General features: G+C 63.0%; 48 protein-coding genes (1 of these 48 running past the window's edge). 28 read left to right on the forward strand and 20 right to left on the reverse strand.

Features of this window, described 5'->3' with window-relative positions; translation table 11 throughout:
• Positions 1–544: 544 nt before the first annotated feature.
• From O9Z63_RS00005 to O9Z63_RS00025, 5 genes are all read right to left on the reverse strand, one after another.
• Complete coding sequence (locus O9Z63_RS00005) at positions 545–1,825, reverse strand: M16 family metallopeptidase (RefSeq protein ID WP_270127194.1); 1,281 nt, start codon at positions 1,823–1,825, stop codon at positions 545–547.
• Between the two features lie 16 nt (positions 1,826–1,841).
• Positions 1,842–3,041, reverse strand: coding sequence for a type IX secretion system outer membrane channel protein PorV (gene porV, locus O9Z63_RS00010; RefSeq protein WP_270127195.1), 1,200 nt, complete (start codon positions 3,039–3,041; stop codon positions 1,842–1,844).
• Between the two features lie 48 nt (positions 3,042–3,089).
• Positions 3,090–7,079, reverse strand: a complete 3,990-nt coding sequence (gene porU, locus O9Z63_RS00015; RefSeq protein ID WP_270127196.1) for a type IX secretion system sortase PorU — start codon at positions 7,077–7,079, stop codon at positions 3,090–3,092.
• Positions 7,080–7,219: 140 nt separating this feature from the next.
• Positions 7,220–7,981: a CDP-alcohol phosphatidyltransferase family protein gene (locus tag O9Z63_RS00020; protein WP_270127197.1), complete on the reverse strand. Its 762-nt coding sequence runs from the start codon at positions 7,979–7,981 to the stop codon at positions 7,220–7,222.
• A gap of 10 nt (positions 7,982–7,991) precedes the next feature.
• Positions 7,992–8,627, reverse strand: coding sequence for an MBL fold metallo-hydrolase (locus O9Z63_RS00025; protein WP_270127198.1), 636 nt, complete (start codon positions 8,625–8,627; stop codon positions 7,992–7,994).
• Between the two features lie 133 nt (positions 8,628–8,760).
• On the opposite strand from O9Z63_RS00025, the gene O9Z63_RS00030 reads away from it, so the two are divergent.
• The 8 genes from O9Z63_RS00030 (at position 8,761) to ccsA (ending at position 20,009) form a co-directional block, all read left to right on the forward strand.
• A complete protein-coding gene (locus O9Z63_RS00030; RefSeq protein ID WP_270127199.1) occupies positions 8,761–9,858 on the forward strand; it encodes an NAD(P)/FAD-dependent oxidoreductase in 1,098 nt (365 codons plus the stop codon).
• 63 nt (positions 9,859–9,921) lie between these two features.
• Positions 9,922–13,203 carry a TolB-like translocation protein gene (locus tag O9Z63_RS00035; RefSeq protein WP_270127200.1) on the forward strand — a complete coding sequence of 1,094 codons (3,282 nt, stop codon included), beginning with the start codon at positions 9,922–9,924 and terminating at the stop codon, positions 13,201–13,203.
• Positions 13,204–13,379: 176 nt separating this feature from the next.
• Positions 13,380–14,891 (forward strand): T9SS type A sorting domain-containing protein, encoded by a 1,512-nt coding sequence (locus tag O9Z63_RS00040; protein ID WP_270127201.1) that lies wholly within the window; start codon positions 13,380–13,382, stop codon positions 14,889–14,891.
• A gap of 159 nt (positions 14,892–15,050) precedes the next feature.
• Positions 15,051–15,692, forward strand: a complete 642-nt coding sequence (locus tag O9Z63_RS00045) for a heme exporter protein CcmB (protein WP_044014362.1) — start codon at positions 15,051–15,053, stop codon at positions 15,690–15,692.
• Positions 15,693–15,847: 155 nt separating this feature from the next.
• The gene (locus tag O9Z63_RS00050) at positions 15,848–16,519 is read left to right on the forward strand and encodes a cytochrome c biogenesis protein (protein WP_044014360.1); all 672 of its coding nucleotides are present in this window, start codon (positions 15,848–15,850) and stop codon (positions 16,517–16,519) included.
• Positions 16,500–16,739, forward strand: a complete 240-nt coding sequence (locus O9Z63_RS00055) for a CcmD family protein (protein ID WP_270127202.1) — start codon at positions 16,500–16,502, stop codon at positions 16,737–16,739. Before O9Z63_RS00050 ends, O9Z63_RS00055 begins: the two co-directional genes overlap by 20 nt.
• Positions 16,740–16,855: 116 nt before the next feature.
• Positions 16,856–17,284 carry a cytochrome c maturation protein CcmE domain-containing protein gene (locus O9Z63_RS00060; RefSeq protein ID WP_044014356.1) on the forward strand — a complete coding sequence of 143 codons (429 nt, stop codon included), beginning with the start codon at positions 16,856–16,858 and terminating at the stop codon, positions 17,282–17,284.
• Positions 17,285–17,411: 127 nt separating this feature from the next.
• Positions 17,412–20,009 (forward strand): cytochrome c biogenesis protein CcsA, encoded by a 2,598-nt coding sequence (gene ccsA / locus O9Z63_RS00065; protein WP_270127203.1) that lies wholly within the window; start codon positions 17,412–17,414, stop codon positions 20,007–20,009.
• A gap of 259 nt (positions 20,010–20,268) precedes the next feature.
• Here ccsA and O9Z63_RS00070 read toward each other — a convergent pair whose 3' ends face one another.
• The gene (locus tag O9Z63_RS00070; protein ID WP_270127204.1) at positions 20,269–22,140 is read right to left on the reverse strand and encodes a T9SS type A sorting domain-containing protein; all 1,872 of its coding nucleotides are present in this window, start codon (positions 22,138–22,140) and stop codon (positions 20,269–20,271) included.
• Positions 22,141–22,330: 190 nt separating this feature from the next.
• Between O9Z63_RS00070 and O9Z63_RS00075 the strand changes: the two genes are divergently transcribed.
• The 8 genes from O9Z63_RS00075 (at position 22,331) to O9Z63_RS00110 (ending at position 28,599) form a co-directional block, all read left to right on the forward strand.
• Positions 22,331–23,167, forward strand: a complete 837-nt coding sequence (locus tag O9Z63_RS00075; RefSeq protein WP_270127205.1) for a Rossmann-like and DUF2520 domain-containing protein — start codon at positions 22,331–22,333, stop codon at positions 23,165–23,167.
• A gap of 61 nt (positions 23,168–23,228) precedes the next feature.
• Positions 23,229–23,561, forward strand: coding sequence for a 2Fe-2S iron-sulfur cluster-binding protein (locus tag O9Z63_RS00080; protein ID WP_044014352.1), 333 nt, complete (start codon positions 23,229–23,231; stop codon positions 23,559–23,561).
• Between the two features lie 102 nt (positions 23,562–23,663).
• Positions 23,664–23,903, forward strand: a complete 240-nt coding sequence (gene iscX, locus O9Z63_RS00085) for a Fe-S cluster assembly protein IscX (RefSeq protein ID WP_044014350.1) — start codon at positions 23,664–23,666, stop codon at positions 23,901–23,903.
• Positions 23,904–24,006: 103 nt separating this feature from the next.
• Positions 24,007–24,495: a KdsC family phosphatase gene (locus O9Z63_RS00090; RefSeq protein ID WP_270127206.1), complete on the forward strand. Its 489-nt coding sequence runs from the start codon at positions 24,007–24,009 to the stop codon at positions 24,493–24,495.
• A 125-nt stretch (positions 24,496–24,620) separates the two neighbouring features.
• Complete coding sequence (locus O9Z63_RS00095) at positions 24,621–24,815, forward strand: cold-shock protein (RefSeq protein WP_044014346.1); 195 nt, start codon at positions 24,621–24,623, stop codon at positions 24,813–24,815.
• 143 nt (positions 24,816–24,958) lie between these two features.
• Positions 24,959–25,891, forward strand: a complete 933-nt coding sequence (locus O9Z63_RS00100) for a UbiA family prenyltransferase (RefSeq protein ID WP_270127207.1) — start codon at positions 24,959–24,961, stop codon at positions 25,889–25,891.
• A 112-nt stretch (positions 25,892–26,003) separates the two neighbouring features.
• Entirely contained in the window at positions 26,004–27,212 is a 1,209-nt protein-coding gene (locus O9Z63_RS00105; RefSeq protein ID WP_270127208.1) for a BamA/TamA family outer membrane protein, read from the forward strand.
• 154 nt (positions 27,213–27,366) lie between these two features.
• The gene (locus O9Z63_RS00110) at positions 27,367–28,599 is read left to right on the forward strand and encodes a glycosyltransferase (RefSeq protein WP_270127209.1); all 1,233 of its coding nucleotides are present in this window, start codon (positions 27,367–27,369) and stop codon (positions 28,597–28,599) included.
• Here the strand turns inward: O9Z63_RS00110 and O9Z63_RS00115 are convergent.
• The 5 genes from O9Z63_RS00115 to O9Z63_RS00135 all read right to left on the reverse strand — a co-directional run bounded on the left by O9Z63_RS00115 (position 28,596) and on the right by O9Z63_RS00135 (position 33,257).
• Complete coding sequence (locus O9Z63_RS00115) at positions 28,596–29,198, reverse strand: SAM-dependent methyltransferase (protein WP_270127210.1); 603 nt, start codon at positions 29,196–29,198, stop codon at positions 28,596–28,598. The genes O9Z63_RS00110 and O9Z63_RS00115 overlap by 4 nt on opposite strands.
• A 100-nt stretch (positions 29,199–29,298) precedes the next feature.
• The gene (locus O9Z63_RS00120) at positions 29,299–30,048 is read right to left on the reverse strand and encodes a PIG-L deacetylase family protein (RefSeq protein ID WP_270127211.1); all 750 of its coding nucleotides are present in this window, start codon (positions 30,046–30,048) and stop codon (positions 29,299–29,301) included.
• Positions 30,041–31,201: an acyl-CoA dehydrogenase family protein gene (locus tag O9Z63_RS00125; protein ID WP_270127212.1), complete on the reverse strand. Its 1,161-nt coding sequence runs from the start codon at positions 31,199–31,201 to the stop codon at positions 30,041–30,043. Before O9Z63_RS00125 ends, O9Z63_RS00120 begins: the two co-directional genes overlap by 8 nt.
• Positions 31,202–31,283: 82 nt before the next feature.
• Entirely contained in the window at positions 31,284–31,880 is a 597-nt protein-coding gene (locus O9Z63_RS00130) for a hypothetical protein (RefSeq protein WP_270127213.1), read from the reverse strand.
• 72 nt (positions 31,881–31,952) lie between these two features.
• Positions 31,953–33,257: a hypothetical protein gene (locus tag O9Z63_RS00135; RefSeq protein WP_270127214.1), complete on the reverse strand. Its 1,305-nt coding sequence runs from the start codon at positions 33,255–33,257 to the stop codon at positions 31,953–31,955.
• A gap of 179 nt (positions 33,258–33,436) precedes the next feature.
• On the opposite strand from O9Z63_RS00135, the gene purH reads away from it, so the two are divergent.
• The 7 genes from purH to O9Z63_RS00170 all read left to right on the forward strand — a co-directional run bounded on the left by purH (position 33,437) and on the right by O9Z63_RS00170 (position 43,175).
• Complete coding sequence (purH, locus tag O9Z63_RS00140; protein ID WP_270127215.1) at positions 33,437–34,972, forward strand: bifunctional phosphoribosylaminoimidazolecarboxamide formyltransferase/IMP cyclohydrolase; 1,536 nt, start codon at positions 33,437–33,439, stop codon at positions 34,970–34,972.
• A gap of 348 nt (positions 34,973–35,320) precedes the next feature.
• Positions 35,321–36,346, forward strand: a complete 1,026-nt coding sequence (locus O9Z63_RS00145; protein WP_044014329.1) for a rod shape-determining protein — start codon at positions 35,321–35,323, stop codon at positions 36,344–36,346.
• Between the two features lie 96 nt (positions 36,347–36,442).
• Positions 36,443–37,369, forward strand: coding sequence for a rod shape-determining protein MreC (gene mreC, locus O9Z63_RS00150; RefSeq protein ID WP_270127216.1), 927 nt, complete (start codon positions 36,443–36,445; stop codon positions 37,367–37,369).
• Complete coding sequence (locus O9Z63_RS00155; RefSeq protein ID WP_270127217.1) at positions 37,366–37,893, forward strand: hypothetical protein; 528 nt, start codon at positions 37,366–37,368, stop codon at positions 37,891–37,893. The genes mreC and O9Z63_RS00155 overlap by 4 nt, the downstream gene beginning before the upstream one ends.
• A gap of 223 nt (positions 37,894–38,116) precedes the next feature.
• Complete coding sequence (gene mrdA / locus O9Z63_RS00160) at positions 38,117–39,955, forward strand: penicillin-binding protein 2 (RefSeq protein WP_270127218.1); 1,839 nt, start codon at positions 38,117–38,119, stop codon at positions 39,953–39,955.
• A 126-nt stretch (positions 39,956–40,081) separates the two neighbouring features.
• Entirely contained in the window at positions 40,082–41,386 is a 1,305-nt protein-coding gene (gene rodA / locus O9Z63_RS00165; protein ID WP_044014322.1) for a rod shape-determining protein RodA, read from the forward strand.
• Positions 41,387–41,570: 184 nt separating this feature from the next.
• Positions 41,571–43,175 (forward strand): hypothetical protein, encoded by a 1,605-nt coding sequence (locus O9Z63_RS00170; RefSeq protein WP_270127219.1) that lies wholly within the window; start codon positions 41,571–41,573, stop codon positions 43,173–43,175.
• Between the two features lie 62 nt (positions 43,176–43,237).
• Here O9Z63_RS00170 and O9Z63_RS00175 read toward each other — a convergent pair whose 3' ends face one another.
• Complete coding sequence (locus tag O9Z63_RS00175; protein ID WP_270127220.1) at positions 43,238–44,293, reverse strand: hypothetical protein; 1,056 nt, start codon at positions 44,291–44,293, stop codon at positions 43,238–43,240.
• A 139-nt stretch (positions 44,294–44,432) separates the two neighbouring features.
• Positions 44,433–45,650, reverse strand: a complete 1,218-nt coding sequence (locus tag O9Z63_RS00180; RefSeq protein WP_270127221.1) for a hypothetical protein — start codon at positions 45,648–45,650, stop codon at positions 44,433–44,435.
• A 36-nt stretch (positions 45,651–45,686) separates the two neighbouring features.
• On the opposite strand from O9Z63_RS00180, the gene O9Z63_RS00185 reads away from it, so the two are divergent.
• From O9Z63_RS00185 to recO, 4 genes are all read left to right on the forward strand, one after another.
• Positions 45,687–46,016 carry a 2Fe-2S iron-sulfur cluster-binding protein gene (locus tag O9Z63_RS00185; RefSeq protein ID WP_270127222.1) on the forward strand — a complete coding sequence of 110 codons (330 nt, stop codon included), beginning with the start codon at positions 45,687–45,689 and terminating at the stop codon, positions 46,014–46,016.
• A 178-nt stretch (positions 46,017–46,194) separates the two neighbouring features.
• Positions 46,195–46,818, forward strand: a complete 624-nt coding sequence (locus O9Z63_RS00190; protein ID WP_044014312.1) for a thymidine kinase — start codon at positions 46,195–46,197, stop codon at positions 46,816–46,818.
• 57 nt (positions 46,819–46,875) lie between these two features.
• A complete protein-coding gene (gene porZ, locus O9Z63_RS00195; RefSeq protein WP_270127223.1) occupies positions 46,876–49,188 on the forward strand; it encodes a type IX secretion system anionic LPS delivery protein PorZ in 2,313 nt (770 codons plus the stop codon).
• Between the two features lie 96 nt (positions 49,189–49,284).
• Positions 49,285–50,001, forward strand: coding sequence for a DNA repair protein RecO (gene recO / locus O9Z63_RS00200; protein ID WP_270127224.1), 717 nt, complete (start codon positions 49,285–49,287; stop codon positions 49,999–50,001).
• A gap of 200 nt (positions 50,002–50,201) precedes the next feature.
• Here recO and O9Z63_RS00205 read toward each other — a convergent pair whose 3' ends face one another.
• From O9Z63_RS00205 to O9Z63_RS00225, 5 genes are all read right to left on the reverse strand, one after another.
• Entirely contained in the window at positions 50,202–51,158 is a 957-nt protein-coding gene (locus O9Z63_RS00205; RefSeq protein WP_270127225.1) for an FKBP-type peptidyl-prolyl cis-trans isomerase, read from the reverse strand.
• Positions 51,159–51,259: 101 nt separating this feature from the next.
• Complete coding sequence (locus O9Z63_RS00210; protein ID WP_270127226.1) at positions 51,260–51,730, reverse strand: FKBP-type peptidyl-prolyl cis-trans isomerase; 471 nt, start codon at positions 51,728–51,730, stop codon at positions 51,260–51,262.
• A gap of 15 nt (positions 51,731–51,745) precedes the next feature.
• On the reverse strand, positions 51,746–52,327 hold the full coding sequence (locus O9Z63_RS00215; RefSeq protein WP_270127227.1) for an FKBP-type peptidyl-prolyl cis-trans isomerase: 582 nt from the start codon (positions 52,325–52,327) through the stop codon (positions 51,746–51,748).
• Between the two features lie 61 nt (positions 52,328–52,388).
• Positions 52,389–53,375, reverse strand: coding sequence for an FKBP-type peptidyl-prolyl cis-trans isomerase (locus O9Z63_RS00220; RefSeq protein WP_270127228.1), 987 nt, complete (start codon positions 53,373–53,375; stop codon positions 52,389–52,391).
• A 37-nt stretch (positions 53,376–53,412) separates the two neighbouring features.
• Positions 53,413–54,456, reverse strand: a complete 1,044-nt coding sequence (locus O9Z63_RS00225) for a DHH family phosphoesterase (RefSeq protein ID WP_270127230.1) — start codon at positions 54,454–54,456, stop codon at positions 53,413–53,415.
• 371 nt (positions 54,457–54,827) lie between these two features.
• Between O9Z63_RS00225 and O9Z63_RS00230 the strand changes: the two genes are divergently transcribed.
• The gene (locus tag O9Z63_RS00230) at positions 54,828–55,247 is read left to right on the forward strand and encodes a nucleoside-diphosphate kinase (protein WP_270127231.1); all 420 of its coding nucleotides are present in this window, start codon (positions 54,828–54,830) and stop codon (positions 55,245–55,247) included.
• Between the two features lie 191 nt (positions 55,248–55,438).
• Here O9Z63_RS00230 and O9Z63_RS00235 read toward each other — a convergent pair whose 3' ends face one another.
• Both O9Z63_RS00235 and O9Z63_RS00240 read right to left on the reverse strand, forming a co-directional pair.
• The gene (locus O9Z63_RS00235; protein WP_270127233.1) at positions 55,439–56,728 is read right to left on the reverse strand and encodes a nucleoside permease; all 1,290 of its coding nucleotides are present in this window, start codon (positions 56,726–56,728) and stop codon (positions 55,439–55,441) included.
• Positions 56,729–56,931: 203 nt separating this feature from the next.
• On the reverse strand, positions 56,932–57,356 hold the 3' end of the coding sequence (locus O9Z63_RS00240) for an alkene reductase (protein WP_270127234.1). It continues 661 nt past the right edge of the window; 425 of the gene's 1,086 nt are visible here — the last part of the coding sequence; its start codon lies off the right edge, out of view — the gene reads right to left on this strand; the stop codon is at positions 56,932–56,934.

Consider the following 57,356-nt stretch of genomic DNA (forward strand, 5'->3'; position numbering starts at 1 on the left):
CTTCCCGGGGCCTGGCGCGGGGGCAGCGGCGTTTATACGGGTTGCTGAAATAATACATCTTTGAAGTTTATGAGACGTCGTGCCACTGCTTATCTATTTATCGCCACGGCTCCGTTTGAGCATCTCTAGCAAACCTAGGATTCAGCTCAGGCTCCGAGCTGCTCTCTCAACTGTCAGGGTGGGCGGAGTGAGGGGGGGATCGGCAACTGGCAATACGGGCTATATAGGCCTGATAAGAGCGGCCCGACGGCTGGAAGAGCTGTTGTTCCAGATCCTTTGTCATGGGCCAGCTTATCGGCCGCAGCTTGAGTTGGCTAATCAGTAAGGCCACTTTGATATGCGGATGCGTGCGGCACTGCTTTACCTTGTGAGTGCCAGACGGCTTTTCAAGCGTGACCCTGTTGAGGTATGTATATTTTTGTATAGCTCTGGTTGTGGTGTTGCGTTAGCAATGATACCTTATCATGGAATACTGACTGTTATAGGAAAAAAAGAAGCCAGCCGCTGTACGCGGCTGGCTTCTTCTTGTATTGGCAGTACGGTTTTATTTCCCGGGGCCTGCTACTACTTCAATCATATCAGCGGGCGAAAGGTAGTGCTGGGATAGTGTGAGTAGCTTCTCGGCCGTTACCTGGTTTACCTGCTCGATGAAGTTGGAATAGTAGGTGGCAGGCAGGTTCAGGAAGACAATATTCTTGTATTTGTCGCACTGCTCGAACACGGTGCTGAGCTCATTGGCGAACTTGCCGGTCATGTAGTTTTTGACGGTCTGGAGTTCGTCTGCCGGGATAAGTTCGTTTTGCAGCACTTGGAGCTCATGGTGAACTTCGCGAATGGCAGCGTTGGCGCTATTGGCATTGACATCGGTGCCGATGACAAAGGACGTAGCATGCTCGCGGGGGCCGATGCTGGAGTAGATGCCGTAGGTGAAGCCCTTATCCTCGCGGATGTTCTTCATCAGGCGTGAGCCAAAGTAGCCGCCCAACACCTTCACGAGGACTTGCAGCTTGTGCGTATCGGGATGGGTGAGGGCGGGCCACGGCCGGCCGATGCGTAGGGCGGCCTGAATGCTGTCGGGCACCGTGACGTAGTCGTGGGCCGGCTGGTTGGCCAGGGGAAGCGTTTCTCTGGCAGACAGCGGCACAGCAGACGGTTGCGCGTTTCCCAGCAGGTCAGATACCAGATTCTGGTCGGCGGGCGCTACATCACCGCACAGAAACACCTCGGTTTTGTCCAGCGAGTAGTTGGCGCGATGAAAAGCCTGGAGGGCATCCTGCGCTACGGTGGCGAAAAGCTGCTCGTTGAAGGTGCTGCCGTAAGGGTGCGTGGCGCCGTAGAGGTTGTGGGAGAACCGTTCGGCGGCGAGGTAGCTGGTTTTCTGGCGCTCTACCCGCACGTTCTGGATGGTGCGGTTTTTAAGCAGCTCCAGCTCGGTGGCGGGGAAGGTGGGGTTGGTCAGTACATCCTGCACCAGCGGCAGCAGGCGCGGCAGGTGGCGCGTGAGGCAGTACAGGGTAAGGGTGGCGCGGTCGAAGCTTTGCTCGCACTCCAGGGAGGCGCCGTAGAAGGCTACTTCATCGGCAATCTGGCGGGCGGTGCGGGTGGTGGTGCCTTCGAGCAGCATGCGGGCCGTGAGCAGCGAGACGCCGGGCGCGGGCTCGTACCACTTGCCGGCGGGCACTACCACCTGCAGGCGAACCACAGGCTGGGCATCGTTGCGCATTACGTGCAGGCGCGCTCCGTTAGGGAGCGAAAACACGTCAGCCGCGGGCAGCGTTACGCTGGCCAGCGGCTGAACGGGAGGAGCGACTTGTCGGTCGAGCATCAGCAATAGAAAAGGGTTAGTTGACCGGGGAGCTGGAACCATCGCCAAAGGCCTGGTCGAGCTCGTTGAAATTGAAGTGGAGCGAAATGCGGATGGTTTGCGACAGAGGATTGGCGCGGGAGTTGGGCACCAGGTAGGCACCGTCTACCCCAAATACCTGGTAGCGGACACCCAAGCCAAAGCTCAGGTACTGCCGGTCGCCTTTCACGCGGGGCTCGTAGAAGTAGCCTACGCGGGCCATCAACAGATCGTTGTACGTGTATTCGGCGCCAGCCGAGAGGTTGACTTCGCGTAGCTCTTCGCGGAACCCGCCGGGAGCGTCACTGAATGAACCCAGTGCGGCCGCTACGATGCCTTTGTTGCGTCGGTCCAGGTTTTCAGCCCGGATGGTCTTCAACTGACCCGTTGTGTCGCCTTCCACATAGAAGGGAGTCGGCGTGAGCAGCTTGGCGCCGTCGACTGTAAGCGTGATTTTGTTGTAGGCGTCCAGCTCGCGGGTAAGGGCGAAACCAAGCTTCAGCCGCGTGGGCAGGAAGTCGGCCTGGGTGGCGCTGGTGTAAGTGATTTTGTTGCCGATGTTGGTGATGGTGGCCCCCAAACCCAGGTTGTAATCGGCGGCGCCGATAGACAGGTCCTTGTTGTAGTAGGCGCCCAGGTCGACAGCGGCGGCGTTGCCAGGACGCGAATCGGTGCCACTGCTGTTGCCGGTGAGGTTGGAGCGGATGTAGCGCGCGGCTACCCCAACGCCGAAGTTGTCGGTCAGTTTCTGACCGTAGGCCACACTGAAGGCATACTCTTTCGGGTTGTAGTCGCCTTTCGAGACGTTGAAATCGTCGCGGAAGGAGATGGTGCCGAGGTCGAAATACATCAGCGAAGCTGATATGGCCGAGCGGGCGCCAATTTTGGCGGTACCCGACAGATAGGCCAGGCCCATGTCGTCGGTGACGTTGCGCAGCCAGGGCGAGTACGACGGCGAGAAGCTGTACTTGGTGGTGACGAAGCCCAGCTTACCGGCATTGTGGTAGCCGGAGTTAGCATCTGGCGAGGTAGCTACGCCAGCTTCCCCGAGGGCCGCGGCACGCGAATCGGGGCTGATGGTCAGGATCGGAACAGCCGTGGTGAGCGTATTCGGTTCGGTTTGGGCCGCACCAATCAACGGCAGGCCGATAAATCCGGAAAGCAGCGCAAAACGCACAGACAGTTTCAATGGGGTCATACAGGAGAAAATGAGGAACGCGGAAAGGTAGGCGAAAATGCCAAAGGGTTAATTCAGAATAACCAGTTTTTCGAACTTGGTGGCCGTGGCTTGGTCTTTTTGCGACCGGACGCTCACCCGGTACACGTACACGCCGCGGGCCAGCTGGTCGTTGAATTCGTCGCGGCCGTTCCACGACAGCGACGGGTCAGAGAAGTTGGCCGGCACGTGCGACGCGCCGCCGCCCACCGTTGTTTGCAGCGTCCGGACGAGGCGGCCCGAGACGGTGAAAATCTGCACCTGCACGTCGAGGGCGTCTTCCGGACGATTGTGGTCAAAGTGGAAGGTGGTGGTGGTGGAGAACGGGTTGGGGTAGTTCAGGACGTGTTTCAGGGCCAGCTTGTCGGTGGAGGCGGCAATGAACTCTACGTCGCGGATGGCGGAGTTATTGTAGGTGTCCCAGGCTTTGAGGTGCAGCACGTGCGGGCCGGTAGTTAGGTCCTTGAACAAGTATTCCACCCGGCCGGCCTGGAAGCTGTCGACGCTGGCCACGTAGAACGAGTTGAGGATGGTGAGCTTGGTGGGGTCGTTGTCGAGGGTGGCCGTTATTTCGTGGCCGATGCCGGAGCCGGTGGTGTTGATGCCGCTTTCGTCGAAGAGGCGGGCAATGAGAGTAGTGGTATTGCCAGTAAGGCCCCCGAACACGAACTTCTCATTGTCCATGAACAGGCGGATGCGCGGCGGAATGGTATCGGTGCTGGCCGTGGTGGAAGCGCCGCCCACCGGTACCGCGCGGTAGCCGTGCGCATCTACGATGGCGCCCGAGCGGTTGGATGCATAGAGGCTCACTTTCCCCAGCCCCAGGCTGTAGTTGATGTCGCGGGGCACTACGAACTCTACTTTGAAGCGGCCGTTTGTGATGGTAGCCTGGCCGTCATAGATGATGTTTTCCTGCACCTGAACGGGTAGCGGAATGTCCAGCGGCGAAGTGGCCAGCGTGGTGATGGTGCTGGGCTTCTCATACACCGTAATCTGGGCGGTGCCGGAGAAGTTGGGGTTGAGCGAAGACGTGACGGCAGCCGTGTTGCGCACCGAGCCCGACAGCCGCACCCGCGACAGGGCCGTGAGTGGCTGGTTGTAGGTAGGGGTGAGGGCCACGCCGTTGATGGAGTCCAGCGTCATGGCCACATCGGGGCGGGCCAGCCGGATGCTGGGGTCGCCGAGCAGCACGTAGTTGCGGTTCAGCGGGTCGTTAGAGCCAATGAACTTGGAGTAGCGGGCGGCGTCGCCGATGCGGGTGGCCTGGCCGCTGCGTACCGACAGCACCGAGTCGAGCAAAGGTGTAATCAGCAGCGTGGAGCCGTAAACGAGGCGAGTAGTGGTGAACAAACCCATAGCGCCGCCTTCCACGTCGGTCAGGGTCAACTCGCCGGCCGAGGTTTTCTCGGGGTTGTCGTAGTAGCTGAAGTCGCAGGTGCCGGTGACCATGAACGTCTGGCGGCTCAGGTTGCGCAGGCGCAGCACCGATTCGCGGGTCAGGATTTTCTCGTCGGTGAGGGCATCGGGGCCGCCGTGGCCGTTGTAGTTGATAATCAGCGAGCCCTGCTCAAACGACTCATCCACGGCCCGCTCGGCGTCCGGCGACCGTTCGCCGTTGGCGTTGATCTGCGGGTACATATCGAGGTAGACCTTGCGGAAGTTGAAGGCCGGCTGCTGGCGGCTGATCTGGCTGATGAGCGGCTCGGCGTAGTCGCGAGGGTATGTGCTGCCATCCTGGTCGTCGGCCACGAAGGTGAGGCGGTTGCGCCACTTGCCCAGCGAAGGCCGCAAGTCGTAGTCCTTGAGCTTCTTCACCATCGCCGACGCCTGCGCGGTGGAGTTGGGCTCGCCCACCGGCGTGCGGATGGGCAGGCGGCCGACAGCTACGTCCATGATGCCGTTGGCGCCATAGGTTTCCGGCCACTCGCCTTCATTATCATCCAGCATCCCGAAGTAGTCATCGGAGCAGAACGTCTGGTCGCCGAAGCTATTGACGCGGGGCAGGATCTGCGCAAACGACTCGCGCGACTCGTAAGTGGGCACGTAGTTCTGCGCAATCCGGTCACCGCTGCCGGGCACGCGCTTGCTCCACCAATCGGGCAGGCTGGCGGTGTTGGTGAGGTTTGACGGTTTGGATTTGTAGTCGTAGGAAGCGTCGCCGAAGAGCAGTAGGTACTGATTGCGGCGCGGCGAATCGCGCTGGTCGTACACCATCTTCATCATGTCACGGATGGCCGACACATCCTGGCTGCCGCCGCCAAACTCGTTGTACACCTGCGTGGTGGTCACGACGGCCACTTTCAGGCCATCGTTGGTGCGGCGCCAGTCGGCCAGCTCCTGTGCCTGCGCCCGGAAGGCCGGGTAAGTCACAATCACCATGTCCAGGTCGCGGCCCGGGTTGAGGGTGCCGTGCAGATCCTGGTTGCTGACGCGACCGAAGCTGCGCGGGGCCGGAAATGAACCGGCCGGATCGAAGGCTACAAACTCGCGCAGCGAATCCGTAGGGGCCACAAACGTGCCGGCGCCGTTGAGAGCATAGGCGCGGGGCCGGCGTGGGTTGCTGACGTCCCAGACCTGAGTGGTGCCGTTGCCGCCAGCCAACGTAAAGGGCGTGACGCCACCGGCCCGCACGTTCTCAAACGAGCGGAACTCCAGTTGCGGGCCCGTAAGCCGTAGCGGCCGCCGGGCATTCACTTCCAGATAGTCGAGGTAGCCATCGGCCGAGGCGTCGGAGCTGGTGAAGGTGAGGCCCAGCCGCAGCGGCCCGCTGGTAGCGGTGGGAACGACCGTCTGGGTCTGCAGGCTGGTGGCGGCGTACTCGGGGTAGTCGCTACGCACGACGGCCGGAATGCTCTGCACCAGTGTAGCGGAGCCAACCGTAATGCGGAAAGCCTGGCTGCTGGTGGAGCGGCCGGCCAGGGAGGCCGTCACTTGCACCGGCGCGCCGGCTACCAGGTCAGACAGGTCGGTATCGAAGTTCTGGGCGGTGTTGCTGGAAGCAGTGAAGCCTTCGCCCAGCCACACCCGGCCCGATTTGGCCAGGTTTACGTACTCCCGCTCCCAAAACCAGCGGGCGGCGTACTGCGTGACAGCCGGGGCGTTGGCCGTACCCGCGGCGGGGGCGGCCGCCACGCGGCGGCCCGTGCGCGGGGCTGGGGCCACGGTCACGAAATAGTAGGCCGTATCGGAATAGATGTTCTGAATGTGGCGGAAGCGCTGGGCGCCGGCCGTGGGCTCGGGCTCCCACACGTGCGGGCCGCGGGCATAAAACAGGAAGTACTCGTTGGCGTCGAGGGTGGCGTTGGCGTCGCCGGAGAAGTACACGGCGTTTTCCACTAGGTCGTCGGGGCGGCGAGTGCTGATGGCCTGGGGCAGCAGGCCGGTGGCGTTGCCGTACACCTGCAGGCGGCTGGGGTCGAGGCTCTGCACATCAACACCCATGGCCGAGAGAGCAGCACGGTCGAGCTTGAAGATGCCGCTCCGGTCGACGCCTACTTTATACCAGGTGCCGGAGCGCAGCACCGAGTTAGCAGCATAGCGGATGCTTTGTCCGCGCTGGGCTACGGCCGGCGCCAGCGTGTAGCTGTACTCGAACGAAACCAGCTTCTCAGGCTGGCCCGACTGGGCGCTGCGCCGGATGGTGGGCAGCAGCACCAGCGTAACGGGCTGGCCTTTCTCGTTGCCGCTGAACTGTTGCGGCGTAGCGGTTGCGTCTTTGAAGTTCTTGAGCAGGGCGGCCTCGGCTGGTGTAAACGGCTCGTATACGGCTTTCTGCATCTGGCCCTCGGCTACGGTGCCGAGCACCGAAATAACGGTATAGGCCTGTACTACACCCCGACGGGGCTGCATCCCCACAAACGACGGGATGCGGTGCAGCTTCCCATCGGGGCCTACTACCTCGGCGGCGCCCTGCCAGGTGAGCTGGCGCGAAACCGAGCGGCGGCCGTCCTGTGCCTGCCCCGACTGGGCGAGCCCCAGCAGCAGCCAGCCGCAGACTACCAAGAAAGTAAAGTAGCGCATAGAGTTTTGGTCAATAGAGCGTTAACGCGTGGCAATCTGTGGCCCTGCAACAAGCCAGATCAGGCGCCGGTTCACTGCGGCGGGCCTGAAATGGATTAACTCTCCGGGTATGCAAATATTGTGATGCAGCAGCACAAAAATCAGCGGGCAGCCGGCCGCACCACCGACAGCAGCACGTAGAGCAGTACGATGAGCGGAACCGCCGCGGATTGCAGCCCCACCAGCAGCCCCACCGACAGCAACAAGAACACGAAACGCAGCGAATTGTCCTGCCAGGTGAGGTTTTTGAACTTCAGGGCGAACAGCGGAATTTCGGCCACCAGCAGGCCCGAGAGCAGCAGCGTAAGTCCCAGCAGCACCCATGGATTCAGAATCAACGCCGAAACGCCGAACGAGTCGTAGGTGAGGATGAGCGGCAAGGAGGCTACCACCAGCGTGCAGGCCGGCGTGGGCAGCCCGATGAACGAGTCGGACTGGCGGGTGTCGTTGTTGAACTTGGCCAGCCGCAGTGCCGAGAAGATGCTGATGGTGAAAGCCAGATAGGCCAGGCCCAGCGGCAGGCCGTACATGGGCAGCACCTGCTGCAGCAGCTTGAACAGAATGGCGCCCGGCACCACCCCAAACGACACCATGTCGGCCAGCGAATCCAGATCCTTGCCAATCGGCGACGATACGTGCAGCGCCCGCGCCACCAGCCCGTCGAGGAAGTCGGCTATGGCCGCAATGCCGATCAGGTAAGCCGCCAGCACCAGTGGCCGCCAGGTGTCCGCCGAGAAAATATACGAAGGTCCGCCGCCCTCAATCTGGGCTGGAGTCATGCCCAGGATAAAGGTCAGCGCCACGCAGCCGCACAACAGGTTCAGGCACGTCAGGGCGTTGGGAAGATGCTTTTTAATAGCCATGAAGGAAAGCCTAGCGCAAAAACGGATTGGAACGGCGCTCGGCGCCAATATTGGTAGCGGGGCCGTGGCCGGGGTATACTGTTACATCGTCGGGCAGCGTCAGCAGCTGGGTGCGGATGCTCTCAATCAGGGTGGCATGGTCGCCGCCAGGCAGGTCGGTGCGGCCGATGCTCTGCTGAAACAGCACGTCGCCGCCGATAACCACCTTGGTAGGGGCGTGGTAGAACACCACGTGGCCGGGGGCGTGGCCGGGCGCAAAGCGCACTTCCAACTCGGTGTCGCCGAAGCGCACGGGCGTGCCGGGCGTCAGGAAGCCGGTAGGCTCGGCGGGCGTGTAGTGCGGAAAGCCGTAGCTGGGCGCATAGGCCGGCACGGCCCGCAGCGTGGCCAGGTCGGCCTCATGAATCAGAAACGGCACCTTGTAAGTGTCCAGCACAAACTGGTTGCCGAATACGTGGTCGATGTGGCAGTGGGTGTTCAGCAGCAGCACCACCTGTAGCTGGTGGTCGGTGATGAACGCCTGCAAGGCAGCCTGCTCGGCCCGGTCGTAGCAACCGGGGTCTACCACCACGCACTGGCTGGTGGCATCATGAAGCAGGTAGGTATTCTCGGAAAAGGCGTTGAACGTAAACCCTGAAACGGTCATGCAAAAAGGAAAAAAGGACGCGCGTTGGAACTGCGTGGTAAGTTACGAGTCTTACTCCATTAAGAACGGCGCCGCCGCCCCCGCGCTACACGCTGGCGGCTGAGTACGGCGCGCTTCTGCTACCTTGCCTCCCATGACCGACTACGATTATCTGATATTGGGCCACGGCATTGCGGGCGCCACGCTGGCTTGGGAGCTGCGCCGCCGCGGCCGCCGCGTGCTGGTGCTCGATGCCCCCAACCCCAACTCGGCCTCCAACGTGGCCGCCGGCCTCATCAACCCGGTGGCCGGCAAGCGCTTTGCCCTGGCTTGGCGCGCCGACGAGATGATTACGGCCGCCGAGCAGCTCTACGGCGACATGGCTGCCCACTTTGGCGAGCAGTTTTTCGTGCAGCTGCCGGTCTGGAAGCTGTTTTCGTCGGTGGCGGAGCAGAACACCATGCTGGCCCGCAGCGCCGACCACCCGTGGCAGGATTTTGTGGAAGATGCCGGCGCGCCGCTGCCGCCGGTACCGGGCGTCCGCGACGAATTTGGGGGCCTGCGCATCCGGCGCGGCGGCTATCTGCGGCTGCGCGAGCTGCTGGCCGCTCTCACCGCCGAAAGCCTCGCCAACGGAACCCTGCAGCACGAAACTTTTGACTGGCAGCAGCTCGTTACCGGCCCGGCGGGCGTAACCTACGCCGGGCGGATACAGGCGCGGCATTTTATTTGCTGCGAAGGAGCCGCCGCGCTGCAGAATCCTTTTTTCAGCTGGCTGCCGCTCACGCCCAACCAGGGCGAGGTGCTGGATGTTGAGTGTCCGGGCCTCTCGGAGGCGCAGGTAATCAACAAAGGGGCCTACGTGGTGCCGCTCGGCGACGGGCAGTTCCGAGTGGGCGCCACCTACCGCTGGCCGCCCTTCGCCGAAGGCATCACGCCCGAGGCGACGCAGGAGCTCAGCCAGCGCCTGGCCGCCGCCGTCAGCCTGCCCTTTGGGGTGGTAGGGCAGCGGGCCGGCGTACGGCCGGCCGTGCGCGACCGGAAACCGCTGCTGGGGCGGCATCCGGAAACGCCGGAAGTGAGTATCTTCAATGGCTTCGGCTCGAAGGGCGTGCTGCTGGCTCCGCGGCTGGCCATCCTGCTGGCCGATTATCTGGAACACCCGGAGGCCGAGCTGTGGCCCGAGGTCAATATCCGGCGCTATCAGGCGTTGTATACCGCGGCCCCGTCGGCTGCGGGTTTTTCTTCCTAAGAACCCTCAGAGTGGCTGGTGCCCGGAGCGCGCCGGTGGCTTACTTACCGAATCGACTACTATATGAAGCACGTATCCTTTTTTCGGTGGCTGAAGTCGGCCCGACAGCTGGCGGTGGTAAGTGGGGCGTTGGTGCTGGCCGCCGCCGGCGCCACCCAGGCCCAGACCTCGCAGGAGGCGTTTGGGCGGGTGCGGATTCAGTATAAGGATTTCGACTGGCAGCTGCTGAGCACCCAGAACTTCAACATCTACTACTATGGTGGCGGCGACGTGAGTGCGCGCCGCGCCGCCGAGTACGCCGAGCAGGAACTGCAGCGTATCACTGGGCTGGTGGGGTACTATCCGTACTCGAAAACCACCGTGATGCTCTACAACTCGGTGAGTGACCTGCGCCAGAGCAACATCGGCCTCGACCAGGACAAGTACCAGACCGGCGGCGAAACCGACCTCACGCGCATGAGCAAGGTGCAGCTGGCCTTCCAGGGCCAGCAAACCCAGTTCAAGCGCGACCTGAGCTACCAGGTGACCCGCGTGCTGCTCAACGACATGATGTACGGTGGCTCGCTGAAGGAAGTCATCCAGAGCACCTACCTGCTGCAACTGCCCGACTGGTTTGTGGGCGGCGCCTCGGCCTACGCCTCCGAGGGCTGGAGCGTGGAAATGGACGACTACATGCGCGACATGACCCGCCAGTACGAGGGCAACCGCACGGCGCCGTTCTTTCTGCGCAACCCCCAGCTGGCCGGCCAGAGCGTCTGGAACTACATTGCCGAGCGCTACGGCTACGCCAGCATCCAGAACATTCTCAACCTCACGCGCATCACCCGCGACGTGGAAGTGGGCATCAGCTCCTCGCTGAATGTGCCATACAAGCTGTTTCTGAAAGACTGGCTGGCCTACTACCGCCAGCTCAACGCCCAGCCCCAAACGGCCTTCGTGGATCTGGACGAGGCCCGTGCCCTCACCGGCAGCAACCGCAAAAACATTCAGTATTCGGAGCCGGTGCTGAGCCCCAACGGGCAGCAGCTGGCCTACGTGAGCAACGACCGGGGCCGCTACCAAGTGCTGGTGGCCAACCGCGACGGCTCGGGCCGGCACACCGTGCACCGCGGCGGCTACAAAACCCCCGGCCAGCAGGTGGAAACCCGCCTGCCGGTGCTGGCTTGGCGCGGAAACGGCCAGGTGGCCGTGGCCGAAGTGCAGAAGGGCCTGATGAGCTTGCGCCTGCGTCCGGCCGACGGCGGGGCCTCTGGGCTGGTGGCCCGCTTCAAGGAAGCGTTGCCCTTTGTCGGCGACAAGGGCTCGTCTATTTTCGAGCCTTTTCAGCAGGTGCTGGGCTTGAGCTACTCGCCTGATGGCAAGTCGCTGGTGTTTACGGGCGTTTCGAACGGGCAGGGTGACCTGTACGTGCTGCGCGCCGGTAGCCGCCGCCCCGAGAAGCTCACCAACGACGTGTTCGATGACGTGGAACCGGTATTTCTGCCCGGCGGCAGCGCAATTGCCTTCAGCTCCAACCGCTGGCTGGACTCGGCCGGCACGGCGCGGGGCAGCTTCGGCGGCGTTGTTAATAACTACGACCTGTTTCTGTATCACCTCGATGGCCGCGCCCAGCCCGTGGAGCTGCTGGTGAGCACCATTTCCAATGAGCGCCTGCCCCGGGCCGTTTCCGACGACGAAATCCTATATCTGGGCGAGGAAAGTGGTATCCGCAGCGTGTATCGGTATTCGCTGCGCACCCGGCAGCGCACGCCGGTCAGCACGTTCCGTACCAACCTCAAGGGCTTCGACTACAACCCCGCTACCACTACGCTGGGCTTCGTGACCTCCGACCGGGCCCGCGACTTCGTGTATCTGTACCCGAGCTACCCGCTGCCCGACAACGTGGTGCTCTACAAAACGGCCCGGCAGGAAACGCTGGAAGACCGCTCGAAGCCCGCCCCGGTGAAAGCCGCGCCGGCTCCGGTTCCGGCGCCAACTCCGGCTTCTTCTGAAACGCCGGTAGAGCAGGCCGCCAGCCCGACGCGCAACACCAACACGCCCATCAACACCAGCGACTATCAGTTTGATGAGGACCTGCCCGCCAGCCGCACCGGCACCGCCACCCGGCGGACGCGCACGGCCCCAACCGTAGCCGCGCCAGTGGCCCAGGCCCCGCTGGCCGCTGCCCCCCAGGCCGCCAGCGGCCCGTTCCGTTACGATACGCGCTTCAACATCGACAACGTGGTGTCGTCGCTGTACTCTGATCCGCTGCTGGGGTTGGGTCTGATTGGGCAGGTGAACATGTCGGACCTGTTTGAAAACCACCGCATCCGGGCCGGCATCTTTGCCCTCACCGACCTGCGCACCAGCAACATCTTCGCCGAGTACACCAACCTCAAGCACCGCTACGACTGGAGCATCCGCTACGACAAGCAGGCCTACTTCTTCGACATTCAGGCCTTGGGTCGGGTGCGCTTCGGACGCCACGAAATTGCGCCCACCATTGCCTACCCGCTCACCCACAACCTGAGCGTACGCGGCGGCCCGCGCTTCGTGAATATCTCCAGCAGCCGTTTCGACGAGCTGTCGGGGGCCAATGACATCAACCGCAACTACCTGGGCGTGAACGGCGAGCTGGTGTTCGATAACGCCGTTTCGACGGGCGTGAATATGCTGGAAGGCACCCGCATGAAAATCGGGGTGCTGAAGCTCAACAGCTTCGACGGCAACAACCAGGACTTCGGCAAAATCTACGTGGACCTGCGCCACTACCAGAAAATCCACCGCCAGATCATCTGGGCCAACCGGGCCAGCTACGGGCAGTTTTTCGGGCAGAACAAGCAGCAGTTCCGCCTCGGCGGCATGGACAACTGGCTGAACTACGACTACCAGGACCAGCAACTGCTCACCAACACTTATGCCACGGCCGAGCCGTCGGATATCTTCTACCAGCAGTTCGTGACCAACCTGCGGGGCTTCAACTACAGTAAGCGGGTGGGCCCGCGCTACGTACTGTTCAACTCCGAGTTACGGGTGCCCATCGTGCAGTATCTGTCCAATAAGCCCATCTACTCCGGCTTCTTCCGCAACCTGCAGCTCACGGCCTTCGGCGACGCCGGCACGGCCTACTCCGGCAACAACCCCTTCAACGAAAACAACTCGTTTAACACGCAGGTGGTGGGCGGTAGCGGCAATGCCTTCACGGCCACGGTTATCAACTTCCGTAACCCTATGCTGATTGGCTACGGGTTCGGGATGCGGACCACGCTGCTGGGCTTCTACGGCAAGGCTGACCTCGCCTGGGGCCAGGAAGACTACGTGCAGAAGGGCCCCAAACTCTACCTCACCCTCGGCTACGACTTCTAGCAGAGAGTATAAAGCAGATAGTAGGTGGCGTAGATGCCTCGCCAATGGAACATTCCTGACGGATACTCACGGTATAAACATCCTACATCGAACACTGAGAAGCCACCCGGACAACCCGGGTGGCTTTTTTGCGTCGTTTAGATCTGGTTTTCTTTTTCAACTATCTGATCAGTAAGATGAAAAAACTCTACTTCCTGTTGGTGCTGGCTGGCTTGGCGGCGCCGGCACGTGCCCAATACAGCACGCCCGGCACTGGCCGGCGCTACACGCTCACGCAGTTGGCCGCGGCTTCTGGCAGCTACGTAACGCAGACGGCCGGCACCTGGACTATTACTGATACCATCCGGCTGGCTCCGCGTGATACGCTCAGCATCACCACCAACGAAACCATTAGGGTGGCCGACCGGGCGCTGGTGAGCGTGGACGGCGTGCTGAATATTGCGCCGCCCGATTCGGTAGTTTTCACGGCCCAGAACGCCACTGCGCCCTGGCTGGGCATGCAGCTGAGCGCTACTAGTGCCGGCTCGGTGCTGCGCCGCACTACCATAGAGCGCAGCGGCGGCGTGCGGGTGGTGGATGCATCCATTGAGGTGTCGGACTGCGTGTTTCGGCTGAACGTGTCGACGGTGGGTGGGCGCCTGACCAACAGTAGCGCGCTGGCGCTGTCCGGCAACCGGGCCTTGGTGCAGCGCAGCCGCTTTGTACGCAACGCCCGCGCCGGCATCAACTCGCCTTCCAACCGCCCAACTTCGCCTACCATCCAGAGCTGCATCTTCTGGCACAACGACACCGAAAACGGCAACTATCCGCAAATTAACCTCGGCACCGGCGACCCCGCCCAGCCGATTCTGATTGAGCGGTGCGTGGTGATTGGCAACCCCGCCACCAACATGGCCGGCGGTATTGGCGTGTCGAATTTGTTGGGCGGCGGCGGCATCACGCGGGCCATCATCCGGCGCAACGTGGTGCGCAACAACCGCTACGGCATTGCCGTCATCGGGTCGAGCATTGCCAGCTACGTGACGGGCAACTTGGTGGAAAACAACAACACCAACCCCAACGCCCAGACCGGCGGCAGCGGCCTCAACTTCCAGGGCAACCAAACCCAGACCGGCGTGGTGAGCCGCAACGTGCTAACCGGCAACCTCTGGGGCGTGACGCTGGTGCGCTCGGGCACGGCGGGCGGCCCGGCCATCAGCTTCGGCAACCCCACCGGCACCGACAGTACCGACGTCGGGCAGAACCGCCTAGTGGGCAACGGCAACGGCGGCCAGGTGTACGACTTCTACAACAACGGCCCCGACCCCGTCAACGCCAAAAACAACGACTGGGGCTCGGCCTCGGCCACGGTTATTGAAACTCACATCTTTCACCAGCCCGACCAGGCCACGCTGGGTGTCGTCACGTTCCAGCCGTTTCGGCAGCCGCTGGCTACCAGGGCCGCCACGCTGGCCGGCGTGCAGGTTTTCCCGAATCCGGCGCAGTCGGGGGCGGCTTTCCGCGTGCCCGGCCTTGAGCTGGTGCAGTTGGAGTTGCTCGATGCCCTGGGCCGTATGGTAGCCCAACTAGCCCAGCGCCCAACCAACGGCCAGGTAGTGCTGGACGTGCGTGCCATAGCGCCGGGGCTGTACGCGTACCGGCTGCGGCAGGGTGGGGGCGTGGCTACCGGCAAGCTGCTGGTAGACTAACCAAGCCCGCCTATTGAAAGCCCTGCGTGCCCCGCCTCCCTGAGTTGGGGCGCGCTTGTGTCAGGATGGGGCCTGCTAATCCGGGAGTTGGGTTGTATCTTTGCGGTCCTGTTCACCAGACCCGTTGCCGTGTTGCTCCTGCGTGAGATTTCAACGTTGATGATCAAAGACTTCCGCTTGGAGTGGCGGCAGCGCGCGGCCCTCAACGGCATGCTGCTCTACGTGGGCAGCACCGTCTTCGTCTGTTACCTGAGCTTTTCGGTACGGGGCGGCATTCCGCCCGCGCCGGCCTGGAATGCCCTGTTCTGGATCATCCTGCTGTTTTCGGCCGTGAATGCCGTGGCGAAGGGCTTCCTGCAGGAAAGCCGGGGCCGCATGCTCTACTATTACACCCTGGTACGCCCGCAGGCCGTGATTCTGGCCAAAATAGCCTACAACGCCCTGCTGCTGCTGGGTTTGGCGCTGGCCGGCCTCGGCCTCTACCTGCTGATTCTGGGCAACCCTGTGCAGAACGTGCCGCTGTTTGTGGCCAATGTGGCGCTGGGCGCGCTGGGCTTTGCCTCCACGCTCACGCTGGTGTCGGGCATTGCGGCCAAGGCCTCCAACAGCAACACGCTGATGGCCGTGCTGGGCTTCCCGCTCATGATTCCGATGCTGCTGCTGCTGATTAAGGTGTCCAAGAACGCGCTGGATGGTTTGGAGTTCGAGGCCAGCCAAAGCTCCCTGCTTACACTGCTGGCCCTGAACATGATAGTGGTGGCCGTGTCGTACGTGCTGTTTCCGTTTCTGTGGCGCTCCTGATGTAGTGCCTGGTGCTTAGGGCCTAGTGCTTAGGCCGTGAGCACCAAGTTGAAAAACCATTGTTTGCCCCAACTGACTGCTCATTTACCTGTTTACCTAGTGCTGCTCTTTCAAATTCTAGGCACTAAGCCCCAAGCCCTAAGCCCTAAACAAGCATGAAAAACAACTGGTGGAAAGGTCTGACGGTGCTGCTGCTGCTCTACACGGCGGTGGCGGGGCTGTTGGTGCCGGTGCCGCGGCTGGCCATTCTCAACGAAACCATCCGCAACCTCTACTTCCATGTGCCCATGTGGTTCGGGATGACATTCATCCTGATAGCCTCTGTGTACTACTCTATCCGCTACCTGCGCACGCCCACGCCGGAGCTGGATATTCGCTCGCACGAGTCGGCCCGCATCGGGATTCTGATGGGGATTGTGGGGCTGGCCACGGGAAGCATCTGGGCGCGCTACACCTGGGGCACCTGGTGGACCAACGACCCCAAGCTGAATGGCGCCGCCATTGCCATGCTCATCTACGGCGCTTATCTGGTGTTGCGCTCCTCGTTTACGGACGAGCAGCAGCGGGCCCGCATTTCGGCCATCTACAACATCTTCGCCTTTGCCACGGCCATGCCGCTGTTCTACATTCTGCCGCGCCTCACCGATTCTTTGCACCCCGGCGCGGGCGGCAACCCGGCCTTCGCCAAATACGACCTCGACAACGCCATGCGCGCCGTGTTCTACCCGGCCGTCATTGGCTGGACGCTGCTGGCCTTCTGGTTGGCGCAAGTGGCCAGCCGCATTTCCCTGCTTAAACTCAAGGTATATGAAAAACAGCTTGCGTAGCCTCCGTACGGGCTTTCTGCTGCTCCTGGCGCTGCTGCTGCCGGTGCTGCACGCCGCCGCCCAAACCGCCGACTCGCCCGAAATGGCCGATGCATTCCGCGCCGACGGTAAAATCTACGTGGTGGTAGCCGTCATAACGGTGGTGCTGGCGGGGCTGCTAGCCCTGCTGGTGTCCCTGGACCGCAAGGTGAGCCGCCTGGAGCGCGAGCTGAAAGACTAGCGGCCTGCAGGATTTCGCTGACATAAATCATTGCCGGCCGCGGGCATGCTGCGGACTTTTCCGGCTCCTTTTGTTGTTCTGACTGCCCCGGCCCCTATGGCCATCTGTTGCAACCCATGAAAAAAGCACACATCCTTGTCATTGCCGTCATTGCCGTGGCTATTGGCATCATCATGAGCGCCGCCGGCGACGCCAGCGTGTACGTTTCCTTCAAGGAAGCCCGCGAGCGGGCCTCGGAAGGCAACCTGACCAAAGTTCACGTGGTGGGCCGCCTCCCGCGCGACGGCCAGAAAAACATCCTGGGCCTGGAGTACAACCCCGTCCTCGACCCCAACTATTTCGCCTTCACGCTGGTTGATACCAACCGGATTGCCCAGCGCGTCATCTACTTCAACCCTAAGCCTCAGGACTTCGACAAGTCGGAGCAGGTGGTGATTACGGGCGCCATGCGCAAGGACATCTTCGTGGCCGACAAGATTCTGCTGAAGTGCCCTTCCAAGTACGTGGAGAAGGACATCAAGGGCGCCACGGCGGCCGTGAACTAGAAGGGAACAGCGCGTCATGCTGAGCTTGCTGAAGCATCTCTCCCGCTGACGTTGCCAGAGTAATTGATTACCACTGCAGGCGAGATGCTTCGGCAAGCTCAGCATGACAGTTAGCACCTAGAAGCAAATGCTAAATACTTTCATCGGCGACGCCGGGCACCTGAGCGTAATTGTGGCGTTTGTGGCAGCCACGGTAGCGGCCTATTCCTACTTCATGGCGGCCCGTGGTCGGGCCCTCGGCGACTCCGACGTAGCGTGGCTGCGCCTCGGGCGCGGGGCATTCATCGTGCACGGTGTGGCCGTAATGGCCGTTATCGGCTGTTTGTTCGGCATCATCCACGGGCACCGCTACGAGTATTACTATGCCTGGAGCCACTCCAGCAACCACCTGCCGGTGTACTACATGATTTCCTGCTTCTGGGAAGGACAGGAGGGCAGCTTCCTGCTCTGGATCTTCTGGCACGTGCTGCTGGGCTTTGCCATCATGCGCTGGAACAAGCTCTGGGAAGCGCCCGTCATGGCCGTGTTTGCAGGCGTGCAGCTGTTCCTGACCAGCATGATTCTGGGCGTGGTAACTGCCGGCGTGAAAATCGGCTCCTCGCCCTTCATTCTGCTCCGCGACTTCCTCGTGGATCTGCCCGTATTCAAGCTCAACCCCAACTTTGTGCCCGAAGACGGTACTGGCCTGAACGCCTTGCTGCAGAACTACTGGATGGTGATTCACCCGCCCACGCTGTTCCTGGGCTTTGCCCTGACGCTGGTGCCGTTTGCCTTCGCCATTGCTGGCCTCTGGAAAAACGAGCTGACCCGTTGGGTGAAGCCCGCGTTGCGCTGGAGCCTCTGGGGCGGCCTCGTGCTGGGCGTCGGCATCGTGATGGGCGCCTACTGGGCCTACGAAACGCTAAACTTCGGCGGCTACTGGAACTGGGACCCGGTGGAAAACGCCGTGTACATTCCGTGGCTGGTGCTGGTGGCCGGCATCCACGGGCTGGTGCTCTGGGATAAGCGCCGCACTGCCCTGCGCACCAGCTTCGTGCTAGTAGTAGCCACCTTCCTGCTGATTCTTTACGCCACCTTCCTCACCCGCTCGGGCGTGCTCGGTAACGCCTCCGTACACTCGTTTACCGACCTGGGCCTCTCGGGCCAGCTGATGATCTACCTCGGCGCCTTCGTGGTGCTGGCCATCGGGCTGTTGGTGTACCGCTGGAAATCCATTCCAATCTCCGAGAAGGAGCTGACCACTTACAACCCCGAGCTGTGGGTGTTCGTGGGCGCCACGGTGCTGTGCCTGGGTGCGTTCCAGGTGCTCGTGACCACCAGCATTCCGGTCTATAACGCCTTCCTGGGCTTCATCGGCATCAAGTCCAACCTGGCCCTGCCCGCCGACCAGATTGCCCACTACTCGAAAATCCAGCTCTGGATGGGCGTGGGCGTGGCGCTACTGTCGGGCCTAGCGCAGCTGATGTGGTGGCAGCGCAACGACAAAACCACGGTCATCAACGCCGTGGGTACGCCGCTGGTGCTCACCCTGCTCGGCTCGGCCCTCGTGATTCTGCTGCTGCGCTACAATGGCCACGAGATTCAACCCGCCTACATTGCTCTGCTCACGGCCGGCCTGTTTGGCGTGCTGGCCAACATCAGCACCATTGCTCAGCTGATTCTGCGCCGCGTGCAGCTCTCGGGCGGCGGCGTGGCCCACCTAGGCATTGCGCTGATGCTACTGGGCGTGTTGGGCTCGGCCGGCTACTCCAACATCGTATCCAAAAACGTGTCGGGTCTGGTGTACTCCAAGGAGTTTCCCGAAGACCTGAACCGCGACAACGTGCTGCTGTGGCGCAACGACTCGGCCCCAATGGGCCCGTATGACGTGAGCTACACCGGCCAGTACCTCGACGTGCCCGGCGTGCCCGGCTACGTCAACAAAGACCTGCTGTTCCGCACCGCCGACGAGTACAAAGCCCTGGCCCGCGCCGATATCAAGCGCGAAAACAAGGTGTACTACAAGGCCGGCGACACGGTGGAAATCCTGCCCGAAAACACCTACTACCGCGTCGAGTACAAAAACCGGGAGTCCGGTGAGGCCTTCACGCTCTACCCGCGCGCCCAGGTGAACGAGGAAATGGGCGGCCTGTTGGCCTCGCCAGACATCAAGAAATTCCTCGGCCACGACATCTACTCGCACATCAGCTCCGTGCCCGACCCCAGCAAGGAAAAGGACTGGAGCGAGGTGAAGGAAAGCCAGTTGGCTGTCGGCGACACTATCTTCCTCAACGACTACTTCGCCGTGTTCCGCGGTGTGGAGCCCGCCCAGCAAACCGCCGGTCTGGGCCTCGCCAAAGGCGACCTGGCCATCCAGGCCGACATGATGGTGTACGGCGAGAAAAAGCAGTACCATGTCCACCCCGTGTTCGTAGTGCGCAACAAGATGATTGGCCGCGTGCCCGACGAAATCGAGGACCTCGGCCTGCGCATTTCCATGAACACCGTAGACCCCACGGCCGGCAAGTTCACGTTCGGCGTGAGCACCACCCAGAAGGACTATATCATCCTGAAAGCGGTGGAAAAGCCCTTCATCAACCTGCTCTGGAGCGGCACGCTGCTCATGGCGCTGGGCTTCGGCCTGGCCCTGCGCAACCACGGCCGCCGCAAGCAGGCCGTGCCTGCTACCGCGCCCGCGCCAAGCCGGGCAACCTCCCGCCAGGCCCGCCCCGAAGCCGTGGCCTAGTAGCCACCCGATCAGCACAAAAAAACGCCCGGAAGCTGTCTGTTTCCGGGCGTTTTTTTGTGCTGTATCCCGGCGCAGGCATCCGCTTGCGGGTGCTGAGGTATGAGTAGGTGGATAAGCCAAGCAGCTACGGCGCCGCGTCTGCCCGGCTGCGATGGTGTGACGGGCAATGACCGCCGGGGCAGCCGGCCCGTGCAAGTCCACAAAAAAAGGGCAGCCATCAGGGCTGCCCTTTTCAAAAGCTGAACGAGAAGTTAACCTACTTGGTGATGGTCAGCTGGCGTACGGTGTAGTCGGCGCCGGTCTGCACCTTCAGCAGGTACATGCCGTTGGCGAGGCCTGAGAGGTTCACTTCGTTGGTGAAGTTGTCCTTCAGCGCAGCCGTGTGCACCGTCTGGCCCAGCATGTTCACCACGCTCACCTGCAGGTTGCCTTTGGCGTTGGCGCCGCGCACGTCCAGTTTCACCAGACCCGTAGATGGGTTAGGATACATGGAAATGGCGCGGTTCAGGGCTTCCGAGGTGCCCTGTACGATGGAAGTCTGGGCATCCAGCACGAAAGCACCGAGGTTACTGGGGGCGGCATCTACCAAGGTCCCTCCATTGGCTGCGAAAGGCGCAATAGTGAAGAAGGTGGCTAAGCGGGTCGGGTTTTCGGGCAGCGTAGCCATAGGAAAGTAGCGCGCGCCACCTGCCGGAGCCGCCGTCTGCACGAGGCCCACATAGAAGCCACCGGCCTGAGTGGCCACTGCCGTTTGCAGGGGTAGCGTCTTCAGCGTATTGATATCGGCAGTCTGCACTACGTAGTCAGCCGAGCGGCCCAGAACGGCGCCGTTGGCATCCACCACTACGCTGTACACGGTGCGGCCCACCGTGTTCGGGTCGGCAATGCCGGCGGCTACCGCCGTGATGGTGCGGGCTGTAGGCGTGGTGAATCTGGCTACGAAAGCGCCAGTGGTGGTGGCCGTGAAGCCTACGCTCAGATTGGGGTCGAACGGCGTGTTGTTGGCGTAGCTGAAGGTGCCAGCCGTCACAACCTGTGTGTACGTCTGCGTGTTGTTGTTATTGCTGCCATCAGCTGGCACCGATACAGCCAGCGTGTTGTTGCCGACGGTCGTCGGGGTGAAGGCGGTAAAGGTGACAACGGTTGAGGCGCCGACGGCCAGCGTTGGAATAATCTTCGCGTCGGTGAACGTATTGGCTCCCGTCACGCTGAGCGTTACCGGAACATTGGTAAGCGCCGAGGCACCGGTGTTGCGCACCACGGCCTGCACAGTCTGCGCGATGCTCGGCGTCTTGCCCAGGGCGTAGATGCTCAGAACGGCCGCGTCGTTGGCGGCAGCCTGGTTGAACGTATACGTACGCCCTGCGTCCGGCAATACGGAGCTACGCACGTTGTGGGCGTTGCCGGTGTAGTTGCCGGCCACAAAAGAGGCCAGCCCCCAGGCCTGCACCGAACCTTTGGTAACTAGCACCGACGTAGTGGCGGTGTTGTCGGAACCCTTGATGCCTACGGCCGCCGCTTTGAACCCATCGGGGCCCGGGCCGGCGGTGGCAGTGCCGTACACAAACTCCACGCGGTTAGACGTTTCGTACAGCTTCACCTGGAAGGAAATATTGGCGAACTGCTTGCCTGCGGGCAATTTGTCGCTCACATTTTTCCACTGGATGGTAGTTACACGCGAACCGGCCGCTCCCGTCGTGGCTACGCGGTATTCGGTGGTGGCGGTGCCTTCCAGGTCCAAGTTCAGTGGCAGGAGCAGGTTGGTTTCGGTTGCCGTGTTCAGCGGACCACCGGCGGCAGCCTGCGGATCGGTGTAGAAGAACGGGGCTGCCGGAGCAGTGGTACCCAGCTTCAGAAAACCGTTGGTGTTGAGTACGAAATCGGTAAACGCCGTGCCGTTGAAGTTGAACGTGAAGCCAATAGGCGTGGAAGCCGAGTTAGCGTCGTCGTTGTTTGGCGTAGTAATAACGGTGCCGCTCGTGCCCAGGTCGGTATAGGTGCCAGCCGAGTTGCTGGTGCCGAACAGGTTGTAATTCAGGGCTTGTGCCTGCGCCGCCGTGGTGCCGGCTAGGCCCAGCATAGCAGCCAGAGCCAGCTTGCGCCAGGGCGCAGTGTACGAATGTGTCATACGGGTAGAGGTGTTGGAAATGGTGAATGGGTAAAGTGGAGAAGACGATGAATATGCCCTTTAAACAATATTCAAGGGCAGTTCTTGAGCTTACAAGTTGATTACTTTTCCTGAGAACTACACAAGTCGTATCCGAAAAGCCATATTCCTGCCCGTACTTTACACCATTCAGCATCCTCCCTTTCTGCTCATGACTTCCGATCCGGCTCTATCTCTGCGTATTATGCTGCTGGGCGCGGGCCGGGTAGCCAGCCAGCTGGCACCCGCGCTGCGCCACGCCGGCCACCAGCTGGCCGGCATCTGGAGCCGTACGCCCGCTACCGCCGCCGCGCTGGCCGCCACCGTGCCCGGCACGCCCGCGCTGCTCACCCCCGATTTCACCGCCCTGCCCCCCGCCGACCTCTACCTGCTGGCCGTGCCCGATGCTGCCATTCCGGCGGTGCTGGCGCAGGCCCGCTTCCCGGCCGGGGCGCTGGTGGCCCATACTTCCGGTACCGTGCCGCTGAGTGTGTTCGAGGCGCTGCCGCACGTGGTGGGCGGCGTGTTCTACCCGCTCCAGACCTTCAGCGCCGGGCGCATCCTCGACTGGCGCGCCGTGCCGCTGTGCATAGAAGGGGCCACCCCCGCCGCGCAGGACTTGCTGCTGGCGTTGGGCCACACCCTGAGCGGCAGCGTGCAGGTGGTGGGCACGCCGCAGCGGCAGGCCATTCATATAGCGGCAGTGTTTGCCTGCAACTTCACCAACCACCTGCTGGGCATCAGCCACGCGCTGCTGGCGGAGCAGCAGCTGCCGCTGGCGCTGCTGGCCCCGCTGCTCCACGAAACCGTGGAAAAGGCCCTGGCCAACCCGCCCTTCACGGTGCAAACCGGCCCGGCTGCCCGGCACGATGCCCCCACGCTGGCCCGGCACCAGGCCGCCCTGACGGACTATCCGGCGTGGCTGGCGGTGTATAACGCCCTGACCAGCAGTATTCAAAAGCAGTTGGAGGCTCCGGCCGCAAACAACCAAGGGGGGATAGAGCTTTGAATCCGGTAGAGGCGTGCGTACCTTCGTGACTTCATTTTTTGCCTCGTCAGAAGATTTTTTTGTGAAAGCTGTCAACATCACCTTCCAATTTCAAGACGGCCAGCCCGAGCAGACCCACGTGGCCGCCGAAGGCGAGTCGGTGCTGGACGTGGCCCTCAACAACGGCATCCAGCTTCAGCACAACTGCGGCGGTGTCTGCGGCTGCAGCACCTGCCACGTCTATGTGCAGCGCGGCGAAGCCGACCTGCCCGAAATCAGCGACAAGGAGGAAGACTTCATCGACCGCGCCGTGAACCCACGCATCAACTCGCGCCTGGGCTGCCAGTGCGTGGTGCAGGCCAGCAGCCAGGATCTGGTGATCCTCATTCCGGCGCAAGAGTTCCTCGGACACTAATCTCAATGGGTGAATGGCGGCATGGCTAAACGGCTTGGTCGTTCAGACTCGCCATTTAGCCATGCCGCCATCCACCCATTCAACAACTTAACCAGTAAGAAGATGGCCCATTTCGAGCCCCCCATTCATTGGAACGACCACGAAGATGTGGCCATTGCCTTGTACGAAAAGTTCGGCGATGACTTCTCCGAAGCCAAAATCTACCGCATCCGCTTCACGGAACTGCTGGACTGGGTGCTGGAGCTGCCTAACTTCGAAGGTACCCGCGAGCAGGCCAACGAAGGCCACTTGGAGCAAATCCAGGCCAAGTGGGTGTACGAGTGGCGCGACAACCAGAAATAGGCCCCCTGCCTGTGCGGGCCGGCTTTTACCGTGTTGAAGCTGGCCCGCCGGCGTATTTGTTGCATTGCCTCCGTTCCTAGTTTCTGCCCCGAATTCTGCTGCTATGTCGCCAGACTTATCTGTTATTAAGGCGTTTATTCTTGATGTCGACGGTGTGCTGACGGATGGCACGCTGCTGGCCTTCAACTCCGGTGAGCAGGCCCGCGCCTTCCACATCCGCGACGGCTACGCCATCCGGCACGCGCTGCGGCAGGGCTACCGTATTGCCGTCATCTCGGGCCGCGAGGAAGAAGGTGTGCGCAAGCGCCTGGAGTCGCTGGACGTGCGCGACATGTACCTGGGTGTTGACGATAAGATGAAGATCTTCAACAACTACATCAACACCTACCGCCTCGATCCGGCGCACATCGCCTACATGGGCGACGACATGCCCGATCTGGAGGTGATGCGCCGCTGCGCCCTGGCCGCCTGCCCCGCCGATGCCGCCGCCGATGTGCGCGCCATCAGCTCGTATGTGTCGGCGCTGCCCGGCGGGCACGGGGCCGTACGGGAGCTGATTGAAGCCGTAATGAAAGAGCAAAAGACTTGGTAGCTAGCGGTCTAAGCTGGTTTTAGTGGGTTTTTGAAGCGGCTGTAGCTGCCCCGAAACGGGGTTGCGCTTTTCCGAATTACCTCTATCTTTACCCACTCATCCATTCAACATTTTCTTCTTTTTTCATGAAAACAGGAACCGTAAAATTCTTTAATGAGGCAAAGGGCTACGGCTTCATTACGGATGATGTAACGAAGGAAGATTTCTTCGTGCATATTACCGGCCTGAACGGCGGCCAGGTACAGCAAAACGACCGGGTGGAATTTGAGACGCAGGAAGGCCGCAAAGGCGTGAATGCCGTGAATGTGAAGAGAGTGTAGATTCCAGCTCCGACTTGCCTTTCAAGTATCCGGAAAGCCTCTCCTCAGCTGGAGAGGCTTTCTTTTTGCCAGTGCGGCCAGTTGTCGGGCGCGGGGCCAGCGCAAGGGCCCGGCTGTTGTAGTACTTCGTATGTTGCGTGCCCATGACTGTAGTTGTTCCTTTTTCGTCTGCTGAGGCGGCGCCCGAGCCTGTAGAGCCGCACGGCGGAACGGGGCTGCGGCCGGTGGCGCAGCTGATCCGGCTGCCCAATCTGCTGATGATGCTGCTGTGCCTGGCGCTGGTGCGGGCCGGACTGCTGCAACCCGCGCAGCCGCTCCGCACCCTGCTCGACTGGCGCTTTGGGGTGCTGGCCGTGGCGGCGCTCTGCGTGGCCGCCGCCGGCTACATCATCAACGACTACTACGACGTGAAGATTGACGCCATCAACCGCCCCGGCCGGCTGGTGGTGGGGCGCGTGGTGAACCGCCGCCGCGCCATGCTGGCCCACATGCTGCTGTCGGGAGTGGGAGTGGGGCTGAGCGGGCTGCTCTCGCCGCTGCTGGGCCTCGTGAACCTGGGCTCGGCGCTGCTGCTATGGGGCTACTCGGTGCGGTTTAAGCGGGTGGCGCTGGTGGGCAACGTCAGCATTGCCACGCTCACCGGGGCGCTGGTGCTGCTGCCGGAGCTGCAACTGCGTACCGGCGTGGCGAGCGTGTGGCAATATGCGCTGGCGGCGTTTCTGCTGACGGTGGTGCGTGAAATCGTGAAAGACGTGGAAGACATGCGCGGCGACGCTCAGCACGACTGCCACACGCTGCCCATCGTGTGGGGCGTGGCCCGCACCAAGTGGGTGGCCGGCCTGTTTCTGGCGGCGCTGGTGGCCCTTGTGGCCGGTGCCTGCGGCCACGCCCTTACGCATAGCCGTTTGGTGCTGGGCGGGTGGCTGCTGCTGGCGGTGCTGGGGCCGCTGCTGTGGCTGGGCCGCCTGCTGCTGCGCGCCGACCGGCGGCGGCATTTCGCGCAGCTCAGCTGTTGGTGCAAGGGCATTATGCTGGCCGGCGTGCTCTCGATGCTGCTGGTGGAGGTGCTGCGGTAAAACCGTAGGTGGCTCCCTTGCGTTAGCGCAATCAGACAGGCTGCCGGTATCCCGGATATTGGTTGAAAAGCAGCCTCCAAACCCATTTTCTTCCCTCTTTTCGAAGCTCTTTATGCGCTTTCTCTACATGCCGCTGGCACTGTGTCTGCTGGCCCGGCTTGGTAATGCCCAGGTAGCAACCGACAGCGTTTCGGCGCCTGCGCCCGGCCTCAGCCGCACCACTGCCGAAAAACCCAAGAAGTCGTTGTTCGCGCCCAGCGACAAGCCCAGCTTTATCCCAGTTCCCATTGCTTTCTATCAGCAGGAAACCGGTTTCGCGGCCGGCGCGGCCATTCTGCCGGTGTGGCGCTTCGGCACCGATACCACGGTGCGCAAGTCCAATGCCCGTCTGATTGCCTGGTATTCGCAGGAAAAGCAGAGCACCATCCAGCTGACGCACACCATCTTCACGCCCGGGGAGAAGTTCTTCTTCACCGGCGAGCTGAGCCGCTACGACCAGAAGCTGTTCTACTACGGCGTCGGCAACGATAACTCCAAGGATAACGAGTCGGACTTGGCCTACACGCTCATCATCTTCGATCAGAAGGCCATGAAGCGGGTGGCGCCCAACCTGTTTGCCGGTGTGCGCTACCGTTTCACCAACACCACCGACATCGAGCCCCAGGGCAACGCCGACAACGGCGGCACCAACTACTTCACCCGCGACCCGCGCATTTCGGCCCGCGAGCGACAGGACACCCGGATTTCAGGCGTAGGCCCGGCCGTATTGTTTGACGGCCGCGACAACGTGCTGGCAACCTACCGTGGCTCGTTCGTGGACGCGCACATGCTCTTCAACGGCGACGGTATCGGCTCCGACTACAAGTTCACGCGCTACCAGGTTGACGCCCGCCACTTCCGGCCGCTGTTTGGCTCCAACAACACCATTCTGGCCCTCAACTACCTCGGTTCGTTCCACTCCGGCACTGTGCCGTTCCGCGAGCTGGGCGGCCTGGGTGCCAACCTCGGCGGTGCCCTCTACAACAACGCCGGCCTGATGCGCGGCCTCTACGAAACCCGTTTCCGCGACCGGCAGATGATGACCTTCCAGGCTGAAATTCGGCAGAAACTGTTCTGGCGTATTGATGGGGCCGTATTCGCCGGGGCCGGCCAAGTGGGCTACAAGCTCTCCGACTACGCTTTCGACCAGACCCGCTACGCCGGGGGCGCCGGCCTGCGCTTCCGCTTCAACCGCCGCGACCGGCTCAACATCCGCCTGGACTATGCCGGCGGCACCGACACGGCTCCGAGCATCTACTTTGCCGTGGGTGAAGCTTTCTAGCTTATCCGGTTTCCTTTTGAAAAGCGTCTCTCAGCTTGCTGAGAGACGCTTTTTTTGTTGCAAGTGTATTGTTTTCAAGACTTAAGATGCGGTGCACGCCCAAATGCGGCCAGCAAGTCATCGTCTGGCTGGTGTTTGCGTAGAAGATGACCTGATGCCTACTGCCGCCTCATCTATATCGTCTTGCCCGGCGGTGCCAGCCAGCCCGGCTGCCGCCGGTTTGTGGCAGCATCTGGCGCCACCTGCCGCTACGTTGGCGGTCTGCGTCATTGTTCCGGCCAAAGATGAGGCTGGCCAGCTGCCCGAAACGCTGGCGGCGCTGGCCGCTCAGGTAGATGAGCACGGCCAGCCATTGCCCTACGACAGCTACGAAGTGCTGGTGCTGGCCAACAACTGCCACGACCATACCGCCGAGGTGGTGCGCAGTTTTGCGCGCCTGCACCCCCACATAGCGGTGCAGGTAGCAGAAGCCACGCTGGCCGCCCCCGAGGCTCACGTAGGCCGGGCCCGCCGCCTGCTCATGGACGAAGCCTGCCGCCGGCTCGAGCAAACCGCCGGCCCACGCGGCATCATTGCCAGCACCGACGCCGACACGCGCGTAGCCGCCACGTGGCTGGCTGCCACGCAGGCAGAGTTTGCCGCCGGCGCCGATGCCGTGGGCGGCCGGATTTATCCGGAAGCCGCTTCCGGGGAAATCTGTGTGCGGCGCACCCACCTGCTCGATGCCCGCTACCGCCTGCTTCGGGCCCGCCTCGAAACCCTGCTCGACCCCGACCCGGCTGATGGGTGGCCGCGCCATCATCAGCATTTCGGGGCCAGCCTGGCGCTTACTGTGGCTGCCTACCGCCAGGTGGGCGGGCTACCCGTGGTGCCGTATCTGGAGGATGAAGCCCTGTGGCAGGCCCTGCGCCGCCACGACCTGCGCCTACGCCACAGCCCCAAAGTGTGCGTGAGCACCTCCGGCCGGCACCAGGGCCGGGTGGCGGTAGGCTTGTCGTGGCAGCTGCGTGAATGGGCCAGCCTGCTCCGCCAGCAGCAGGAGCCGCTAGTGGAAAGCGGCGCCAGCCTGGTAGCCGACTGGCAGGCCCGCCGGCAGCTGCGGCAGCTGTGGACACACGCCCATTCCGCGCCTGCCCGTGCGCCCCACTGCGTGCAGCTGGCGGCGGCCCTGAGCGTACCCGCCGGCGCGCTGGCGCAGCAGGTAGCCGTATTTACTTCTTTCGGAGCGCTGTGGGAATGGGTGGTGCGCCATCGGGCCCGGTGGCGGCGGCAGCGTCTGGTGCCACTCTCGCAGGCCATTTTGGAGCTTCGACGGTTGTCAGAACGCTATGCGGCAGCGGCGGAAAGCCCGGCAGTGCATCTGCGGGCTGCTGTAAATCAGCGCTAGTTGCGGCTTAGCAGGTCGAGGCGGTACTGTTCGGCCCGGTGCCCGTGAACGTGCATCAGGGGGGCATTCGGGCCGGTTTGGGCCAGGAAGAAGTTGTGCACCTCATCACCGGTGAGGGGGTAGTCGTGCACGGGGGGCGTCCAGTGCACCAGCAGCAGGTGCCCGCCCGGCTGCAGCGCCGCCAGCAGCGCCGTGGCTACTCGCTCCAGATCGGGCAAGGCCCAATAATACCCGACTTCCGAAAGCACTACCAAGTCAAACTGACGGTCCGATGGAAAGCCGGCAGGCAGGGCCATTCGCTGAAATTCCACCTGCGGCAGATACGCGCACCGCTGCCGTGCCTGCTGCAAAGGCGCTTCCGCTACATCAATAGAGAGCAGATGCCGGCAGCGGGGCGCCAGCATTTCGGTGAGAACTCCCAACGAGCAGCCAACCTCAAAGCCGCTTTCATAGAGCCGTTCCGCAGGCAATGCCGCCAAGGTGTCGGCGTACTTGGCATGCTCGTAGGCGCTGGCCTCGAAGTTCCACGGGTCAGCATTAGCGTGGTACACCGCGTCGAAGTAGTCGGGCGGCAGCGTGGTGGGCTGGTTGGGATTCATAGCGGAGATAGGCGGAAAATGATGGGAGGTGCACGCTGAAGGTAAGGCAGTCAGCCTAAGGCCTGAGTTTGTGGAGCACAAGCTGCGTCAGCGTGGCGCTCTAGTGAGTTACTTCCACATAGGCTTCATACGGCTGCCGAAAATGCGCGAGCATGCTTTCGGCCAGCAGAAAGCCCGTGGGGTCGTCGTCAAACACGCCTGGTGCCAGCTGGGAGCGGTGCGCGGCAATGGCCCGGGTTTTCTGCGCCAGCACCGGCTCAATGGCTAGGCGCCAGCCGGTGGCTTCGCCGGATTGCGGCAGATCGGCCGGCGTGGCCCGTTCCCAGGCCCAGACCAGGTACTCGATCAGCCGGGGCGGCTGCGTGAGCTCGGCCAGCGAGGCCCGCACCAGCAAGCTGGTGGCGCGGTGGTCGGGGTGCGGGTCGCGGCGCCAGGGCACCAGCACCGTGGCCGGCCGGGTGCGCCGGAAAAAGGCGGTCAGCCGCTGCACGGCGGCCGCGCCGGCTGGCGTGTCGGGGGTGGGTACGGCCCCATCGGGCAACCCCAGCGGCAGCAGCATCTGCGGGCCCACGCCCAACTCGGCCAGGGCAGCCCGCAGCTCCTGCTCCCGAATTGCCTGTCGCTGCGGCGCCGGAAATTTCCGGGAGTTTGGGTGCGACATGGTGCCGTCGCTCACGAGGACGCACCACACCGGCAGCCCGGCGCGGGCCAGCAGCGCCAGCAGCCCGCCGCAGCCCAGGCTTTCGTCGTCGGGGTGCGGGGCTATGACGGCCGTAGACCCCAGGGAAGCCGCGTAGGAGGCAGACCGCAGCGGCAGGGCGCGGAAATCGAGGGCCATGGCGTCAGACATTCCACAGCTGGTAAGTGGGTTCGGGCCGGCTCAGTACGAAGCGGCCGACATCGGCCTGGGCCGCGTCGGGGGCGGGCTGGCGCAGGTAGTGGGTCAGGTCGCGGTGCAGGCGTTCGAAGGGCTCGGGCTGCAGCAGGCCGCGGGCCCCCACGCAGCGCTCGGCCAGCTGCAGCACCCGCAGGCAGATTTCTTCCACGGCCGTCCGCATCATGTTGGCATACGCTACCGTCGCCTCGGGGTCGGTTTCGGCGGTGGGGCGCGTGGCGTGGTCGGCGGCGCCACGCAGCCACAGGTTGCCCGACTCGATCAGCACGCCCATCTCGCCGAGGCGCTGGCGCTGATACGGGTCGTCGGTGCGGCCCAGCTGCTGCAGAAAGCGCCGGGTTTCATCGAACACGCCCTCCGCTCCACCCAACTGCACCGCCGCAAACCGGATAGCGCCGCCGCTGAACGTCGGCTGCTGATAGTAGGAGCCGGGCTCGCCCAGCAAGTCTTCCGGCCCGATTTCCAGCCCGGTGAAGTCGACGCGGAAGCTGGCCGAGGCGCGCATACCCAACGGGCGCCAGAAGCTGGCGTCCAGGGTCGGCTGCTGCGTGTCAGCCGGCAAGATCAGCATCTGCCAGCCGCCATCGGGCAGCGCCGCCGTCAGCAAAGGCCGCGTAACGTGGCCTGCGCCTGAGGCAAAGGTTTTGCTGCCCAGCAGGCGGTAGCGGCCGTCAGGCAAAGGCTCCAGCTTCACGCCATCGTGCGCCTCCGTATTCCAGACGCCAAACAGGTGGCCGGCCGCGGCGTCGGCGGCCCAGGCGGCTACCTGCCCGGGCCGGCCGAAACGCTGCAGCAGCTGCAGGGCATTCACGTGGCCTTCGTACACGCGCCCCACGGCCAGGTTGCCCCGCCCGATGTGGCGCAGTACCCGCAGCAGCGGCAGCGTCTGGCCAGGCTCGCCGAGGCCGGTACCACCCAGGCTGGCCGGCAGCGGCGCGTGCAGCAGGCCGGCTTCGCGCAGCCACCCGAACTCCTGCACGGGAAAGCCGCCCACCTGGTCGGAGGCTGGGGCCTGGGCCAGCAGGCGGGGCGCCAGGGCGGCGGCAACTTCGGGGGCCGGTGCCGTGGGCGCCGGTTGCGGCGGGCTGGTGAAGGAATCAGAAAACATAGAGGAACCGGGAAAAACTACACGTTTTTACTGCTAATCCCTCATTAAGTTCAAGCTGATTTCCCGGGCACAGTACGCGGCCTCAGGGACGGGTGGCAGGTGGCGAACCACCGCAGGCATTGTACAGGCTCACCAGCCGACGCAGATTGGCCTCGTCGAAGCGCCCGGTCACGGGGCCGGGCGCACAGGTGGCCAGCAGCCCCCCAAACACCTGCCGAAACGAGCCGGCTTGCACTAGGACCAGCGCATTATTCCCCTGTTCCAGGTAATAGAACGTGTTTTCGTAGCGGGTGCCGTTCAGGGCGCTGGCGTCGCTGTTGCGTATCTCGTAATCGAGGCGATACAGCGTGAGCGAGCCAACGGCCAAGGGCTGAAACAGCAGCCGCAGGGTGTCGCGGCCAACGACGGGCTGAAGCTTGCGCACCCGGTAGGTTTTGCCGGCCTGCAGGCCAGCGCCCCGCACGGTTTTGAGTGGATATAGTATGTCCGGGTCAGTGGGCTGCAGGCGAAACCGCAGGCTCATGCCCATGGTGCGGGCCGTAGGGGGCAGCACATAGCCCCGTACGGTGTCGCCGGCCAGGGAAACCACATAGCCGGGCTTATAGGGAGTGGCTTTCTGGGCGTGCAGCGGGGCAGGAGCCAGCAATGCACAGCCGCCAAAGAGAAGGAAGTATTTCATAAAGCACGGCTGTATGGTACAGGCAGCGGCAAGCGGCTTGGTTGCCAGGGTGGAGAGCTGCTAGGTTGCTACTTAAAACTCCACGCCCACCCGCACCGAAAGGCCATCGTAGGCGGCACCGTTCAGAAACTGGTCGTCGCGCAGCTCTTTGCCCCGCTCATACTGCACTTCCAGCACCGGCGTGAGCTTGCCGGCGCCCAGACGCGGCCGGAAGCCGGCGGTGAGCTGGCCGCCCAGCGTCAGCACCGAGCCGTTGTCGAACCGTTCGTCGGTTACGCGCTCAGCAACGGCGCGTGGCGAGAAGCTGCCGGGGTCAACCACAGAGCGCAGGGCATCGGAAACGAGGTGGCCCTGGCGGTGCAGGCCCGGCACTGCCCCGGCCCCCACGTAGAAGCCGTAGCCCGACTTTGCGCCCCATTGCACCCACACCGGCAGCTGCAGGGCCTGCACCTCAAACTCCGCGGCCAGCGCAAACTGCTGGCCGGCATTGGTGAAGCCAACCGGCACCACGTAGTCGGAGGCGTAGCGCGTGCGGCGCTTGCCGTACTGCAGCCCCGCCCCAAACGATACGGCCCGGCCGGGCCGCACGAGGCGGGCGTACACGGCCGCCTGCCAGTCGGTGAGCGGCTCGGCTTTGGAGCGGGCCAGGCGCGGCTCGTTGCCGATACTGAGCGTATGCCTAGCTGCCCCGGCCCGGACGCCCAGCAGCAGCTGGCTTTTGGGGGCCGGCTCGGGGGCCGGGCGCAGGTCGGTGGCAGGCAGGCCGGGGGCACAGCTGCTGTATGCCAGGGCCAGCTTCACCAGCGCGTCCTCCTCAAACTTGGTGCGCGGCAACTGCTCCAGGGCGGGCGCGCAGCCGGCAAACACCGACTGCAGCATGGGGCGGAAGTTGATCTGCTCCAGCACCAGCAGGCCGCTGGGGGCCGTTTCCATCAGGAAAAACTGTGTTTCGCGCTTGGTGTGCTCGAAGGCGGTGCCGGTGCTGGGCACCAGGTTGTAGTCGAGGCGGTAGAGGCGGGCGGCGCCGGTGGTTAGCTGCTGCACAAACACGCCGATTGAGTCGCGGGAGTCGCCCACGATGTGCGTAACCACCTGGGTGCGCCGCTGCAGTACCAGCTTGCGCCGCACCAGCCGCTGGCCGTTGTCTAGCTGCACCAGGCGCGTGGTGAGCGGCAGGTAGGCCTTGCCGGGAGTGGTGGTGCCGGCCGCCCGCAGCAGCACGCCGTTTTCCGACGGAAACCGGGTCAGCTCAATTTCGCCCCGCAGCGTATCGCCCTGCATGGTTACCAAGTATCCAGGTTTGTAGTTGGTGGCCGACTGGGCGAATCCCAGGGCTGAGGCCAGGCAGGCGCCGGCAAGCAGAAAAAGATGTTTCACTAAAACCAGAGGAATAAAATGGTAGCGAGCAGCCGCAAAGATATCGGCGCGGGCTGCCTCCACAATCCGCCCGGAAGAATTGGCCGCCGGACGCACATAATAATTCGGTAACACCGCTGCTTTCGCTGGCGGCCCTACCTTCGCGGCGCGTTTCACCCCTTCACCAACTTATTGCTACCATGTCGCAGCCCATTCGCTCCGCCCTCGTTTCTGTATATTATAAAGACCGCCTCGAACCATTGGTGGCGCTGCTCAAGCAGCACGGCGTCACGATTTACTCTACCGGCGGTACGCAGCAGTTCATTGAGGAGCAGGGCGCCGAGGTGATGGCTGTGGAGAGCCTGACGGGCTTTCCGGCCGTGTTTGGCGGCCGCGTGAAAACGCTGCACCCCAAAGTATTCGGCGGCATTCTGCAGCGCCGCCACGAGGCCGGCGACCAGCAGGAAGCCAGCCAGCACCAGATTCCGCCCATCGACCTGGTGATTGTGGACCTGTACCCGTTCGAGGAAACCGTAGCTTCCGGCGCGGCTGAGGCCGACGTTATCGAGAAGATTGACATCGGCGGCATCTCGCTGCTGCGCGCCGCCGCCAAAAACTTCCGCGACGTGCTGGTGGTGAGCTCCCGCGACCAATACGCGGCGGTAACCGAGCTGCTGACCCAGAAAAACTGCGCCACCGACCTCGACGACCGCCGCCACTACGCTGCCGCCGCCTTCGAGGCTACCTCGCACTACGACACCCAGATTTTCCGGTACATGGCCCAGGGCACGGAGCTGAGCGCCGCTGCCCTGAAGGTGAGCGAGAAGCCCGCCACCGCCCTGCGCTACGGCGAAAACCCGCACCAGGCCGGCACCTTCTACGGCGACCTGAACGCCCTCTTCGACCAACTCCACGGCAAGCAGCTCAGCTACAACAACCTCGTGGACGTGGATGCCGCCGTGCTGCTCATGCAGGAGTTCGACGCCCAGGGCCCGGCAGCCTGCGCCATCCTCAAGCACACCAACGCCTGCGGCATCGCCCAGGCCGACACGCTGCACACGGCCTACCTCAACGCTCTCAGCTGCGACCCGGTGTCAGCGTTCGGGGGCGTTATCATCGTAAACAAGCCCGTGGACGCCGCTACGGCCGAAGAGCTGAACAAGCTGTTTTTTGAGGTGCTGATTGCGCCGGAGTTTGAGGCCGACGCGCTGCCCATCCTACAAAGCAAGAAAAACCGCATTCTGCTGCGCCAGAAGCCGGTGCAGTTCCCGGCCAAGCAAATCAAAACCTTGCTCAACGGCGTGATTGAGCAAGACTTCGACCGCCAGGTGGAAGGCGCCGCCGAGTTCCGCACCGTAACCGAGTCGGCGCCGACAACCGACGAGGTGGCAGCGCTGGAATTCGCCCTCAAAGTGTGCAAGCATACCAAGAGCAACACCATCGTGCTGGCGCGGGCCGGCCAGCTGCTGGCGTCCGGCGTGGGCCAGACCTCGCGCGTAGATGCCCTGCGCCAAGCCATCGAGAAGGCCCGCAGCTTCGGCTTCGAGCTGCAGGGAGCCGTGATGGCCTCCGACGCTTTCTTCCCCTTCCCTGACTGCGTGGAAATTGCCGGCGAGGCGGGTATCCGGGCCGTGGTGCAGCCCGGCGGCTCCATCAAAGACCAGGACAGCATCGACGCCTGCAACCGCCTGGGCATGGCCATGGTGCTCACCGGCGTGCGCCACTTCAAGCACTAGCCTGACAAGTAGGCGCCTATAGTTCAACGGCGTCTGTGCTGAAACTGAAAACGCCCCGGCGTGGCTCTGGCCGCGGCGGGGCGTTTTGTGCGTAGCAGGCAGCTGCCGGCGGCCAGGAAACCGGAAAATACGGGCCGCCCGGCCTGCCCGGACAATCTGGGCGGGCCGGGCGGCGTTGGGGACGCCAGCCGCCGGATAACGGATTCCCTACGTGGGACGGATTAGGCGGCCTGCAGTTTCAGTTTGATAACACCAACCGTGGGGCTTCCCCGAAACTTGCTTACTTTTGCCCCCACTTTTTGTGCGGGTGCAAACGCCCCGTACTCATTCACTTGCCGCCGTTAACCAATGGGTTTCTTTAATTTCCTCACCAGCGATATTGCCATCGACCTGGGAACGGCCAATACGCTCATCATCCACAACGACAAAATCGTGGTGGACGAGCCGAGCATCATCGCCAAAGACCGCACAACCAATAAAGTAATTGCCGTGGGCCGGCAAGCGCAGCAAATGCACGAAAAGACCCACGACAATATCAAGACTATCCGCCCCCTGAAAGACGGCGTAATTGCCGACTTCCACGCCGCCGAGGAGATGATCAAAGGGATGATTAAGATGATTGACACCCGGACGCGGCTGTTTCAGCCGTCGCACCGCATGGTCATCTGCATTCCATCGGGTATCACCGAGGTAGAGAAGCGCGCTGTGCGTGACTCCGCCGAGCACGCCGGCGCCAAGGAAGTCTGGATGATTCAGGAGCCCATGGCCGCCGCCATCGGCATCGGTATCGACGTGGAGCAGCCCGTAGGCTCGATGATCATCGACATCGGGGGTGGTACCACCGAAATTGCGGTAATCGCCCTGTCGGGTATCGTCTGCGACCAGTCCATCAAGACGGCCGGTGACGTGTTCAACCAGGATATTCTCGACTATATGCGCCGCCAGCACAACCTGCTGATCGGGGAGCGTTCCGCGGAGCGCATCAAGATTGAAGTAGGCGCGGCCCTCACCGAGCTCGATGTGACGCCGCCCGACTTTGAAGTGCGCGGCCGCGACCTGATGACCGGCATTCCGAAGGTTATCAAGGTAACGTCGTCGGAAATTGCCATTGCCCTCGACAAGTCGGTGGCCAAGATTGAGGAAGCCGTGCTGAAGGCGCTGGAGATTTCGCCGCCCGAGCTGTCGGCCGACATCTACGAAAACGGCATTCACCTGACCGGCGGCGGCGCCCTGCTGCGCGGCCTCGACAAGCGCCTGGCCGCCAAAACCAAGCTGCCGATCCACATTGCCGAAGACCCGCTGCGCGCCGTGGTGCGCGGCACCGGCGCGGCCATCAAAAACATCCAGGCCTTCCGCAGCGTGCTGCTGACTTAATGGCTAAATGGCTGAATGGTTAAATGGTTGGTCGTTCCAGAGAAGTATCCGGAACAACCAACCATTTAACCATTCAGCCATTTAACACTTCAATCCATGCGTAATCTGCTCGCCTTTCTGTTTCGCTACCGGGGGATGCTCGTGTTTGCGTTGCTGGAGGTGGCCAGCTTGTACCTGCTGATTCGCAACAGCACTTACCAGCGGGCGGCGTTCTTTAACTCGGCCAATGCCTACGTCGGGCAGGTGCTCGACACCCGGACGCAGATTTACGATTACTTCCGGCTGGTGAGCATCAACCAGGGTTTGGTGCAGGAAAACGCCGCGCTGCGCCAGCAATTGTATCTGGCCGACGTGAGCCGCCGCGAGGCGCGCAGCCTGCCCGTGCAGCAGGACAGCGCCTCGCAGGCCCGCCTGGCCGGCCTTGCCTACCCCGACTCGCTGCTGCTGGGGCTGCGCCCGCTGCCCACCCGCAACCCCGACTACCCGCTGATTCCGGCCCGGGTGCTCAACAACACCCTGCGCCGCGTGGATAACTACCTGACCCTGAACGTGGGCACCCGGCAAGGGCTGCGGCCGGGCATGGGCGTGCTGGCCGCGGCCGGCATCGTGGGCCGGGTGAAGGTGGTGAGCGAAAACTACGCCACGGTAACCTCGCTGCTACACTCCAAAACCTTCATTTCGGCCAAGATTCTGCGCGACAACACGTTCGGCAGCATCCGCTGGCTCGGCGACGACCCCACGCACGCGCTGCTCGACAACATCCCGCGCCAGAACAAGCTGGTGCGCGGCGACACCGTCGTGACCTCGGGCTACAACGCGGTGTTCCCGGAAGGCGTGCTGGTGGGCACTATCGACGGCTTTGTGAAGGAGCCCGATAAGAACTTCTGGACGGTGCGGGTGCGGCTGGCCGTCAATTTCGCCAACTTAACCTACGTGTACGTGGTGAACCCAAGGCCCAAGGCCGAGCGGGATACGCTGGAACTGAAAGCGGGCATGAAGCCGGAAGGGGAGGAGCAGCCATGAAAGGAGTAGGTGCGCTGCTGATCCAAGTGCTGCGGTTTGGGTTCTACCTGGCCGTGCACATGCTGCTGGTGAGCAAGCTGGTGCTGTTTGATCTGGGCTGGTGCTTTTTCTACCTGGGCTTCCTGCTGTTTCTGCCCATCGGCACGCCCATTGTGCTGCAGCTGGTACTGGGCTTCGGCACGGGCCTGCTCATGGATATGTTCTACGACACCGGCGGCGTGCACGCAGCCTCGGCGGTGCTGCTGTGCTACCTGCGCCCCTGGGTGCTGCGCCTGCTCACCCCGCGCGACGGCTACGAGGCTCAGGACTCGGTGAACGTGCACCAGATGGGCGGGCAGTGGTTTCTGGTGTACATGGGCCTGCTGGTGGGGCTACACCACCTGGCATTTTTCCTGCTGGAGCTGGGCAGCTTCCGTTCGTTTGGCCTCACGCTGGCCAAGATTGTGGTCAGCACCCTGTTTACGGGCATCACGCTGCTGATTATCCAGCTGATTTTCTTCCCCACCAAGCGGCGCGGCAGGTAAGTAGTGGAGCAACAGCCCTTCATGCAGAGCCGCAGGCGAAGCATCTCGCGTGCTGACTCAGGAGTGCCATTGAGACGTCAGCATGCGAGATGCTTCGGCCTTGCTCTAGGCGCAACATGCTCTGCATGACGGGCTGGTGGCGCACTATTCCGCCCCATAAGTGTGTTATCTTTGTGAATCCGGCCCGTTGGCCGTAAGTGCTTTTCTCTCAGAACACACCGCTTTGCAATACCTAGAAGGGCGCCGGTTTGTGGTGCTGGCTATTTTTCTGGCCGTAGCCCTCACGTTTGGGGGCCGGCTTTTCTACATTCAGGTGCTGGATGGCAGCTACAAGCTGGCCGCCGACCGAAACACGCTGCAGCGCATCGTGCAGGTGCCCTACCGTGGCCTCATCTACGACCGTAAGGGCCAGCTGCTGGTGCAGAACATGCCCGTGTATGACCTGATGGTGGTACCGCGCGAAGTGAAGCAGCTGGATACAGCCCGCTTCTGCCAGCTGCTGCAGCTGCCGCTGGAAGAGGTGCGCCTGGGTTTGCAGACGGCCCGCGCCTACTCCCGCGTGAAGGCCTCGCCGCTGGTGCAAAACCTGAGCACGCCCGAGCTGGCCGCCATCCAGGACAACCTCATCGACTTCCCGGGCTTCAGCATCAAGGCCCGCATGGCGCGCTCCTACCGCACTGAAAACATGGCCCACGCTCTGGGCTACGTAGGCGCCATCACGCCGGCGTTTCTGGAAAAGGAAAAATACGCCAAGTACCTGCCCGGCGATTTTCTGGGCATTTCGGGGCTGGAGTCGTTTTATGAGCCGCAGATGATGGGGCGGCGCGGCGTGCAATACCGCATGGTGAACGTGCGCGGCATCGAGAAAGGCTCGTTCCGCGACGGCGAGTACGACACGCTGTCGGTGGCCGGGCAGGACCTGCACACCAGCATCGACATTGAGCTGCAGAAATACGGCGAGATGCTGATGCAGAACAAGCGCGGCTCCATCGTGGCCCTCGACCCCAAGACCGGCGAAATCCTGGCCATGGTGTCGGCGCCGGGCTTCGAGCCGTCGGTGCTGACTGGCAAGGGCATGGGCAACCGCTACATGGAGCTGCTGCAGGATACGGCCAAGCCGCTGTTCAACCGCCCGCTGATGGCCACTTACCCGCCCGGCTCGGTGTTCAAGCTAGTAAACGAGCTGGTGGCGCTGCAAATGGGCGTCGTGACGCCCAACACGCCGTTTGACTGCAACTGGAAGCTGGTGCGCTGCACCCACCGCCACGAGTACCCGCACAACGTCAGCATTGCCATCAAAAACAGCTGCAACCCCTATTTCTACCAGGTGATGCGCTCGGCCGTGCTGCGCGGGCGCTCCACCAACCGCTTCGAAGATGCCCGCCTGGGCTACAGTGAGTGGCGCCGGCAGGTGATGACCTTCGGGCTGGGCGACAAGCTGGGCGTGGACATCTCGCAGGAAAAGAAGGGCCTTATTCCGACTTCCGACTTCTACGACAAAGCCTACGGCTTCCACCGCTGGAACTTCCGCACCATCTATTCTCTCGCCATCGGGCAGGGCGAAATGGGTGTTACGGGTTTGCAGATGGCCAATATGCTGGCCATCATTGCCAACCGCGGCTACTACTACACGCCGCACTTCGTGAAAGGCATCGGCACGGGCGGCCCGCTGCCGCAGTATCGGCAGCGGCACGTCACGGCCGTCGATCCGCAGTACTTTGAATCCATTGTGCCGGGCATGCAGCAGGTGGTAGACGGGCGCGGCGGCACCGGCAACAATGCCTCGCTACTGGACGTGGGCATTTCGGTGGCCGGCAAGACAGGCACCGTGCAAAACCGCCACGGCGCCGACCACGCCACCTTCGCCGCCTTCGCGCCCGCCGAAGACCCCAAGATTGCCATTGCCGTGTTCATCGAAAACGCCGGCTTCGGGGGCTCCTCCGCCGCCCCTATGGCCGCCTTGATGATGGAGAAATACCTGCGTGGCGACGTGGCTCCCTGGCGCAAGCGCTGGGAAACCTGGCTGCAGCGCCCCGCCGAAAGCTTTATCCGAAAACACTAAGTCAATTAAAAAGAACGTCATGCTGAGCTTGCCGAAGCATCTCTACCGCTTCGTTGTAACGAATGAGTTACTAACGGTAGAGATGCTTCAGCAAGCTCAGCATGACAGCCGCCTTCTGAATTCATCATGTCCGCTTCACCAGCCAGATATTCGCGCAGCATCGATTGGGTTACCGTCGGGATTTATGCCCTGATGGTGCTGCTGGGCTGGGTGAGCGTGTACGCGGCCAGCTACTCGCCCGACGCGCCCACCGACGGCAGCCTGTTCGGCAACCTCAGCTTTCAGCAGCTGATGGTGTTCGACTGGTTCAAGCAGATTCTGTGGATCGGGACGGCCGTGGTGCTGATTGTGGTACTCGTCGTCATCGACTACAAGGCCTACGACACGTTTGCGTTTGTGCTCTACGGCGGCATGATTCTGCTGCTTATTGTCACGCCATTCATTGCCCGGCCCATTGGCGGGTCGCGCTCCTGGCTGGAGCTGGGGCCGATGCGGCTGCAGCCGGCCGAGTTTGCCAAGTTCGTGACGGCGCTGGCCGTGTCGAGGTACATGGCCAGTATCAACCTGCGTCAGCAGAACTTCCGCGACCAGGCCGTGCTGGCCGGCCTCACGCTGCTGCCGCCGCTCCTGATTCTGGCCGCCAACGAAACCGGGCAGGCGCTGGTGTTTGCCGCCTTCCTGCTGGCCTACTTCCGTGAGGGCATGTCGCCGCTGATTCTGGTAATTCTGGCCGCCGCCGCTATCATCCTGATTCTGGCGCTGCTGGTGCCCAAGCTGTGGCTGGTGGGCTTTTTTACGGTGGTGCTGGGTGCGGTGCTGGCCTTCAACAGCAAGGTGCTGCGCCACCACCTGCCCGTGACGATCAGCGTGTGGGCGGTGGTGATTGGGATGGTGTTTGGGGTGGATTTCTTCTTCAACAACGTGCTGCAGCCCCACCAGCGCAAGCGCATTGAGGTGCTCATCAACCCCTCGGCCGACCCGCTGGGCGTAGGCTGGAACGTCACGCAAAGCAAGATTGCCATCGGCTCGGGTGGGCTGGCCGGCAAGGGCTTCCTGCAGGGCACCCAAACCAAGTTCGACTTCGTGCCGGCGCAAAGCACCGACTTCATCTTCTGCACCATCGGCGAGGAATGGGGCTGGCTGGGCACGACTACGGTTATCGTGCTCTTTATGGCCCTGCTGGGGCGGATTGTGTATGTAGCGGAGCGCCAGAAATCGGTATTCGGGCGCACCTACGGCTACTGCGTGGCCAGCATCTTCTTTTTCCACTTCGCCATCAACGTGGGCATGACCATCGGGCTGGCGCCGGTGGTGGGCATTCCGCTGCCGCTGTTCAGCTACGGCGGCTCCTCGCTATGGTCGTTCACGGTGCTGCTCTTCATCCTGCTGGGCATCGACGCCTACCGCAAGCAGGACCTGGAGCGGTACTAAGCGGCTACACGTGTACCGCGAAGTTTCACTTCGCGAAGCGCGCACCGCCCGCACAGCCATGCTCTCATACCTTCTTGGCATATTGGTGGTCCGCGCTTCGCGAAGTGAAACTTCGCGGTAAATCATCTGAGGACCATACCCAGCTATGCACGAAGCAGGCGCTTCATGCTACTTTCGCCTGCAGATGCAGCCCCGTCAATCAGCTTTCAGCCCGCAGGCCCCGGCCACCCAGGAGTGGGCGGTAGTGCTGTTGCTTACGGCGTTGGCGTTGCTGCTGCCCACCCACAACTCCACACCCGACGCCTGGTATTACGCCGCCTGCGTGCGCCACGGCCACGAGCTGCTGCTGCCGCACCACCTGCTCTACAACGTGGTGGGCTGGCTCTGGCGGCAGCTGCTGCCCGCCTCGCTTGATACGCTGGCCGCCCTGAAAGCCCTGAACGCGCTGGCCTTTGGGGCCTGCCTACTGGTGCTGCGGAGCCTGCTGCGGCGCGTGAGCGGGCCGAGGACACCCGTGGCGGGCTGGCTGCTGCTGGCGGGCAGCTCGTTCGGGATGCTGCGCTTCGCCACCGAAAACGAAACCTACGTGCTGCCGCTGCTGCTTTCGTTGCTGGCCAGCCGCAGCTGGTGGCGCGCCGCCGCTGGCGAAACCGGCTGGCGCGGCTGGCTTTCGGCCGGGGCTTGGGCCGCCGGGGCGGCGCTGCTGCACCAGATTCATGCGTTTTGGTGGCTGGGGCTGCTGATTGGGGTGTTGTGGGCGCGGCCGGCGGGGCGGTGGGTGGCGACGGCCTGGTACAGTCTGCCGGCGCTGCTGGTGCCGCTGGCGTATGCGGCGGCGCTGCCGTCGTGGCAGCTGCCGTTCACGTTGCGGACTTTCTGGGAGTTTGTGTTTTATGAGCTCTACCACGGCCACGCCGGCGCCGCGCCTTCGGGCCGCACGCTGCTGCTGATGGGCGTGAGCGTGGTGCGCACTTTCGGGCAGCTGCACGGCAGCACGCTGGCGCTGCTGCAGCGCTGGCCGCTGCTGGCCGGCGTGGCGCTGCTGTGTGCGGGGCTGATGCTGGCGGCCATGTGGCAGCTGTGGCGCCGCCGCCGCATTGCGTCTGCCAACCTATCATCAGCTGATTTCGGGGATGAAAACAAGCCGGCAACGCTGGCTGCTGAAGCCACTCAAGCGGCCCCTCACCGCGCTTTCCGCCGCACGCACCTACTGATTCTGCTGCTGCACCTGTCCTGCGCGCTATGGGCGGCCGGCAACGCCGAGTTTCTGGTGATGCTGCCTTCTCTGCTGGCGCTGCTGCTGGTGCGGCAGCCCTGGCCGGCCCGGCCGCTGGCCCTGGCTGGTGGCGCGCTGCTGCTCTGGAACCTGACGTTCGGGCTGCTGCCGGCCCACCTGCTGCGTTTCACCGATACCGCGCCGCTACTGGCCCGCCTGGAGCGGGAGCCTACCGCCTGGTGGCTGCTGTCCGACCCCAACCTGGTGCTTAACCAGCTGCACTACCGCACCGGCCGGCCGGTGGGGCCACCCAACATCTTGCCGGCTCCGGCGCTGCTGGTGCAGCGGCCCGGCCAGTCGGCGGCCCGGCTGCGGGCGTGGCTGCGGCGCTGCCGGGCCGCCGGCCAGCCCGTGTACACCGACGCCCTGGACGGCCCGCGCCTGCTCGACCGCGCCCGCCTCACCCAAGGCGACGATGCCACCCAGCGCCAACTACTGCAGGGTTTCCGGCTGGTGCGCGTCGACTCGGCGGCTACGGCGTTTGGGTGGGTGTACCTGACGCAGGTGCAGTAGCGTAGGCATCCGCCTGTGCCCTTTTGGCACTGAAGGCCGGCAATTCAGCAGGAGCTTCGTCCTTACATCGTTTCACTACCAGCCTTGGCGGAAGGCGGCGTGCCATTGCGCAGCCACGGCTTGTGCGTGAGCACCAGCGCAAAGGCCACCCCGAAAACCGGCGCGCCGAGGTATCCCATGCGGCCCAGGTCGCCGGACAGAAACATGTGGGCCAGCACCACCGCCACCAGCCCGGCGGCCGGCCAGCCCAGCGAAGCCAGCCAGAGCCGCCGACCGCGCCAGCCCGCCAGCAGCGCCAGCCAGAAAAAGCCAAACACGCTGAACAGCTCGCCCGCGCCCTTCACCGAAAGCAGCCGTTTGAGCGAGTACACGAGGTTGTGCACGTGGTCCAGGGCGTTGCTCACGCTTTCCGCGGGCGGCGCGCCAATGCGGGCATCAATCCAGTAGCGCACTGCCAGAGCTATGGCGCCGCCCAGCGCCAGCCCGGCCAGCTGCTTCGGCCAGCTCAGCGCCGGCCGGCCGAACATCAGCAGCCACGGCACCAGAAACACAAACGACTCCTTGGCCAGCGGCCCCAGCAGCAGCACCGCCACCAGCGCCCCCGCCGACCGGGCCCGGGGCGCGTAAAAAGCCAGCGCAAACACCAGCATATACAGGCTGTCCACGAGGGGCAGGCCGGCTATGTATACGGCCCAGCGGCTGCACAGCACCGCCACCACGGCCAGCGCGGCGGCGCCCGGCGTAGCTTCGTAGAGCCGGCAGGTTTCAAAGACGACTACGCCCGTGGCCGCCAGCAGCGCCATGTTCACCAGGTAGAAGGCCAGCCGCAGCGGCCAGTCGGAAGTGGCGCGCTGGGGCCACACGCGGGCGTAAGCCCGCTCCAGTGGCCACGCCACGGCGGCCGCCACGGCCGGCACCAGCACCCGGTAGCGCCGCGTGATGCTCACACCCTCAAACTGCCCCCGCGCCATGCTTAGGTAGCTGCGCGTGTCCAGGGAGTGCGAGAAGTCATAATGCACGTACATCGTGTACGCGGGCCCGGCCAGCACCCCCAGCGCCAGCAGATACACCAGCATCAGCCGCCGCCAGCGCAGGAGAAGAGGGGAGAAGTCGGGCATAGACTAGGGAATTGTGGAGGGTAAAAAGAACGTCATTCTGAGCGGAGCGAGGAATCTCGCCGGTATAGTAATGTTACCATACCAGCGATATTCCTCGCTCCGCTCGGAATGACGTTCCTACATATAGTCTGAAATGGCCCTACGCGAACTTGCGGTCAATCAGCTTGAGCAGCTTGCTGACGTGCTCGTCTTTGCGGGTCCAGTCGTGGGTGCTGGCCAGGTCCTGCGTGACGTAGCGTTTGGCGCTGTCGGCGTCGGGCAGGGTGTCGAGGTGCTGGATGGCGGCGTGGTATTCCATGTTTTCGCCGCTGAAAAGCTCGTTGATGAAGCTGAAACGCTGATTGATGGAAATGGCCTCGCGCAGCGTTTCCACCTTCGGAGCCTGGTCGGCGAGGGTGGAGGCGGGGCGCTCCGGCCGCAGCGTTTCGCTGAGCGAGGTGGCCGCCGGTTGGCCGGCTTTCAGCTTCTCGTAGAGCGGCACGGCGGCCGGCTCAGCGCTGGCCGGCGCGGCGGGAGCTACACGTGGAGCTGCTGCCGGCACAGCCGGACTGGGCGCGGATACCGGTGCCGCAACCGGAGTGGGAGCCGGCACGGCCACTGGCGCAGGTACGGGAGGGACCACTGGGGCCGGAGCCGGCGGGGTAGCCACGGGCGGTGCTGGGGCAGCGGCCGGTGCCGGCGCTACCGACGGAGCCACTACCGGCTTGGCGGCTGGCACGGCCGCCGGCTTGCCGCGCAGCTCGTCTTCGGTGAGGGGCAGCAGCTCGTTGAACTCGGCCACCAGCTTGTTTAGCGGCTGATGGTGCTTGTAGTTGGCTTCCTGGTAGAGCGCAAACCGCTTGAGCAGGGTTTCCCGGTCGTGGGGCGTGCCGGCAGGCAGCGAGTCCAGAAAGTCCTGGTAAAACAGCTTGTCTACGTCGAGGTAGCGCAGGGCGTCGCGCAGCTGCTCGGGGGTGGCGGCGGGCTGGGTGCCCAGCAGCTTCTGCTCGAACGTGCCGGCCGGGTCGGGCAGCACGGCCAGCGTATCGGCTACGGCGCGGGCCAGCAGCGGCTCGAAAACGGGCCGCGCCAGCTTGATGCGCCTAGACAGCGTGTTCATGAACTGCGTGAGGGCCTGGCGCACGTCGTCGGCCTCGAAATCGAAGTAGGGGCTGCGTAGGCGCGCCATTTCCTGCGTCCACTGGGCCAGCAGCTGCTGCACCACAAACAGGTTCACCTGCCGGATGGGCGTGAAGCGCAGCACCGCCGGGCCGTCGAGGGTGGCCGTGGGGCGGGCGCCGAAGTGCTGGTCGCAGAGCTGAGCCGCCAGGCGGCGGCCGTATTGTTCGCGGAAGGCCGCGCTATCTTTGTCGTTCATCGAAAACACCTGATTCAGGCCAGAAAGTTAAGGAAAATGCCTACGCTCACCGTGCAAAACCTGCCTGCGGCTTCGGCCGTGCCCGTGCCCGCCGGCACCACGCTGCTCGCGGCCCTGCAAGCCGCCGGCCACGACTGGATGCATGCCTGCGGCGCCAAAGGCCGCTGCACCACCTGCCGCCTGCTCGTCACGAGCGGCCTCGAGGCCCTAACGCCGCCCACTGCCGCCGAGTTGCGCTACCGGGCCGCCGGCCGCCTGCTCGAAACCGAGCGCCTCACCTGCCAGGCCCGGCTGCCGGAAGGCCATATAACGGGCCGGGTGCCGGTGGCATTGCAGCTACCGCACGTGCACTATTCGGCAGAGTAGCTGAGCGCCTGACTGCCTGTTGAATACAAAATCCGCTATGAAAGTCTGCCGCCGAAGCGTGGTGGCTTCCGGCGCTAAAGTCGTAATTTGGGCTGTCGAATCAGGCCGCTTCACCGCCCCTCGGTGCTGGCTTGGCTGCCTGCTTTGAAACTCCGTCACCCCGTTACTTTCTACGAACTTGTTTATTGAACCCCGCGTCGGCAATGGCCGTGATGCCGCCCGCCGCGGCTGGATTGAAGTGGTGTGCGGCTCCATGTTCTCGGGCAAAACCGAAGAGCTGATCCGGCGGCTGAACCGGGCCAAGATTGCCCGCCAGCACGTCGAAATCTTCAAGCCCGCCCTCGATACCCGCTACCACCAGGAAGACGTGGTGTCGCACAACGCCAACAGCATCCGGTCCACGCCGGTGCCGGTGGCGCAGGAAATCCTGCTGCTGGCCGGCGGCTGCGACGTGGTGGGCATCGACGAAGCCCAGTTTTTCGATGACAGTCTCGTGGATGTGTGCGTGCAGCTGGCCAACCGCGGCTCCCGCGTGATTGTGGCCGGCCTCGACATGGACTTTCTGGGCAAGCCCTTCGGCCCCATGCCCGCCCTGATGGCTGTGGCCGAGTACGTCACCAAGGTGCACGCCGTGTGCGTGTGCTGCGGCGAAATTGCCTCATACTCGTTCCGGATGGCGGCCTCCGAAGACAAGATCCTGCTCGGGGAAACCGACGTGTATGAGGCCCGCTGCCGCCCCTGTTTTCTGGACGGTATGCAGGACAAGGCCCTGCACGAAACCAGCACCACCCACAAGCACTAATTGCGCGCGGCAGGCGTTATGCAGCCGGTCATTTTCTTACTCGCTATCCTTGCGCCCATGATTCGTTTGCTACGCACGTTAGGTTTCGGTACGATGCTATTTGCCGGGCTGCTGGCGGCGCCACTTGCTGGACAGGCCCAGGGCGTGGGCTATGGCGACTGGCAGCTGCACCTGCCCACCAGCAACTCGCGGGTGCTGGCCGATGCCGGGCCCCGCATCTACGTGGCCGCCGAAAACGCCTTCTACTACTTCGACAAGGAAACCAGTACCACCACGGTGCTTTCGCGCCGCGACGGACTCAACGGCGTGGGCGTGCAAACCCTGGCCTACGACTCGTTGAGCCAGCAGCTGCTGGTGGCCTATCGCGACGCCAACCTCGACCTGCTCAGCCCCGACGGTGGCCGGGTGCGCAACGTCAGCGACATCCAGCGCAAGCAGCTGTCGGGCGCCAAAACCGTCAACCACATTCACTTCAACGGCGCTCGGGGCTACCTGGCCTGCGACTTTGGGCTGCTGGTGCTGGACATGAACCGGCTGGAGGTGCGCGACACCTACGTCAACATCGGGCCGCTGGGTGTGGCCGTGAAGGTGTACGCCAGCACCACCGTGGGCGGCTTCGTGTTTGCGGCCACCGACAAGGGCCTGCTGCGCGCCAGCCTGAGCGCCAACCTCGCCGACTTTCGCTCCTGGAACCTCGACGTGCCCGCGCCCGACGGCACGTTCCGCACGCTGGTCACGCACAACGGGCAGGTGCTGGCCGGCCGCAACTTCGGGGGGCTGCTGCGCTACCGCTCCGGCACCACCTGGGAGCCGGTGGCCACGGTCTACGCCGACCAGTACCGCAGCCTCACCTCGTCGCGCGCCGGTTTGCTTATCACTGATGGCCGCCAGGTGTCGCTGCTGAATACCGCCACCAATGCCCTCACGGTGCTGCGCAATGCCGCCGTGCCGGTGCCCATCAACGCCCTGCGCAGCCGCGACGGCGCCATCTACGTGGCCGACGAGCAGCGCGGCCTGCTCCGCACCACCGACCGTACCACGTTCGAGCAGTTCATGCCGAATGCGCCGCAGAGCAAGGAGGCCTTCGGGCTGCTGGCCGATGCGCGCCGGAACACCGTGGACGTGTTTACGGGCGGCTTTAATACGGCTTCCTACGTGCAGAGTGAGCAGTTTCAGGGCTTCTACGAGTTCAAGGACGGGCGCTGGACCAGCGTCACCAAAGAGGCCTACCCCAACCGCGCCGACTACCCCAATTTAAAGGACCTGACCCGCGGCGCCCGCACCCCCGACGGCACGCTCTACATCGGCAGCTACGGCGACGGGCTGCTGCGCTGGAAAGGCCCCGGCGACTTCAAGCAGTATACGCCCGCCAACAGCCCGCTGGTCAGCGCTATTCCTGGTGCGCCCTACACCCGCGTCACCGACGTGGCCGTGTCGGCCGAGGGCAACGTGTGGGTGGCCTCGCGCCACCCCGAGCAGCCGGGCCGCTCGGCCCTGCACGTGCTCAACCCCGCCACTGATACCTGGCGCACCGCACCGTTCTACCCCGGTTTCGACAACCTCGACCGGCTGGCCCTCGATGACTTCGGGGCGGTGTGGATGACGCAGGCCCGCAAGGGCGGCACCGGCCTGATGGCCTACGACGACGTGAACAAGGGCGTGCCCGTGTACTTCACGCAGGGCAATGGCCTGCCGTCCAACACCGTGTTTGCGCTGGCCAAGGACCGGCGCGGCGCCATCTGGGCCACCACCGACAAGGGCGTGGCCCTCATCGACGACCCCAGCTCGGCGTTTTCCACCCCCAACCCAGTCTTCACCACGCCGTTCCTGAACGGTTTCCCGACCCTGATTGAGGAAGTGGTGCGCTCCATTGCCATCGATGGAGCTAACCGCAAGTGGTTCGGCACCGACCGCGGCCTGTGGCTGTTCGACGAAAACGCCACCAAGATGCTGCTGCACTTCACCACCGAAAACAGCCCACTGCCCAGCAACCAGATTACGGACGTGGCCGTGAACGACAAAACCGGCGAGGTATTCGTGGCCACGCCGGGCGGCGTGGTGTCGTACCGCGGCTCGGCCACCATCACGGAGGGCGTGCCCAAGGACTGCGCCCAGGTGTCGCCGAACCCGGTGCGCACCAACTTCACGGGCCAGGTGGGCGTGTCGGGGCTGGCCAACAACGGCATCGTTAAAATCACGGACGTAACGGGCAAGCTCGTCTACCAGACCACCGCCACCGGCGGCACCGTCATCTGGAACCTGGCCGACTACAACGGCCGTAAGGTGCAGTCGGGTGTGTACCTGGTGCTCTCGTCGGATGCCGACGGCAAGAACGGCTGCGTAAGCAAAATCGCCGTAGTGGAGCAGTAATTCAATTGCTTAATTGTTGAATGGTTGGATGGCTGGTCGTTCTGATACATTGAACGACCAGCCATCCAACCATTCAGCCATTTAACCATTTACATTATGCTCATCAAAACCCGCGGCATCGTTCTGAGCTACATCAAGTACCGCGAAACCAGCATTATTGCGCGGGTGTACACCGAGCGGCTGGGGGTGCAGAGCTACGTGGTGAACGGGGTGCGCAAAGCCAAGCCGCCTGGCCGGATTGCCCTGTTTCAGCCCCTGACGCAGCTGGAGCTGGTGGCTTACACCTCGCGTACCGGCGGCCTCACGCGCCTCTCCGAGTTCCGCTGCGCCGAGCCCTACGCCCACATTCCGTACGACGTGCAGAAAAGCAGCGTGGCGCTGGTGCTGTCCGAAATCCTGAGCCACACGGTGAAGGAAGAAGAGGAAAACGAGCCCCTGTTTGCGTTTCTGCACGACAGCCTGCTGGCCTTCGATCAGCAGGAAAGCGGCACCGAAAACTTCACGCTCACGTTTCTGTTGGAACTGGCCCGCTACCTGGGCTTCGGGGCCGAGCGGGGCGAGGAAATTACCACGCAGGTGGCCTTTGGGACCACGTTGCCCACCAGCCAGAGCAGCGGCCCCGCCGTGCTGCGCCTGCAGGAGTTCGACCACTATTTCGATGAGCTGCTGCGCGACCCCGCACACGCCGCCATTCCCAACGGCCGCGTCCGCCGCGAGCTGCTGGCCGTGCTCATCCGCTACTACCAGCTCCACGTCGAGCACCTGGGCGAGGTTCGCTCCCTGGCCATCCTCTCGGAAGTGCTGGCCGAGTAAGGCGCCGCGCTGTCCTCCTCTGTCATTGCGAGCAGAGCGAAGCAATCCTTCCTCTCTGAGAGCGAAGCTACCCTAAGTGAAAAGCCCTCCGGCAGTAGGTTCGTAACCTATTGCCGGAGGGCTTTGCTGTCAGGAAATAGTCTGCCGCGAGAGGAAGGATTGCTTCGTCGTACCTCCTCGCAATGACAGGCTGCAGGCTGCTACTTCACGTCTAGCAGCTCCACGTCGAAGCGCAGGATGGAGTGGGGGGGGATGTCGGGGCCGGCGCCGCGGGGGCCGTAGGCCTGGGCCGAGGGGATGAGCAGGATGGCCTTGCTGCCCTTGGGCAGCAGCGGAATGGCCTGGTCCCAGCCCGGAATCACCTGCCCGACGCCAATCGGAAACTGGATGGGCTGGCCGCCGTTTTTCTCCGATGAGTCGAAGACCTTGCCGCTGAGCAGGGCGCCTTTGTAGAGCACCGAAACCGTCTGGCCTTTCACGGGCTTGGTGCCAGTGCCGGCTTTCGTGATGACGTAGTGCGTGCCGCCGGGCGTTTTCAGCAGCGTTAGCTTATTACGTACGGCGTAAGCCTGGATGGCGGCAATGTCTTTGGTCAGGCGCTGCGTGGCTTCGGCAGCTTCCTTTTTCTTGGCTTCCTCGGCCAGGCGAACCTGCTCGGCGCGGGCGCCTTCCGCCGTCAGAATCTTGTTGGCCTTCACGAGCATGACCAGCACGTTGCCGCCGGCGCGCACGGGCGGCGGCACCGGCTGCCGAAAAGACTTCTGAAATACCGAATCGGCCTGGAACCGGAACGTGGCCGAGTCGCCGGGCTGCAGCAAAGCCATGGCCTCTTCGATGCCGCCTTTGGTTTTCAGCTCCGGCAAGGGCAGTAGCAGGGCCGTGCGCAGCTGCCGGCGCGAGCTAAACAGCACCGAATCCTTGCCGGTCCGGTACTGCACATGCGCCGACAGCACCTTACCTATACGGCGGGCATAAGCCGTGTCGCCGGCTGCTACCACGTCGGTGCGGAGCGTGTAACGGCCGCTTTGCAGGCGGTAGATGCGGTACTCGAAGCCCGAAGGCGTGCGCCCGAACGGGGCCGGCGTGCCCTGCTGGGGCGTGGCGGCGGCCAGTCCCGGCAGCAGGAGCAGCAGTAAGCAATAAATCAAACGAGGCATAATTACGAAGAAAGAAAATGAAAGTGGCCCGGACTTCAGTCCGTAGCCCCACGGAAGTGCAGCACTGGTTCGGGCTACGGACTGAAGTCCGGGCCACAGCACTACCGGGCCGGCAGCAGCTCGATATCGAAGCGCAGGTCAGTATCGGGCGGAATCAGGTAGCGGGTGTCGTCGTCGGGCGAGCGGACGCCCTGGGCACCGTAGGCGAGGTGGGCCGGAATCCAGGCCCGCACGCGGCTGCCGGGGGGCAGTAGCCCCAACAGTTCGTCCCAGCCCCGGATAACCTCGCCGCGGCCTACGCGCAGGCGCAGCGGCTTGGCCGGGGCCAGCGTACTGTCAAACACCCGGCCATCGGGCAGAAAGCCCTGGTAGTATACCGCCACGCGGGTTGAAGGCGCGCCGCTGCCGGGCTGCAGCACCACGTAGCGCACGCCGCCGGTGGTAGAAAGGCTGTTGGCGGGCGGACTAGCGAGGCTGGAAAGCGAATCGGCGGTAGCCGGGCCCGTCTGGGCCCAGGCTACCGCCGAAATCAGCCAGCAACTCAGCAGCAGAATGCTTCGAATTGGGCGCATAGCGGAAGGAAAGTACTACCGTACGTCCAGGATTTCCATGTCGAAGAGAAGAGGCTCGTCGCCGGGAATGGTGCCGCTGCCAACTTGGCCGTAAGCCAGATAAGAAGGCACCAGCAGCAGTTTTCGGTCGCCTTTACGCATCTTCAGCAATGCCTGGTCCCAGCCTTTGATTACGCGGCCGGCGCCTACCGTTACCGGAATGCAGCCGCAGGGCGTACGGTTATCGGCCGAGTTGTCGAAGATGGTGCTTTCGTTGGTTTCGCGCAGAAAACGGCCAACGTACTTCACTTCGGCTTGCTTGCCGCTGGTGATGAGGGGGTTGGTGGCCGGGCCGTCGCTGAGCTTCACTAGGTACAGACCGTTGTTTTCGGCGTCGCTGAGGCGGGTGTACTGGTTCACGCCGTCGCCGGCCGTGATGTTTTTGCGCGTCAGGTACGCCTGAATCAAGGCGTCATCTTTCACCTTGTACTCGTTCTGGCGGTCTTCCTGCTGCTGGGCGTAATCCGTTTTGTTGCAGCCCGAAAGGGCTGGAGCGGCTACGGCCAGCACCAGAGCAGCTACGCGCACCAGCACCGAGTTTTTGAATCCGAGTTTCATATGCGTACGCAACTAAAAAAGGGTAAAAAGCCGCGGCCGAAGCCGGCCGCGGCCGGAAACTTTACTTCACGTCCACCAGCTCCACGTCGAAGCGCAGGGGCGCGTCGGCAGGAATGTCGGCACCGGCGCCGCGCTGCCCGTAGGCCAGCGACGACGGAATCAGCAGCGTGGCCTTGCTGCCTTTGGCCAGCAGCGGAATGGCCTTGTCCCAGCCCGGAATCACCTGGCCGACGCCAATCGGGAAGTCAATCGGCTTGTTGCCCATCTTCTCCGACGAGTCAAACACTTTGCCGTCCAGCAGCGAGCCTTTGTAGAGCACCGAAACCGTCTGGCCAGCCTTGGGCTTGGGGCCGGTGCCGGGCTTGGTCACCATATAGTACACGCCCGAAGCGTCTTTCTGCATGGTGAGGTTGTTTTTCTTCACGTAGTCCTGCAGAATCACGTCGTCCTTCTTCAGCTGCTCTTCGGCGTGGGCCGCCATTTTCTGCTGCTGCTCCATCATCATCTTCTGCTGATCGGCCTGAGCCTCCTCGCGGGTCTGCAGCTTCTGGGCCTTCACGAACATGGTCATGTACACGGGCTCCGTGCTCGGCTTGCCGTCTTTGCCGGCGGCCGGCTTCATGAACGGAGGCACCGGCTGGCGGAAGCTCTTGGCGAAGATGGTGTCCACGTTGAAGCGGAACACGCCCGAGTCGCCGGGCTGCAGCATCGACAGGGCCTCTTCTAAGCCGCCTTTCACCTTCAGATCCTGCAGCTCAATGCGCATCGGAATGCCCTGCTGCTTGCGCGAGTTGAACAGTACCGAGTCTTTGTACGAGCGGTATTCTACGTCCAGGGCCAGGATTTTGCCCAGGCGGTCCTTGTAGGTAGCGTCGCCGTCGGGGCCGATTTCACGGGCCGAGTACTTCGTGCCGCCGTCGTTTTTGAAAATCTTATACTCGATGCCTGTTTTGGTTTTGGCAAAGTCGCCGCCGCCCTTGTTGCAGGAAGCCAGGCCCAGGATGCCGGCCGCCAGGGCCAGGCTCAGAATGTTGCGATGCAATTGCATGAAGCAGAGAAGGGGTGAAAAGGAAATTTCAGGCAAGTTACGCGGAAGGTGGCGCAACTGCCAGCGGGGCCGTCACCAGTCGGTTTTGGTATTGAGGCAATAAAGAGAGGAAACGTTGCACGGTGGGCTCCAGCCGGTCGTGGCTGATGCCGCCGGCGGCGTTGTGGTGGCCGCCGCCCTGGAAATGGTCGCGCGAGAAGCTGCTCACCGAGAAGTCGCCCACCGAGCGGAACGAAATCTTGATGGCCTGCCCACGGTCGATGAGCACAGCGGCAAACACGATGCCCTCGATGCTGAGCGCAAAGTTGACGAGGCCTTCGGTGTCGCCGGTTTTGGAGTCGTATTCCTTGAGTTCGGCCTGGGTAATGGCAATGTAGGCCGTATTGTACTCGCGCAGCACCGTGAGCTTGTCTTTCAGCACGAAGCCCAGGAAGCGCAGCCGCTGCTCGGAGTGCGAGTCGTAGATGCGGCGGTGCACGTCGGAGAGGTTGATGCCGGCGTTGAGCAGCTCGGCAATAATCAGGTGCACGTTGCGCGAGGTGCTGGGGTGCCGGAACGAGCCCGTATCGGTCATGATGCCCGCGTACAGACACTCGCCGATGCCCTTGTCGATCAGGTCCTGGTCGCCCAGGTCGCGGATCACCTCAAACACCAGCTCGGCCGTGGCGGCGGCGCTGGAGTTGGAGTAGTCGAGGTCGGCAAAGGCCTCGGGCTCCTGGTGGTGGTCGATGAGCACCTTGGTGCCGGGGGCGTGGCGGATGTACTCGCCCATCTCGTTGATGCGGCCCAGGCAGGAGAAGTCCAGGCAGAACAGCACCTCGGCGGCGTTGATGATGTCGCGCACCTGGGCATCGTTTTCGCGGCGCTCATACACCACTACCTCCTCGTTGCCGGGCATCCAGGCCAGGAAGTTGGGGTAGTCGGAAGGCGTCACAACCGTCACGGAATGACCTTTTTTGCGCAGGTAGCCCGCCAGGCCCAGCGACGAGCCCAAGGCATCGGCGTCGGGCTTGTGGTGAGTGGTGATGAAGACCTGCCGGGGCTGCGACAGCAGCTCCTTTAACTCAGATATTGTGGACATTGCCTACGGGGTAGGTGACTGAATTTCGGTGGTTTAGGCCGCGTACAAAGGCGGCAAAAGTCGGAAATAATCCGGGTTCCAACAACATGGCCCCGGGTTTAGTGCGCCGAAGGTCGGAGGAAATAAGCGCAACTGCCGCAATCGGTGGGTGGCGCGCCGGCCAAATAGCGCGGCTGCGTCCGGCACGGTGGTTTTTGGGCGGGTTGGAGAGGGCCGTAAATGCGGCGCCCGGCGCCCCGATTATTTTTCGGGACCAAGCACATTTCGGCGCCGGCCACATTATTGCGGGCAAATCCCGCTACTTTTGTGGCCGCAAACGCTTTGGCGCTTTGCTGACCGCAATTTTCTTCACCCCTAACGATAAAGACCCAATGGCTACGAACCGCACGTTCACCATGATTAAGCCCGATGCCACCCAGGACAACCACATCGGTGGCATCCTGAGCATGATTGAGGAGGGCGGCTTCCGCATTGTTGCCCTGAAAAAAGTGCAGCTGACGGCTGAGCGCGCCGGCAAATTCTACGAAGTACACAAGGAGCGTCCTTTCTACAACGACCTGGTGTCGTACATGTCGTCGGGCCCCATCGTGGCGGCTATCCTGGAGAAGGATAACGCCGTAGCTGACTTCCGTACCCTCATCGGCGCTACCAACCCCGCCCAGGCCGCCGAAGGCACCATCCGGAAGAAGTACGCCAAGAGCATCGAAGCCAACGCCGTACACGGTTCCGACTCCGACGAAAACGCCCAGATCGAAGGCGACTTCTACTTCTCGGCTGACGAGCAGTTCTAAATCACAGATTTTGCAGATTAGCTGAATTACACAGATTACGAACAATCCGTAGCATAGTGTCATCCAGCTAACTCGTTTTTCTGGAATGGAATAACAACAAAAAACCCGCCCTGCGCACTGCAGAGCGGGTTTTTTGTTGTGCCAGAAACAGACTGGTTTTATACTGTTTTAATACTGGTGGCTGCAGCTGGCTACACTTCGGTGGCCAGCAGCGGCTCGGCGTGCTCGGTGGCGGCCACTTCCTGCGGGTTGTGCTTGTGCTTGAACAGCACCACAAACAGCACCGCAATAACGAGGGCGTAGGCGGCAAAGGCCAGCCAGATGCCGTGCCAGTCTTTGGTTTGGTCGGCGGGGTTGGTGAAGTAGTGCTCGATGACCAGGCCGCTGACGGAGCTGCCCAGCACGGCGCCAAAGCCGTTGGTCATCATCATGAACAGGCCCTGGGCGCTGGCCCGGATGCTGGAGGCCGTCTGGGTTTCCACGAACAGCGAGCCGGAGATGTTGAAGAAGTCGAAGGCCATGCCGTAGACGATGCACGACAGCACAATCAGCCAGATGCCGGGCTGGTCGGGCGTGCCGTAGGCCAGCAGGCCGAAGCGCAGCACCCAGGCAATCATGCTGAACAGCATCACCTGCTTGATGCCGAAGCGGCGCAAAAAGAACGGAATAGCCAGAATAAACAGCGTTTCCGACACCTGTGAGATGGACATGATGATAGCCGGGTACTTCACGGCAAACGTGTCTTTGTAGGCCGGTACCTTGTCGAAATCGTGCAGGAAGGTGTCGCCGTAGGCGTTGGTGAGCTGCAGGGCAGCACCCAGCAGCAGCGCGAACAGGAAGAAGGTGAGCATCTTGGTGTCGCGCAGCAAGGCAAACGACTTCAGGCCCAGCACATCCACCAGCGAGCGGCTGGGCGTGTCTTTGGCCGTGGGCGGGCAGGCGGGTAGCGTGAACGAGTAGATGCCCAGCGCAAACGCGGCGGCGGCAGCAATGTAGAACTGGTTGGCCGACTTCTCGAAGCCCAGCAGACTCACCGTCCACATGGCCACAATGAAGCCGATGGTGCCCCACACCCGGATGGGCGGGTAGTCCTTCACCACGTCCAGGCCCTGCCGCTTCAGCACCGAGTACGAGACGGCAATGCTGAGGGCCAGCGTGGGCATGTAGAAAATCATGTTCAGCAGAATCACCCAGAAAAAGGTGCCGGGGTCCGTGACGAGGGGCACCGTGCACAGCACCGCGCCGCCCAGAATATGCAGGACGCCGTAGAGCTTCTCGGCATTCACATACTTATCGGCAATGATGCCCATGATGGAGGGCATGAAGATGGAGGCAATGCCCATCGTGGAGAAGATGGCCCCAAACTGCGCGCCCGACCACTGCTTGGTCTGAAACCAGTACGCCCCGATGGTTATCAGCCACGAGCCCCAGATGAAAAACTGTAAAAAGCTCAGAATAGTGAGACGCAGCTTGGTACTCATGCAACTACTGGTGAGAAAAGTGGGGGGAACACAATTTGAAACCTAAAGATAGAGAAATCTATCCGGTGAAATGGGCCGTTGCCCGGGCGCTCCGCCCCGCCTGTAGCGGCTGCAGGCAGCCATGGCGCTGTTCCGGGCCAGCAAAAAGCCCCCCGGCCAGAGGGGCCGGGGGGCTTTGGAAATAAGCGCGAAGCGGGAAGGTGCTACGCCTGCGCCAGGGTAGGGTAGTCAGTGTAGCCCTGGTGGAAGCCCTCGGGGCCCGGGGCGTAGAACGTGCTCTGGTCGCCGGGGGTGAGGGGCGCGTGCTGCTCGAAGCGCTCGGCCAGGTCGGGGTTGCTGATGTAGTCGCGGCCAAAGGCTACGAGGTCAGCGCGGCCTTTTTGCAGCTCGGCTTCGGCCTGCTCGGCGTTGTAGCCGCCGCACAGGATGAGGGTGTTGGTGAACTTGGTGCGGAGGTTGTCGATGGTGGCGGCGCACTTCGGGTTCTCCTGGTTGATCAGGTGCAGATACACCAGATTGCGCTTCTGCAGCTCGGTGGCCAAGTACTCATATAGCGCGTCGATGTCGTCGGCGAGGGCCATGTCGTTGAACGTGCTCCAGGGCGAGAGGCGGATGCCGGTGCGCTCGG

Source organism: Hymenobacter yonginensis (assembly GCF_027625995.1).
In the GTDB taxonomy this organism is placed as follows: domain Bacteria; phylum Bacteroidota; class Bacteroidia; order Cytophagales; family Hymenobacteraceae; genus Hymenobacter; species Hymenobacter yonginensis.

What these genes read in the sequence shown, in the direction of transcription:
- mreC (WP_270127216.1), top strand. Translation starts at nt 36,443, where the DNA reads ATGCGTAATCTGCTCGCCTTTCTGTTTCGCTACCGGGGGATGCTCGTG.
- recO (WP_270127224.1), top strand. Translation starts at nt 49,285, where the DNA reads ATGCTCATCAAAACCCGCGGCATCGTTCTGAGCTACATCAAGTACCGC.
- O9Z63_RS00155 (WP_270127217.1), top strand. Translation starts at nt 37,366, where the DNA reads ATGAAAGGAGTAGGTGCGCTGCTGATCCAAGTGCTGCGGTTTGGGTTC.
- O9Z63_RS00235 (WP_270127233.1), bottom strand. Translation starts at nt 56,728, where the DNA reads ATGAGTACCAAGCTGCGTCTCACTATTCTGAGCTTTTTACAGTTTTTC.
- O9Z63_RS00180 (WP_270127221.1), bottom strand. Translation starts at nt 45,650, where the DNA reads ATGAACGACAAAGATAGCGCGGCCTTCCGCGAACAATACGGCCGCCGC.
- O9Z63_RS00230 (WP_270127231.1), top strand. Translation starts at nt 54,828, where the DNA reads ATGGCTACGAACCGCACGTTCACCATGATTAAGCCCGATGCCACCCAG.
- porZ (WP_270127223.1), top strand. Translation starts at nt 46,876, where the DNA reads ATGATTCGTTTGCTACGCACGTTAGGTTTCGGTACGATGCTATTTGCC.
- porV (WP_270127195.1), bottom strand. Translation starts at nt 3,041, where the DNA reads ATGACCCCATTGAAACTGTCTGTGCGTTTTGCGCTGCTTTCCGGATTT.
- O9Z63_RS00055 (WP_270127202.1), top strand. Translation starts at nt 16,500, where the DNA reads ATGAAAAACAGCTTGCGTAGCCTCCGTACGGGCTTTCTGCTGCTCCTG.
- O9Z63_RS00030 (WP_270127199.1), top strand. Translation starts at nt 8,761, where the DNA reads ATGACCGACTACGATTATCTGATATTGGGCCACGGCATTGCGGGCGCC.
- O9Z63_RS00220 (WP_270127228.1), bottom strand. Translation starts at nt 53,375, where the DNA reads ATGCAATTGCATCGCAACATTCTGAGCCTGGCCCTGGCGGCCGGCATC.
- O9Z63_RS00120 (WP_270127211.1), bottom strand. Translation starts at nt 30,048, where the DNA reads ATGTCTGACGCCATGGCCCTCGATTTCCGCGCCCTGCCGCTGCGGTCT.
- O9Z63_RS00170 (WP_270127219.1), top strand. Translation starts at nt 41,571, where the DNA reads ATGCAGCCCCGTCAATCAGCTTTCAGCCCGCAGGCCCCGGCCACCCAG.
- O9Z63_RS00110 (WP_270127209.1), top strand. Translation starts at nt 27,367, where the DNA reads ATGCCTACTGCCGCCTCATCTATATCGTCTTGCCCGGCGGTGCCAGCC.
- O9Z63_RS00125 (WP_270127212.1), bottom strand. Translation starts at nt 31,201, where the DNA reads ATGTTTTCTGATTCCTTCACCAGCCCGCCGCAACCGGCGCCCACGGCA.
- rodA (WP_044014322.1), top strand. Translation starts at nt 40,082, where the DNA reads ATGTCCGCTTCACCAGCCAGATATTCGCGCAGCATCGATTGGGTTACC.
- O9Z63_RS00100 (WP_270127207.1), top strand. Translation starts at nt 24,959, where the DNA reads ATGACTGTAGTTGTTCCTTTTTCGTCTGCTGAGGCGGCGCCCGAGCCT.
- O9Z63_RS00215 (WP_270127227.1), bottom strand. Translation starts at nt 52,327, where the DNA reads ATGAAACTCGGATTCAAAAACTCGGTGCTGGTGCGCGTAGCTGCTCTG.
- O9Z63_RS00075 (WP_270127205.1), top strand. Translation starts at nt 22,331, where the DNA reads ATGACTTCCGATCCGGCTCTATCTCTGCGTATTATGCTGCTGGGCGCG.
- O9Z63_RS00050 (WP_044014360.1), top strand. Translation starts at nt 15,848, where the DNA reads ATGAAAAACAACTGGTGGAAAGGTCTGACGGTGCTGCTGCTGCTCTAC.
- O9Z63_RS00105 (WP_270127208.1), top strand. Translation starts at nt 26,004, where the DNA reads ATGCGCTTTCTCTACATGCCGCTGGCACTGTGTCTGCTGGCCCGGCTT.
- O9Z63_RS00045 (WP_044014362.1), top strand. Translation starts at nt 15,051, where the DNA reads ATGATCAAAGACTTCCGCTTGGAGTGGCGGCAGCGCGCGGCCCTCAAC.
- O9Z63_RS00145 (WP_044014329.1), top strand. Translation starts at nt 35,321, where the DNA reads ATGGGTTTCTTTAATTTCCTCACCAGCGATATTGCCATCGACCTGGGA.
- O9Z63_RS00035 (WP_270127200.1), top strand. Translation starts at nt 9,922, where the DNA reads ATGAAGCACGTATCCTTTTTTCGGTGGCTGAAGTCGGCCCGACAGCTG.
- ccsA (WP_270127203.1), top strand. Translation starts at nt 17,412, where the DNA reads ATGCTAAATACTTTCATCGGCGACGCCGGGCACCTGAGCGTAATTGTG.
- O9Z63_RS00225 (WP_270127230.1), bottom strand. Translation starts at nt 54,456, where the DNA reads ATGTCCACAATATCTGAGTTAAAGGAGCTGCTGTCGCAGCCCCGGCAG.
- O9Z63_RS00020 (WP_270127197.1), bottom strand. Translation starts at nt 7,981, where the DNA reads ATGGCTATTAAAAAGCATCTTCCCAACGCCCTGACGTGCCTGAACCTG.
- porU (WP_270127196.1), bottom strand. Translation starts at nt 7,079, where the DNA reads ATGCGCTACTTTACTTTCTTGGTAGTCTGCGGCTGGCTGCTGCTGGGG.
- O9Z63_RS00175 (WP_270127220.1), bottom strand. Translation starts at nt 44,293, where the DNA reads ATGCCCGACTTCTCCCCTCTTCTCCTGCGCTGGCGGCGGCTGATGCTG.
- O9Z63_RS00095 (WP_044014346.1), top strand. Translation starts at nt 24,621, where the DNA reads ATGAAAACAGGAACCGTAAAATTCTTTAATGAGGCAAAGGGCTACGGC.
- O9Z63_RS00210 (WP_270127226.1), bottom strand. Translation starts at nt 51,730, where the DNA reads ATGCGCCCAATTCGAAGCATTCTGCTGCTGAGTTGCTGGCTGATTTCG.
- O9Z63_RS00040 (WP_270127201.1), top strand. Translation starts at nt 13,380, where the DNA reads ATGAAAAAACTCTACTTCCTGTTGGTGCTGGCTGGCTTGGCGGCGCCG.
- O9Z63_RS00090 (WP_270127206.1), top strand. Translation starts at nt 24,007, where the DNA reads ATGTCGCCAGACTTATCTGTTATTAAGGCGTTTATTCTTGATGTCGAC.
- O9Z63_RS00060 (WP_044014356.1), top strand. Translation starts at nt 16,856, where the DNA reads ATGAAAAAAGCACACATCCTTGTCATTGCCGTCATTGCCGTGGCTATT.
- O9Z63_RS00185 (WP_270127222.1), top strand. Translation starts at nt 45,687, where the DNA reads ATGCCTACGCTCACCGTGCAAAACCTGCCTGCGGCTTCGGCCGTGCCC.
- O9Z63_RS00005 (WP_270127194.1), bottom strand. Translation starts at nt 1,825, where the DNA reads ATGCTCGACCGACAAGTCGCTCCTCCCGTTCAGCCGCTGGCCAGCGTA.
- iscX (WP_044014350.1), top strand. Translation starts at nt 23,664, where the DNA reads ATGGCCCATTTCGAGCCCCCCATTCATTGGAACGACCACGAAGATGTG.
- O9Z63_RS00070 (WP_270127204.1), bottom strand. Translation starts at nt 22,140, where the DNA reads ATGACACATTCGTACACTGCGCCCTGGCGCAAGCTGGCTCTGGCTGCT.
- purH (WP_270127215.1), top strand. Translation starts at nt 33,437, where the DNA reads ATGTCGCAGCCCATTCGCTCCGCCCTCGTTTCTGTATATTATAAAGAC.
- O9Z63_RS00130 (WP_270127213.1), bottom strand. Translation starts at nt 31,880, where the DNA reads ATGAAATACTTCCTTCTCTTTGGCGGCTGTGCATTGCTGGCTCCTGCC.
- O9Z63_RS00205 (WP_270127225.1), bottom strand. Translation starts at nt 51,158, where the DNA reads ATGCCTCGTTTGATTTATTGCTTACTGCTGCTCCTGCTGCCGGGACTG.
- O9Z63_RS00025 (WP_270127198.1), bottom strand. Translation starts at nt 8,627, where the DNA reads ATGACCGTTTCAGGGTTTACGTTCAACGCCTTTTCCGAGAATACCTAC.
- O9Z63_RS00115 (WP_270127210.1), bottom strand. Translation starts at nt 29,198, where the DNA reads ATGAATCCCAACCAGCCCACCACGCTGCCGCCCGACTACTTCGACGCG.